Annotated in this window: 52 protein-coding genes, 2 tRNA genes and 1 other RNA gene (2 of these 55 running past the window's edge); 28 read left to right on the top strand and 27 right to left on the bottom strand. The window is 41.9% G+C overall.

All coding sequences use genetic code 11. From position 1 onward, the window contains the following. From mobA to modB, 6 genes are all read left to right on the top strand, one after another. Nucleotides 1-558, top strand: partial view of a molybdenum cofactor guanylyltransferase gene (gene mobA, locus VLA57_RS11490; protein WP_133105201.1) — the 3' portion only. The gene continues 213 nt to the left of window position 1, outside the view; 558 of the gene's 771 nt are visible here — the last part of the coding sequence; its start codon lies off the left edge, out of view; the stop codon is at nt 556-558. Between the two features lie 43 nt (nt 559-601). After that, complete coding sequence (moaC, locus tag VLA57_RS11485; RefSeq protein WP_133105202.1) at nt 602-1,108, top strand: cyclic pyranopterin monophosphate synthase MoaC; 507 nt, start codon at nt 602-604, stop codon at nt 1,106-1,108. Nucleotides 1,109-1,168: 60 nt separating this feature from the next. Then, the gene (locus VLA57_RS11480; RefSeq protein WP_133105203.1) at nt 1,169-1,453 is read left to right on the top strand and encodes a MoaD/ThiS family protein; all 285 of its coding nucleotides are present in this window, start codon (nt 1,169-1,171) and stop codon (nt 1,451-1,453) included. A 61-nt stretch (nt 1,454-1,514) separates the two neighbouring features. Then, nucleotides 1,515-2,006: a molybdenum cofactor biosynthesis protein MoaE gene (locus VLA57_RS11475; RefSeq protein WP_133105204.1), complete on the top strand. Its 492-nt coding sequence runs from the start codon at nt 1,515-1,517 to the stop codon at nt 2,004-2,006. After that, nucleotides 1,999-2,826, top strand: coding sequence for a molybdate ABC transporter substrate-binding protein (gene modA / locus VLA57_RS11470; protein WP_133105205.1), 828 nt, complete (start codon nt 1,999-2,001; stop codon nt 2,824-2,826). The genes VLA57_RS11475 and modA overlap by 8 nt, the downstream gene beginning before the upstream one ends. A gap of 166 nt (nt 2,827-2,992) precedes the next feature. Beyond that, the gene (modB, locus tag VLA57_RS11465) at nt 2,993-3,694 is read left to right on the top strand and encodes a molybdate ABC transporter permease subunit (RefSeq protein WP_133105206.1); all 702 of its coding nucleotides are present in this window, start codon (nt 2,993-2,995) and stop codon (nt 3,692-3,694) included. A 164-nt stretch (nt 3,695-3,858) separates the two neighbouring features. Here modB and VLA57_RS11460 read toward each other — a convergent pair whose 3' ends face one another. From VLA57_RS11460 to VLA57_RS11450, 3 genes are all read right to left on the bottom strand, one after another. After that, nucleotides 3,859-4,629: a DUF5020 family protein gene (locus tag VLA57_RS11460; protein ID WP_133105207.1), complete on the bottom strand. Its 771-nt coding sequence runs from the start codon at nt 4,627-4,629 to the stop codon at nt 3,859-3,861. 580 nt (nt 4,630-5,209) lie between these two features. After that, on the bottom strand, nt 5,210-6,697 hold the full coding sequence (locus tag VLA57_RS11455; RefSeq protein ID WP_133105208.1) for an ATP-binding protein: 1,488 nt from the start codon (nt 6,695-6,697) through the stop codon (nt 5,210-5,212). Nucleotide 6,698: 1 nt separating this feature from the next. Next, nucleotides 6,699-7,415, bottom strand: coding sequence for a heavy metal response regulator transcription factor (locus tag VLA57_RS11450; protein ID WP_133105209.1), 717 nt, complete (start codon nt 7,413-7,415; stop codon nt 6,699-6,701). A gap of 325 nt (nt 7,416-7,740) precedes the next feature. Between VLA57_RS11450 and VLA57_RS11445 the strand changes: the two genes are divergently transcribed. The 7 genes from VLA57_RS11445 to VLA57_RS11415 all read left to right on the top strand — a co-directional run bounded on the left by VLA57_RS11445 (nt 7,741) and on the right by VLA57_RS11415 (nt 13,529). Next, nucleotides 7,741-8,025, top strand: a complete 285-nt coding sequence (locus VLA57_RS11445) for a hypothetical protein (protein WP_133105210.1) — start codon at nt 7,741-7,743, stop codon at nt 8,023-8,025. A 158-nt stretch (nt 8,026-8,183) separates the two neighbouring features. Next, entirely contained in the window at nt 8,184-8,456 is a 273-nt protein-coding gene (locus VLA57_RS11440; protein ID WP_020443008.1) for a hypothetical protein, read from the top strand. A 78-nt stretch (nt 8,457-8,534) separates the two neighbouring features. Further along, the gene (locus VLA57_RS11435; RefSeq protein WP_133105211.1) at nt 8,535-9,161 is read left to right on the top strand and encodes a c-type cytochrome; all 627 of its coding nucleotides are present in this window, start codon (nt 8,535-8,537) and stop codon (nt 9,159-9,161) included. 156 nt (nt 9,162-9,317) lie between these two features. Continuing rightward, nucleotides 9,318-9,956, top strand: coding sequence for a DUF411 domain-containing protein (locus tag VLA57_RS11430; protein ID WP_133105212.1), 639 nt, complete (start codon nt 9,318-9,320; stop codon nt 9,954-9,956). A 152-nt stretch (nt 9,957-10,108) separates the two neighbouring features. Then, entirely contained in the window at nt 10,109-11,815 is a 1,707-nt protein-coding gene (locus VLA57_RS11425) for a copper resistance system multicopper oxidase (RefSeq protein ID WP_133105213.1), read from the top strand. A 31-nt stretch (nt 11,816-11,846) separates the two neighbouring features. After that, nucleotides 11,847-13,016: a copper resistance protein B gene (locus tag VLA57_RS11420; RefSeq protein ID WP_133105214.1), complete on the top strand. Its 1,170-nt coding sequence runs from the start codon at nt 11,847-11,849 to the stop codon at nt 13,014-13,016. A 27-nt stretch (nt 13,017-13,043) separates the two neighbouring features. After that, complete coding sequence (locus tag VLA57_RS11415; RefSeq protein ID WP_133105215.1) at nt 13,044-13,529, top strand: DUF305 domain-containing protein; 486 nt, start codon at nt 13,044-13,046, stop codon at nt 13,527-13,529. Nucleotides 13,530-13,752: 223 nt separating this feature from the next. On the opposite strand, the gene VLA57_RS11410 is transcribed toward VLA57_RS11415, so the two are convergent. The 4 genes from VLA57_RS11410 to msrB form a co-directional block, all read right to left on the bottom strand. Continuing rightward, nucleotides 13,753-13,829 (bottom strand) — tRNA-Asp (locus VLA57_RS11410). Nucleotides 13,830-13,894: 65 nt separating this feature from the next. Next, nucleotides 13,895-13,970 (bottom strand) — tRNA-Val (locus tag VLA57_RS11405). A 223-nt stretch (nt 13,971-14,193) separates the two neighbouring features. After that, complete coding sequence (locus tag VLA57_RS11400; protein ID WP_133105216.1) at nt 14,194-14,679, bottom strand: glutathione peroxidase; 486 nt, start codon at nt 14,677-14,679, stop codon at nt 14,194-14,196. Nucleotides 14,680-14,822: 143 nt separating this feature from the next. Continuing rightward, nucleotides 14,823-15,248, bottom strand: a complete 426-nt coding sequence (gene msrB / locus VLA57_RS11395; protein ID WP_011513043.1) for a peptide-methionine (R)-S-oxide reductase MsrB — start codon at nt 15,246-15,248, stop codon at nt 14,823-14,825. A gap of 520 nt (nt 15,249-15,768) precedes the next feature. Between msrB and VLA57_RS11390 the strand changes: the two genes are divergently transcribed. Further along, complete coding sequence (locus VLA57_RS11390; protein ID WP_442968875.1) at nt 15,769-17,334, top strand: aminotransferase class I/II-fold pyridoxal phosphate-dependent enzyme; 1,566 nt, start codon at nt 15,769-15,771, stop codon at nt 17,332-17,334. A 109-nt stretch (nt 17,335-17,443) separates the two neighbouring features. Here the strand turns inward: VLA57_RS11390 and VLA57_RS11385 are convergent, their stop codons facing one another. Together VLA57_RS11385 and VLA57_RS11380 are read right to left on the bottom strand one after the other, a co-directional pair. After that, on the bottom strand, nt 17,444-19,051 hold the full coding sequence (locus VLA57_RS11385; RefSeq protein ID WP_020442957.1) for an inorganic phosphate transporter: 1,608 nt from the start codon (nt 19,049-19,051) through the stop codon (nt 17,444-17,446). Between the two features lie 748 nt (nt 19,052-19,799). Beyond that, complete coding sequence (locus VLA57_RS11380; RefSeq protein WP_333954984.1) at nt 19,800-21,470, bottom strand: ATPase; 1,671 nt, start codon at nt 21,468-21,470, stop codon at nt 19,800-19,802. 342 nt (nt 21,471-21,812) lie between these two features. Between VLA57_RS11380 and VLA57_RS11375 the strand changes: the two genes are divergently transcribed. From VLA57_RS11375 to VLA57_RS11360, 4 genes are all read left to right on the top strand, one after another. Continuing rightward, nucleotides 21,813-22,523 (top strand): FFLEELY motif protein, encoded by a 711-nt coding sequence (locus VLA57_RS11375; RefSeq protein WP_011513039.1) that lies wholly within the window; start codon nt 21,813-21,815, stop codon nt 22,521-22,523. A gap of 78 nt (nt 22,524-22,601) precedes the next feature. After that, entirely contained in the window at nt 22,602-23,690 is a 1,089-nt protein-coding gene (ubiE, locus tag VLA57_RS11370; protein ID WP_333954983.1) for a bifunctional demethylmenaquinone methyltransferase/2-methoxy-6-polyprenyl-1,4-benzoquinol methylase UbiE, read from the top strand. Nucleotides 23,691-23,808: 118 nt separating this feature from the next. Next, a complete protein-coding gene (locus VLA57_RS11365) occupies nt 23,809-24,504 on the top strand; it encodes a ubiquinone biosynthesis accessory factor UbiJ (RefSeq protein ID WP_149409857.1) in 696 nt (231 codons plus the stop codon). A gap of 57 nt (nt 24,505-24,561) precedes the next feature. Beyond that, nucleotides 24,562-26,223 (top strand): ABC1 kinase family protein, encoded by a 1,662-nt coding sequence (locus VLA57_RS11360; protein WP_333954982.1) that lies wholly within the window; start codon nt 24,562-24,564, stop codon nt 26,221-26,223. Between the two features lie 184 nt (nt 26,224-26,407). On the opposite strand, the gene ruvB is transcribed toward VLA57_RS11360, so the two are convergent. The 5 genes from ruvB to VLA57_RS11335 all read right to left on the bottom strand — a co-directional run bounded on the left by ruvB (nt 26,408) and on the right by VLA57_RS11335 (nt 31,641). Then, nucleotides 26,408-27,388: a Holliday junction branch migration DNA helicase RuvB gene (gene ruvB / locus VLA57_RS11355; RefSeq protein WP_041772439.1), complete on the bottom strand. Its 981-nt coding sequence runs from the start codon at nt 27,386-27,388 to the stop codon at nt 26,408-26,410. A 186-nt stretch (nt 27,389-27,574) separates the two neighbouring features. Next, nucleotides 27,575-28,198, bottom strand: a complete 624-nt coding sequence (gene ruvA, locus VLA57_RS11350) for a Holliday junction branch migration protein RuvA (protein ID WP_333954981.1) — start codon at nt 28,196-28,198, stop codon at nt 27,575-27,577. Nucleotides 28,199-28,285: 87 nt separating this feature from the next. Continuing rightward, nucleotides 28,286-29,320, bottom strand: coding sequence for a class II fructose-bisphosphate aldolase (fba, locus tag VLA57_RS11345; protein ID WP_020442949.1), 1,035 nt, complete (start codon nt 29,318-29,320; stop codon nt 28,286-28,288). Nucleotides 29,321-29,791: 471 nt separating this feature from the next. Then, nucleotides 29,792-30,178: a hypothetical protein gene (locus tag VLA57_RS11340; RefSeq protein ID WP_333954980.1), complete on the bottom strand. Its 387-nt coding sequence runs from the start codon at nt 30,176-30,178 to the stop codon at nt 29,792-29,794. Nucleotides 30,179-30,438: 260 nt separating this feature from the next. Next, nucleotides 30,439-31,641 carry a phosphoglycerate kinase gene (locus VLA57_RS11335; protein WP_333954978.1) on the bottom strand — a complete coding sequence of 401 codons (1,203 nt, stop codon included), beginning with the start codon at nt 31,639-31,641 and terminating at the stop codon, nt 30,439-30,441. Nucleotides 31,642-31,964: 323 nt separating this feature from the next. Between VLA57_RS11335 and VLA57_RS11330 the strand changes: the two genes are divergently transcribed. Continuing rightward, entirely contained in the window at nt 31,965-32,294 is a 330-nt protein-coding gene (locus VLA57_RS11330; protein WP_149492969.1) for a TraR/DksA family transcriptional regulator, read from the top strand. 27 nt (nt 32,295-32,321) lie between these two features. On the opposite strand, the gene VLA57_RS11325 is transcribed toward VLA57_RS11330, so the two are convergent. Both VLA57_RS11325 and VLA57_RS11320 read right to left on the bottom strand, forming a co-directional pair. Further along, nucleotides 32,322-33,002 (bottom strand): thiamine phosphate synthase, encoded by a 681-nt coding sequence (locus VLA57_RS11325; protein ID WP_011513029.1) that lies wholly within the window; start codon nt 33,000-33,002, stop codon nt 32,322-32,324. 112 nt (nt 33,003-33,114) lie between these two features. Next, the gene (locus VLA57_RS11320; RefSeq protein WP_011513028.1) at nt 33,115-34,209 is read right to left on the bottom strand and encodes a serine hydrolase; all 1,095 of its coding nucleotides are present in this window, start codon (nt 34,207-34,209) and stop codon (nt 33,115-33,117) included. Between the two features lie 406 nt (nt 34,210-34,615). Here VLA57_RS11320 and VLA57_RS11315 point away from each other — a divergent pair, with 406 nt between their 5' ends. The 3 genes from VLA57_RS11315 (at nt 34,616) to VLA57_RS11305 (ending at nt 38,924) form a co-directional block, all read left to right on the top strand. Next, nucleotides 34,616-35,251 (top strand): response regulator, encoded by a 636-nt coding sequence (locus VLA57_RS11315; RefSeq protein ID WP_011513027.1) that lies wholly within the window; start codon nt 34,616-34,618, stop codon nt 35,249-35,251. Nucleotides 35,252-35,293: 42 nt separating this feature from the next. Beyond that, nucleotides 35,294-37,018, top strand: coding sequence for a sensor histidine kinase (locus tag VLA57_RS11310; protein ID WP_333954976.1), 1,725 nt, complete (start codon nt 35,294-35,296; stop codon nt 37,016-37,018). A gap of 166 nt (nt 37,019-37,184) precedes the next feature. Continuing rightward, nucleotides 37,185-38,924: a sigma-54 dependent transcriptional regulator gene (locus tag VLA57_RS11305; protein ID WP_333954974.1), complete on the top strand. Its 1,740-nt coding sequence runs from the start codon at nt 37,185-37,187 to the stop codon at nt 38,922-38,924. Between the two features lie 28 nt (nt 38,925-38,952). Here the strand turns inward: VLA57_RS11305 and VLA57_RS11300 are convergent, their stop codons facing one another. Together VLA57_RS11300 and gpmI are read right to left on the bottom strand one after the other, a co-directional pair. Next, nucleotides 38,953-40,515 (bottom strand): S41 family peptidase, encoded by a 1,563-nt coding sequence (locus tag VLA57_RS11300; RefSeq protein ID WP_133105230.1) that lies wholly within the window; start codon nt 40,513-40,515, stop codon nt 38,953-38,955. Nucleotides 40,516-40,952: 437 nt separating this feature from the next. Then, nucleotides 40,953-42,611 carry a 2,3-bisphosphoglycerate-independent phosphoglycerate mutase gene (gpmI, locus tag VLA57_RS11295; RefSeq protein WP_133105231.1) on the bottom strand — a complete coding sequence of 553 codons (1,659 nt, stop codon included), beginning with the start codon at nt 42,609-42,611 and terminating at the stop codon, nt 40,953-40,955. A 237-nt stretch (nt 42,612-42,848) separates the two neighbouring features. On the opposite strand from gpmI, the gene ssrS reads away from it, so the two are divergent. Next, a non-coding RNA gene (gene ssrS / locus VLA57_RS11290) (6S RNA) lies at nt 42,849-43,044 on the top strand. A gap of 121 nt (nt 43,045-43,165) precedes the next feature. On the opposite strand, the gene VLA57_RS11285 is transcribed toward ssrS, so the two are convergent. Further along, nucleotides 43,166-43,795, bottom strand: a complete 630-nt coding sequence (locus tag VLA57_RS11285; protein ID WP_133105232.1) for an FxsA family protein — start codon at nt 43,793-43,795, stop codon at nt 43,166-43,168. A gap of 153 nt (nt 43,796-43,948) precedes the next feature. Between VLA57_RS11285 and ruvC the strand changes: the two genes are divergently transcribed. Next, complete coding sequence (gene ruvC / locus VLA57_RS11280; RefSeq protein ID WP_133105233.1) at nt 43,949-44,533, top strand: crossover junction endodeoxyribonuclease RuvC; 585 nt, start codon at nt 43,949-43,951, stop codon at nt 44,531-44,533. A gap of 109 nt (nt 44,534-44,642) precedes the next feature. Here ruvC and VLA57_RS11275 read toward each other — a convergent pair whose 3' ends face one another. The 5 genes from VLA57_RS11275 to VLA57_RS11255 form a co-directional block, all read right to left on the bottom strand. Beyond that, the gene (locus VLA57_RS11275) at nt 44,643-45,530 is read right to left on the bottom strand and encodes an META domain-containing protein (protein WP_149409846.1); all 888 of its coding nucleotides are present in this window, start codon (nt 45,528-45,530) and stop codon (nt 44,643-44,645) included. Nucleotides 45,531-45,869: 339 nt separating this feature from the next. Continuing rightward, nucleotides 45,870-46,532, bottom strand: a complete 663-nt coding sequence (locus VLA57_RS11270) for a glutathione S-transferase family protein (RefSeq protein ID WP_333954969.1) — start codon at nt 46,530-46,532, stop codon at nt 45,870-45,872. 288 nt (nt 46,533-46,820) lie between these two features. Continuing rightward, nucleotides 46,821-47,459 (bottom strand): peroxiredoxin, encoded by a 639-nt coding sequence (locus VLA57_RS11265; RefSeq protein WP_011513017.1) that lies wholly within the window; start codon nt 47,457-47,459, stop codon nt 46,821-46,823. 262 nt (nt 47,460-47,721) lie between these two features. Next, complete coding sequence (locus VLA57_RS11260) at nt 47,722-48,477, bottom strand: phospholipase D family protein (RefSeq protein WP_333954967.1); 756 nt, start codon at nt 48,475-48,477, stop codon at nt 47,722-47,724. A gap of 142 nt (nt 48,478-48,619) precedes the next feature. Beyond that, nucleotides 48,620-50,359: a glutamine--tRNA ligase/YqeY domain fusion protein gene (locus tag VLA57_RS11255; protein WP_333954966.1), complete on the bottom strand. Its 1,740-nt coding sequence runs from the start codon at nt 50,357-50,359 to the stop codon at nt 48,620-48,622. A 371-nt stretch (nt 50,360-50,730) separates the two neighbouring features. On the opposite strand from VLA57_RS11255, the gene VLA57_RS11250 reads away from it, so the two are divergent. Together VLA57_RS11250 and VLA57_RS11245 are read left to right on the top strand one after the other, a co-directional pair. Then, nucleotides 50,731-51,246 (top strand): peptidylprolyl isomerase, encoded by a 516-nt coding sequence (locus VLA57_RS11250; RefSeq protein ID WP_020442935.1) that lies wholly within the window; start codon nt 50,731-50,733, stop codon nt 51,244-51,246. 87 nt (nt 51,247-51,333) lie between these two features. Next, nucleotides 51,334-52,182: a UDP-2,3-diacylglucosamine diphosphatase gene (locus VLA57_RS11245; protein WP_333954965.1), complete on the top strand. Its 849-nt coding sequence runs from the start codon at nt 51,334-51,336 to the stop codon at nt 52,180-52,182. A 146-nt stretch (nt 52,183-52,328) separates the two neighbouring features. Here the strand turns inward: VLA57_RS11245 and VLA57_RS11240 are convergent, their stop codons facing one another. From VLA57_RS11240 to surE, 3 genes are all read right to left on the bottom strand, one after another. Continuing rightward, nucleotides 52,329-53,630 carry a lytic murein transglycosylase gene (locus tag VLA57_RS11240; protein WP_201551200.1) on the bottom strand — a complete coding sequence of 434 codons (1,302 nt, stop codon included), beginning with the start codon at nt 53,628-53,630 and terminating at the stop codon, nt 52,329-52,331. 76 nt (nt 53,631-53,706) lie between these two features. Continuing rightward, the gene (locus tag VLA57_RS11235; RefSeq protein WP_201532095.1) at nt 53,707-54,519 is read right to left on the bottom strand and encodes a M23 family metallopeptidase; all 813 of its coding nucleotides are present in this window, start codon (nt 54,517-54,519) and stop codon (nt 53,707-53,709) included. A 231-nt stretch (nt 54,520-54,750) separates the two neighbouring features. Further along, nucleotides 54,751-55,560 carry a 5'/3'-nucleotidase SurE gene (surE, locus tag VLA57_RS11230; RefSeq protein ID WP_133105240.1) on the bottom strand — a complete coding sequence of 270 codons (810 nt, stop codon included), beginning with the start codon at nt 55,558-55,560 and terminating at the stop codon, nt 54,751-54,753. 517 nt (nt 55,561-56,077) lie between these two features. On the opposite strand from surE, the gene VLA57_RS11225 reads away from it, so the two are divergent. Together VLA57_RS11225 and VLA57_RS11220 are read left to right on the top strand one after the other, a co-directional pair. Then, a complete protein-coding gene (locus tag VLA57_RS11225; protein WP_011513009.1) occupies nt 56,078-56,515 on the top strand; it encodes an MCR_0457 family protein in 438 nt (145 codons plus the stop codon). A gap of 492 nt (nt 56,516-57,007) precedes the next feature. Then, a protein-coding gene (locus VLA57_RS11220) for a D-alanyl-D-alanine carboxypeptidase family protein (protein ID WP_011513008.1) crosses the window boundary here: on the top strand, nt 57,008-57,671 show its 5' portion. 503 nt of this gene lie beyond the right edge of the window; only the first 664 of its 1,167 coding nucleotides appear in the window; its start codon is at nt 57,008-57,010; its stop codon lies off the right edge, out of view.

Here is a 57,671-nt window from a genome sequence, read left to right as displayed (position 1 = left end):
CCTATTATGATTGCAGATAACGGTCGTGGTTTTGGTATCAATCCAGATTTGATTTTGAATAACCCGCAAGTGCCCATCATTCATATCACTGATTACCTTTCGGTTGACGATTTTGCTAGTAATGACAATGAACAGATCGAAACCGGCGGCGCATTGGTCGCCATAGAGGCGGCATTACAATATTTGACCAGCTCAATGATTATGCAATCAACCAATGCGGCAAATTCGTACGCATCTTGGCTGATGATTATTAGCTGTGATAGCTTGATTGCTGTAACCGATTTATGGAAAAAACTACAACCTTATATAACGCAAGCTGTAGATAAGTCGGTAATTTGTCTTACCGATGAGCATCATTTATATCCATTGTTAGGTATTTATCGCTTAAGTATTGAGCCGGATTTAAAGCATTATATTGACAATGGGCAGCGCCAAGTAATGAAATTTATTCAGCCAATTGTGCAGCCTGTAACGTTTTCAGAGGATTGGCAATGTCTTACCAATTTCAATACGCCTAAAGATTTTGAGCGTGCCTGTATTGCTTTACGTTACATATAATAAGATTTACTGAGAGAAACTAGCCATTTAAGAGAAATGATAAATGAATATCAGCAGTCAAAAAACCATTCAAACTGCCTTGTCGCATTTAGATAGCGACGGTGATATCACCATGGTCGATGTGAGTGGCAAAATAGCGACGACAAGAGAAGCGCGTGCGCAGGGGCAAGTGATCTTCCCTGCGATAATTTATGAGCAAATCAAAGCTGCTGATGGTATGACCAAAAAAGGCAGTATCACGCAGACCGCTCATATCGCAGGTATCATGGCTGCAAAACGTACCCATGACCTGATTCCACTTTGTCATCCCCTACCATTAGATAAGATTGGTTTAAATTTTGAATACGACGATAGCCAAAACAGCATTACTGTCACTGCTACTGTCAGAGTTACGCATAAAACCGGCGTAGAAATGGAAGCACTGACAGCTGTCAGCGTCGCTTGCCTAACTATCTATGATATGACCAAAGCCATCTCTCACGACATCATCATCAATAACGTCCATCTGATGAATAAGACGGGCGGCAAATCTGACTATCAACATGCGTAAATACGCCATAGCGATATGATAGATATAAAGCTTGGCAATTAATAAATAATGGAGACTTCTATGAGCGATTTAATAGAAAGCAGTGACGATATAAATACGACGATGAATATCACCGTTTTATACTTTGCCAGCTTAGCCGATGAAGCCAATTGTCATGAAGAAAAAGTAAACGTACCACAGTCTACGTCATTGACCGAGTTATACGACCAACTGCGCCAAAAGCATCGTTTTAGCCGTCCACAGTCAGAGCTGCGTGTGGCAGTAAACGATTACTTTGCCAAGTGGACAGATGAGATTAATCATGGCGATAGCGTGGTTTTCATTACTCCAGTAGCAGGCGGTTAATAGTATTTAGACGCTTATTTGTATCGCTAAAAATTTTAAGAATAATAAATAGAGACAATATATGGCAGACCAAGTATATGGGCAGTCGATGAGCATTAAGCGTAGCATCGATGAGGCTTATCTCATCGCTGAACGTGATGGCTTTGCGCTACTAGATTCAGACATTGATGAAAATCGACTAAAGAAAACCCTTGATGATGACAGTTGCGGCGCTTTCGTATGCTTTGAAGGTCGTGTACGTAATCACAATAATGCCAGTAGCGTCAACCGCTTGACCTACTATGGCTATGAAGAACTTGCACTCAATCAAGGACGTGCCATTATCGAAGAAGCCAAAAAGCGCTTTGAAATTACTCACGCTATCGCCATTCATCGTATCGGGGCTTTAGAGATTGGTGATGTGGCGGTTTGGGTTGGCGTGGTTTCTGCCCATCGTTATCCTGCTTTTGATGCCTGCCGCTGGATATTAGATACGATAAAAGCGGACATTCCCGTTTGGAAGCAAGAATACTACCAAGATGACTCTTCAAAATGGCTAAGCAATAATGGGTAAGAATATAAAAATGGCAGCAGTCTGCTTAGCCTTGATGCTAACGGCTTGTACTAAAGAAAAAGGTACTGACTTGCCAGCTGAGATCAACAATACCGCTGAGCCAAGTCAAATACTCCGTATCGCTGCAGCTGCCAATTTATCGGACGTATTGCCTGAAATTATCGAGGGCTACAAAACTGATAAGGGTTTACCTAACCAAGAAATAGAAGTCACTTTTGCCTCGTCAGGTAAGCTTTATTCTCAAATTATCTCAGGTGCACCATATGATATCTTTTTAGCGGCCAACCAAGACTTCCCCGCACAGCTGCTAAATGAGGTTTTTAAAGGTGATGCAAATCATACGCCTTTTACTTATACCCAAGGGCAACTGTCCATTTATAGTGCCACCAAAGCTGTTGGTGTATTCGATCAAAACACATTGACAGAGCTACTTAATAACAATGATAAAAGCAAAATCACCATTGCCAATCCTGAGCTTGCCCCTTACGGTGAATCTGCCAAAGTCTATTTAGAATCACAAAATCTCTATGACGCGCTAACAGCACAAAAACGCCTTATCCAAGCTGAAAATATCGGTCAAGCCTTCCAGTATGCTCATACTGGTAGTGTCGACTATGGCTTTGTTGCGCACTCACAAGTCATAGCAATGAAAGCAGTACCTGAGCATTTTTACCTCTTACCACCAACATCTTATCCTGCTATTTTACAAGACGGCATACTCATTACTAATGAAGCAAATGCAGCAGATTTCACGGATTATCTACGTTCTCCTACAGGACAAGCTTACTTCTCTAGAGCTGGTTATTTAGCAGTTCGGTAATTTATTTATAGCCGCTATGAATAAGGCTTTAAATATCATTATAAATGTGTTTTCTTATTATGATGTTTGAAAAAAAAGGATACGATAAACGGTACTTTATAATTGATGCTCTATATAACATGGTAAAAGTGCGCTATTAGATAAAAGGTAAATAAACAGTAACGTTATGATGTCTCCTGCTCTTATCTCAGATATGCTGCTTCCTGTGTGGGTAAGCATCAAGCTTGCTGGTGTCACTACCTTATGCTTGCTAGTGTTCGCAACCCCATTAGCCTATTGGCTGGCAAAGCCCAGCCGCAGCCGTATCGCTGGGCGCATCAAAATTATGCTCATGGGCGTGATTGCGATGCCGCTGGTCTTGCCGCCTACTGTGATTGGTTTTTATTTATTATTATTACTGAGCCCCAATTTTGGTATCGGTAAGTGGCTGTTGCAATACAATATCAGCGCCTTTGTCTTTACCTTTGAAGGACTGGTCATTGGCTCTATTATTTACTCATTGCCTTTTTTTGTTCAGCCTGTCTATGCGCAATTTTTACGCATTCCAACCAGTGTCATGGAGGTTGCAAGCTTACTGGAACCCAGCCGTTTCAGACGCTTTATACGGGTAGCATTACCGCAAGCTCGTATCGGTATCATCCTTGGCAGCTTAATCAGCTTTGCGCATACCATTGGCGAGTTTGGCGTGGTATTGATGATTGGTGGCAGTATTTCGGGTGAAACCAAAGTGGTCTCCATTGCTATCTATGAGCAAGTAGAAGCATTGAATTACGAGGCAGCACACATGATGTCTGCTATTCTTATCATAATGGGTATGGTCATGGTGGCGCTGATTGCAAGTGTCAGTCGACTCTATCAGCGCCCATAAGCGCATGAGTCAAATTTAAAATTTATGCGGTTTTTTAGCACCTTTATTTTTTTCTTAAGCCTATCTGACTTTCGATTTTTTTGCATACATAACAAAAAACCCTCATCCAACCGATAAAGTTAGCATGAGGGCTTTATTAATCATATTTAAAAATTAATGACTGTTTAAAAATGGAACTTCACTAAAGCGCTCGCGGCATTCTGCGTTTTGTCACTACCAAATTTATTCTTCCAGTAGCTATATTCCATACCGACTTCTAAGCGGTTATCAATACCCAACACTTCTTGTAAGTTGTATTTTAATTGCGGATTGATATGGATATTATCTTTCACAGAATCATCTTCGCTGTTAAATGCATAGTCAACATAACCATCTATGACAAAGTTATTTTTCTCCCAGCCGTAGGTTAAGGTAATCTGTTGATCATCAGCATTGTCCTTCTCATTAAACGCATGATATAGCGATGCCGATGCATATTTCATACCCGGAATAGGGACATTTAAATCCACGCCAACACCTACCAGATAGTTATCTTGACTAAAACCGTTACTGTTTGAGCCAAACTCGTACTGCCCCGCTAAATTGACTTGTTTGATAAAGCTGTTATCAAACTTTGCCAGCTTAAGTTTGGGCGCAAGCTCACCATAGGTTTCCTTAAACTCTTTACCTGCCGCGTTTTCTTTACCTTGATGGCGATCGACAAAGAAAAATACACCACCCCATGTATGGGTCGAGGCATGCTCTAAAGTAACGGTGGTTAAGGTTTCTTGAGGCACTAGCTCATAATCAGTACCGTAAAGCGCTGAGATACTGGTATCAGTGAAGAGCACTTTTGCTTGAGCGCTGCTCATAGCGCCTAAAGCAGCAATGGCAACAAGCGCATAGGTTAGCTTATTAGTGATTGAGGATAGGCTTATAAATGAATGATCACGCACAGTAGTATTCCTTTATTTACAGTCGTTGGTGCCTAGCAACATTGCCATCATGGTTATCATGGCTATAAACGGGGTTTAACTTCCTGTTAAAACGCACCCGTACTGCTAGAGGGAAAAAGGCTATTAGCTTTCAGTAAAAATAAAACGTCATCAAAACAAGCATCAATGCTGCTGAAACTACAAAGATTTTCTTAATAACTTATTTCAGTAATCCCAATTTTGGCAGCAATTATTAATACTTTGAAACATTTAAGCATGTTTTATGAGGGCTGACAACTGCATTTTAGCGCCAAATATCAGTAAAAAACGTACTCTAAGTTATTGATATCATCTAAGTTTATGATTTTATTAAAATAACTGACTAAATGGTCAGGAATATTAATTTTGTAAAGGAGGAAGAAATATTGTTACTGTGGTCAATAATCTACTGCTGAAATGCTTGGAGAATTTTTAGACAGAAAAAAGCCTCAATTATGTAAATAATCGAGGCGAACTTTGCTTAAAAAATAACATCTAAATACAGTCTTAATTATTTGGCTACGTGGAACGAGAAGCTCGAATTTTCTTATTTGATACTTCTTTATCTAGCCATCATCAACTCAACATTGACTTGAAAGTAAGAGTCATCTTTTATAGTAATACTGACCTTGCCATTATGGGCATTGGCGATAGCTTGCACGATAGATAAGCCTAAGCCTGTTCCCGAATGCATCGTATTCGTTTTATCATGACGGTAAAAGCGCTCAAACAGTTTATCAGCCTCTACTTGAGTCAATGGTTGATCTAAGCGATTGGTGATCACTACCTTGAAAGATGCAGGATTTAATATAGACGACCTCATATCTTGCTTATCACTCGTGACAGTATGAGGCACAGTGGGGATCTCAATACTAGAGGCTTCAATAATAATCACACTGTCACTAGCAGCATAATAAATGGCATTTGACATGAGATTGGCGAACAGTCTTTGTAATAAGCTTTCATCTCCTAGCACAGCTTGGAAGTTGCCCGTCTTTTCAAAGGAGATATTCCGATCTTCTGCGATTAGCTCATAGTAATCAATAAGCTTAGTGAACATTGACTCGGTATCAATCTGATTGAGCTGTGAGTCAGACAGCCCTTTTTGTGTCTTTGCTAGCAGCAGCATATTATTAATCAGCGTAGATAACTGCTCAAGGGTGTCATGCTGATGGTGCAGCTGCTCAACATATTCATGGCTCGCTCTAGGCTTACTTAACATCACTTGGGTTTGAGTGCCAAGCGTCGCCAGCGGAGTACGTAGCTCATGGGCAATATTATCTGAGAAGCGTGATAACGATTCAAAATTACTTTCCAGCTTTTCCATCATTAAGTTATAAGACTCAGCCAATGGTCGTAGCTCTAAGGGCATATTACTGACCACCACTCTTTCATGTAACTGTTCAGGATTAATGCTCTTCATCTTTTGGACGATAGTAGCGAGTGGTGCAAATCCCCAATAGACACTTAATGCAGCAATTGACACCAGTAATAGTGTGATCGCGATCAATATCAAGCTCAGCTGGCGATTAAAATGTATGAGATATTGATGATGAACATCGATAGGCAGCGCAATAAGTGCCAAAGCCTCGTGGTTTGCAATGACCATCGCTCGATAATGTCTACTATTAATCCTGATCATAAACTGCTGATCGCGATAGTCCTGCCGTAGTTGTAACAAGCTAAAGTCGGTCGGTAAATCATGGATGAAATTACTGGGATCGCTGGATAATAATTTGCCGTTTTTATCTGATATTAGCGTTTTTAAATCATAATCTAGCCAAGAAGAATGTAGGTGATTGTCATCAATGAGTGATTGGGACTTTGAAGCTGTTAATGGCTCTACTTCTTCGCCCAAGGCAACCATACGTTTGCGCAAATTAAACGCGGCATGAGTAATGATCTCTGAGTCCATTTGCTCAAAGTGCTCGTTAACAGAGCGCTGAACCCATATATAAATAATGACTTGAGAGATGACAACAAATATGGTCAGTAAAAAAACAGTGCGCCATAACAGCGGCCAACGTCGATTCTTGAATTTATATCTCATTTTATTTTGGATCATCTTTGTCATCGTCACCCATGCCTAGAGCCAGCGGCTCTAACCTGTAGCCCATACCGCGTACTGTGTGAATCAGCTTGGTGTCAAAACCATCGTCGATTTTGATTCGTAGACGTCTGATAGCTACATCAATGACATTGGTATCGCTGTCAAAATTTATATCCCATACTTGCGAGGCAATCACAGTACGTGGCAGTACTTCACCTTGACGTTCTAGGAAAAACTGTAATAGAGCAAACTCTTTGGCAGTCAGTTTGATAAGGGTGTCGCCTCTGTATACAGTGCGTTTGGCAATATCCATTTTCAGATCAGCGGTATGGATGACTGTGCTTTTATAGTCCGATTGGTTGGCACGTCGCAGCAAACTTTTTATTCTAACAATCAGCTCAGCAAAAGCAAAAGGCTTGGTCAGATAATCATCGCCACCAATTTCAATACCTTTGATTCGATCACTTAAATCATCTTTAGCGGTTAAAAATAAAACAGGCGTATGCTTTCCAGCGGCACGGTAGCGCTGTATCAGCTCAAAGCCACTGACGTCAGGTAGCATCACATCCATCAGCACCACACTAAATTCTTCAGTCATTAGCGCATGATAGCCATCTAGACCAGTCATATAATGATCCACGATGAAGCCGGCCTCAGTTAAGCCTTTCTTAATATATTCTCCAAGTTTTTGCTCATCTTCTACTAACAGTACTTTCATCGTCGCTTACCTTCATATCATTATATTTGTCAACAGCGTATCACTAACGTTGTTAGATTATCATCTATATATTTATCAAAAGTCCTTGTTATAACGGCGCTCTACGGATAAAAGCGGATAATGACATTTGGTTCTAATGACAAGTAGATGACAGTATTGTTTTGTTTCTAACAAAAACGTCATGTCCGTGTCATCTAGCTGTCAGCCTCTATTTAGTATTCTAAATCAACGCCACATAGAAGCTTGTCTCTGATATAGACCGCTTCTATGAGTTAGGCCATTATCTTACTTAAATGATTTATTATTTGAATTCAAAGGGTTTTAAATGAAAAAATATAGTACATTAAAAAAAGCAGCTTTACTTTCGGTATCAATGTTAGTTGGTATGTCAGCGGCCAATGCTCACACCACGAACTTAGATGCTTCTATTCTTAGTAGTTGTGATGCGGTTGCTAGTTTTGCAAAAAACGCTGATCATAATGATGCTAAGATATCTGATGCTCAAATGAAAAGTTATATCGATGCTAGAGTGGCTTGTCAGGTTCAGCATCAAGATCAACATTTGCAATCTGAAAAGTATTTTGTGAAAAATTATAATAGCGAGAAGTAATACTAAAAGATTACTTGGGATATTGAAATCCCAATATGTGAAGATGACAATATTGTAATCTTAATGTCATGTGCCAGTCAGAATGAGTAATGTATCATTGAGGCTGGTCTAACTGCTTTACCCTCAATAGCTCTTAATCCAATCAATAGGAATTAATTATGTCGCAATTTAAAGCACTGACTAAATCAATCGCCATTACTGCCATCGCTCTTGTTGTATCAACCTCAGCTCTAGCGCATGACCCTAAAATGCATGCTGAAAAAGATCAAATGAACTGTGAAAAAATGCAAAAGCATATGCAAATGATGGGAAAAATGGATCATAGCAAGATGGACATGAATGACCCTGCTATGAAAGCCATGATGGCCAATATGAGCAAAATGAAGCAAATGTACCAAAAACATTGTGTGACTACTGACAGTAAATCTTAAAAATTTCAGCTCTGTTAACTCACAGCTCCTCTCTAATAGCAGAGAGAAATTAACGGAAATAAGTTTTTAGGAAAATATATGAAGTTTTTATTGGGTGTGCTCTTTACTTTATTTGTGGCAATCGTTGGGATGTTTGCGGTTGTCAGCAGCGGTATTGTCAACGTGGGTGCAGACCAAGAGCATAGCCCAATGATGTATAGCTTCTTAGAAACTGCGCGCAATCGTTCTATACAAACTGCCAGTAAAGATATTGTGGTACCAGACTTAGAGAAGGTTGACATGATCAGCTCTGGTGGCGCGGACTATAAGGATATGTGTGCAGGCTGTCACTTGTCTCCGGGAGTGGCACAAACTGACTTTAGCGAAAGCTTATATCCAAAGCCACCCAACTTTACCAAGGCTGATATCGTCAAACGTTATCAAACTGAGGACGGTGCAAAGCAAAGCTTTTGGGCCATCAAACATGGCATTATGGCTTCGGGAATGCCTGCATGGGGCGCCTCCCATGATGACGATAGAATGTGGGCAATGGTCGCTTTTATCAGATCGCTACCTGAATTAGATGAAGCTCAGTACACGATGCTAACCACTCGGATAGATGGCGATATGATGGACATGTCATTTGATGGTGATATGAATATGTCGGATGATGGTATGGGTATGGGTATGGAGATGTCGGAAGATGGTTCTGGAATGCAGCATTAACCCTGTCTGTATATAGAAGCATCATCATTAAACGTTATCGTTATTAACAATGCAGTACTGTACGGTGCTGCATTTAACGTTTTTAGTTAAGACCACAAATATAGGGTCCAGTTTTTAGAGTATCGAGCATAATAATAGACACTTAAAGGTGATTTGATGAGACATTACATACACGGGTTTTCTAATGGACATCACTGGTTATCCGGTCGTGTCCTTTTATTGATGGCGGTATCAGCACTACCCCTTACACTAGCCGCTTGTAGCCAATCTACTACCAGTGTCTCTGATTCTCAACCAGTAAAGGTTGAACAGTCTGCTACCCAGAATGCACAAGTACAAAACGAAAGTTCGGCTCCGGCAGATGCTCCTGCAATCGACCCGTCATCATTACTCAAAAACGTCTCAGCGACCGTCTATAAAGATGCCAACTGTGGCTGCTGTAAAGAATGGGTAGGCTATGCAAAAGACAATGGATTAAGTGCAACCGCGCAAGATGTGGCAGATGTCTCTTTATTCAAAGATCGCTATGGCGTACCACAGCAAATGCGCTCTTGCCATACCACCGTTACTACCGACGGTTTCGTCTTTGAAGGACATGTCCCTGCTAAACACATGGCTCAGTTCTTAGAAAATCCTCCTATATCAGCCATTGGTCTTGCCGTACCTAGTATGCCAGTTGGCAGCCCCGGTATGGAATATCAAGATAAATTCATGCCTTATAAAGTAATGCAGCTTAATAAAGACGGCACCACAGAAGTTTATGCCGCTATTGACTCTCCTCAGCAGCAACTATAATTTTGATGGTTTTTTTGGCTGGGATCTGGATAAATTGAATGTGAGTAGCATCAAAAGCGGCTTAATAAGATTCCCAATCGTAATTGACGTATCGTTAAATATTATAACCATAAGCTTAACCACCATCTCTCAAATTAAATTAGGTCATCATTATGAATAAACAGAACATATTGAACCGCCGACGTTTTTTAACCGGATCCTCCGCTGTCCTTGGCGCTTCCTTGATACCGACCATGGCCAGTAGTGCATTGGGACATTCGGGTCGTTCGGGCAGTCAGGGTGCTACTATCAATAGTGATCAAAACACTCATAAAGTGCCTATATTGACTGGTAAAGAGTTTGATTTATACGTCAGTAAACAGTCCGCTATTGTCAACGGTAAAAAGAGCATGGCAACGCTCATCAATAATTCACTGCCAGCACCGACGCTAAAGATGGTTGAGGGCGATACGGTGGTGATACGTGTTCATAATCAGATGGATGAATCAACCTCTATTCATTGGCATGGACTACTAGTACCGTTTGAGATGGATGGGGTGCCGGGTATTAGCTTTGATGGCATTCCTGCAAACAGCACCTTTACTTATAAATTCAAACTCAAACAATCAGGCACCTATTGGTATCACTCACACAGTGGCTTCCAAGAACAAACCGGCATGTTGGGCGCCATTGTGATTGAACCTAAAGGGCGTGAGCGTCATCCTATCGATGAAGACCACGTGATCGTGCTGAGTGATTGGACCAGCCGCAACCCGCATAATCTCTTGAAGCTGCTCAAACAGCGCGCCGACTTTGACAATTATCATTTGCCAGACTTCAAGAAGCTACTGTCTGATATCGCTGAAACGGATATGAAAACTGCGTTTGATAAACGCAAAATGTGGAATCAGATGCGCATGATGCCTACTGATTTTACTGACTTGTCGGGCGAAAACACTTTTACCTATCTTATGAATGGCAAAACCACCGCGGCTAATTGGGCGCAAATCGTCAAAGCAGGACAGCGCGTTAAATTACGCTTTATCAATGCTTCAGCGCAAACCATCTTTGATGTGCGCATACCCGGTCTCAAAATGACTGTGGTGGCAACCGATGGTATTGATGTCGCACCCGTTGCGATTGATGATTTTCGTATTGGCGTGGCTGAGACCTACGATGTCATTGTCACCCCGACCAAAGATGCGCATACCATATTTGCCCAAAACATAGACCGTTCAGGCTATGTCTCCGCAACGCTTGCCACCAAAGAAGGTGCTCGTGCAGCAACGCCTGCTATGGACAAAATCGAATGGCTCACCATGGCAGATATGATGGGCGCTATGGGTGCTGATGGTTATAAAGCCAAGCATGCCAAAACTGAGTATGACTTCAAATCTGACATGCGTGTGGACAGTCCACGTATGAACCTTGATGATCCAGGTATTAACCTGCGTAACATTGATAGAAAGGTGCTGAACTATAGCCAGCTGCGCTCTGTCGATGAGGCAATATTTGCAGAGCAGCGCAAGCCTACCCGAGAGATCGAGCTACATTTAACCGGTAACATGGAGCGCTATATCTGGGCGTTTGATGGGGTTAAGTTCAGTGAGGCGACACCGGTTAATATTAAACCTAATGAGCGCGTGCGTATTACCTTAGTCAATGACACGATGATGAACCATCCGATGCATTTACACGGCATGTGGAGCGATTTGCGCATGCCTAACGGCGAGTTTCAGGTGCGCAAGCATACTATTATGGTGCAGCCGGCACAAAAAATCAGCTTTGATGTCACAGGGGAAGCTGGTCGATGGGCATGGCATTGTCATCTGCTCTATCACATGGAAGCTGGTATGTTTAGAGAAGTGGCGGTCATTTAAGCAAATCTTTGATTGATAGGTGAGAGATGAGATGAAAATACATAAAGTAGGTTTACGGTTCGCTGGGGCATCATCATTGGTACTGCTGGCATCATCATTTGCTAATGCTGCTGACCCGTCCACTGCTAAAAAAGACATGATGATGTCAGGCATGGATCATAGTAGTATGGACATGTCAGATATGGATCACAGCGGCATGGATATGTCGGATATGGACCATAGCGGTATGGATATGTCGGATATGGACCATAGCGGTATGGATATGTCAGGTATGGATCACAGTGGCATGGATATGTCGGATATGGATCATAGCGGTATGGATATGTCGGATATGGACCATAGCGGTATGGATATGTCGGATATGGACCATAGCGGTATGGATATGTCAGGTATGGATCACAGTGGCATGGACATGTCGGGTATGGATCATAGCGGCATGGACATGTCGGGTATGGATCATGGCAGCATGGATATGTCAGGTATGCAAGGTGGTAAGGCTCCAGCTGATGCGCGCAGTCCTGACTATTCAAACGGCGTTCCTTATGGACAGTATGGTAAGCCTATGATGATGGGTGATATGCCATTGTGGGGCGTTTCTGTAGATGATTTAGGTTATCAGTTTGATGACAATCAGATTAATTATGAGGTTGGTGCTTGGTATGGCGTAGATGAGCGCCGCCTCTCTTTACGCAGTGAAGGTAGTATTCAGACCGAAGGTGATAAAGAAATTGATAGTCTGACCTCACTATCTTACTGGAAGCCGCTAAGTATCTTCTGGAATGGCGAGGCCGGTGTTGCTTATGATACCGAAAATGACAAACCTGCCATTATGGCGGGTATTGTCGGTACTATGCCTTACTTTATTGAAACCGATGCCAGAGCTTATCTGTATTCTGATGGACAAGTTCGATTGGACCTTGGCGCAGAATACGAGTGGCGTTTGAGCCAGCACTGGGTTGTGATACCGGAAGTAGGACTAACAGCCTTTAGTAAAAAAGACAGCGACAATCATATTACCAAAGGTTTTAACGAGATGGATGCTGAAATGAGGCTCACTTATGAGACATTCAGTCGCCAACTTGCGCCTTATGTGGGTGTGAGTTATGAGACAGCGCTTGGTAGTGCTCGAGATCAGCGTCGTCAACATAATGAAGCAGTTGATAGCAGTAGTTTGACTGCAGGGGTTAAATTCTGGTTCTAATATTATTAATGTAATAGGAGATATACTATGAATGCTTCAGATCAAAACAACATGAATCATCAACAGGGCATGAACCCTTATATCAAGTTCACCCTGATGATTGTGACGTCTACGATTGTGATGTACATCATGATGTATTTCAATACTTATGAATGGAGTCATGTTTACTTTAGCGAAACCCGAGCTTATATGGCGCTCTACATGGGTGCGGGTATGGCCGTTATTATGCTGGCCTTTATGGGTAATATGTACAAAAAAACCAAAATTAATTTGATGGTTTATGGACTAAGTGTGTTGATGTTTGCCGTTGGGATATGGGGCGTGCGCTCTCAATCAACGGTCGATCAAGTCGATTGGATGCAAGCGATGATACCACATCACTCGATTGCTATTTTGACCAGCTCAAGAGCAGATATCGAAGATCCTAGAGTGCAACAGCTCGCTGACGATATTATTAAAGCGCAAAAGCGTGAAATCGCTGAGATGCAAGCGCTGATCGAAGAGCTGGAATAGACAATGATGTATGTAAATATTATAAAGCTCTCTAATAAAAAAATACCTGCATTCATCCAGGTATTCTTTTATTAGAGAGTAAGCTGTTTCAAGAAAAGTGACAAAAAATAAAATGGCAAGCTCATAAAAATAAAGGGTTTAAAGAGAAATTTAGGCACAAAAAAACCTCAAACAATCTAATGCTTGAGGTTGAAACTTTTGTATTAAAACTAAGTTTTAAATATGGCGCAGCGGACGGGACTCGAACCCGCGACCCCCGGCGTGACAGGCCGGTATTCTAACCAACTGAACTACCGCTGCTTAGGTCGTACTTAGTTTATTTAACCACTTAGCCTACTACTTAAGAGTAACGCTATACTAAATAGTGGTGGGTGATGACGGATTCGAACCGCCGACATTCTGCGTGTAAGGCAGACGCTCTACCAACTGAGCTAATCACCCTTCGAACAATTGCTAAGCAATTTATTCAATATCAACTGAGCTCTAAGTTTGTCACTAAGCTCTGCTGCTGTGGGTGTGTATTATATAGATTTACACATGGCTGTCAAACACTATTTTGATATTTATCGCAGATTTTTGCTTATTTTGGTGATTAAATTTATAAGCATCTGTTTTAATTGATTTTATAATTTCGCAGAATAGTTAATCTTTTTCACTCTAGTACTTACTTTGCCGCCAGCGCTTCTTCTATATCAGCCTTGAGCGCTTCAGGTTTGGTCGTTGGTGCATAACGAGCAATTACCTGCCCTTTACTATCAATTAAAAACTTGGTGAAATTCCATTTGATACCGTCTGTGAGAAGCCCGCCTTTTTGATTTTTTAGCCATTCAAACACAGGATGAGCATCACTGCCATTGACGTCGACTTTTGCCATCATTGGAAAGCTGACACCATAGTTCTTTTGGCAAAATGCGCCAATTTCATCATTATTAGCAGGATCTTGGTTGCCGAATTGATTACAGGGAAAACCGATAATTACCAAACCTTGATCTTTATATTGCTGATACAGTGCTTCTAAGCCCTCAAACTGCGGCGTAAAGCCACACTTGCTTGCGGTATTAACAATTAGCAACACTTGATCTTTATAGGCAGAGAAATTTTGCGTCATGCCATCCATACGCTCAGCACTAAAATCATAAATAGTAGTCATTATTCATCCTTAAGTGAGTTATTTTTTTGCTATCAAGCATTAGACACTGTGGTCAATAAGCTTAGTGATATTAAAAATAAGTAGGAAGATATCAATACTCCCTACTCTTTACTACTACTTCGTTAGCTTACACGCCGCTGTCACTATTCTTCAGACTTATCTAAATCGATAGACAACGAGTTGATGCAATAGCGCATGCCAGTGGTCTCACTTGGACCGTCAGGGAATACATGGCCCAAATGCGCGCCACAATTGCTGCAAGTCACTTCAGTACGGCGCATGCCTAGCGAATCATCGACATGCTCATCGATGGCGCTATTATCGATACCTTGATCAAAGCTTGGCCAACCGCACCCTGCATCAAACTTATTGTCTGATTCAAACAAGTTAGCACCGCATCCTTTACAGCGATAAATGCCCTTATCATTAATATCGTTGTAAACGCCTGTAAATGGTCGCTCTGTGCCCTTCTCGCGCAGCACATGATACTCCTCAGCACTTAAGCGCTCTTTCCAGTCAGCCTCGGTCAATTGGCTGATTTCTTCTTTACTCAGTTGATTGTCTTGCATAACGTATCCTTATGGAATGACTGATTGTCTACTCTGTCGTGAGTAATGGTTTATCAAGGCTTTATCGCTATTTTTTATAAAAACGATAGGCTTTATCTGTTGGCGAGCGTCTTATTATTCAAGATGTTTATAACAAGAATACTCACTGCATGGAATGGCAGTGCCAGATACTGTAGGCAATTTGATATCGAAAAATCACAAGTTAGATCGTTTCTTATTGAGCTGAAGTCTCTCAATGCATTATAAATCTCTGCAATGCAAGATTTTCTTACATCGTGAAAATCTATAATATACAAATAACTTGCATTTAATTTTGATATGCAATAATATCTTGCATTAACAGTTAATTGAAAGTAGTTCTCTTTTAGAGCATTAGCTTAATACTTATCCAAGAGAGTTGGTTTCGTTATCTGATTAATGACAGATTCATAAAATAAAAAAGGCTTACATAATGACGGCTGATGACAAGACTAAAAGCACACAGGCTGAACGACTGGTACAGCTACGCCGTGACAGAGGCATGACGGCAGAGCAGCTGGCACAAGCGATGACTGCTGCTGGCGCTAAAGTCAGCCGCGGTGCTATCTCTAATTGGGAGCGTGGGACCAATGGGATTGTCTCATCTAAGCTACCTACCCTTGCACGACTCTTAGGCTGTAGCGAAGGGTATTTGTTGCGCGGTGAGCTTGAAAGTGATAGCAAATCAGATGACGATTCTGACAGTATATCGTCTGATAACGATAAAGCTATCGATGCAGGTGAGCAACCTCATAGCACTAGTCAAAATACACTAACAACTACCTCTTCTACTCCCCACAAAAATTCACCAAATAACCTGATGAGTGGTCACTCTATGAACTCAATAAAAAAATCCGATAAATTACAAAACGTCTGCTACGACATTCGCGGTCCTCTGCTGCAAACTGCTAATAAAATGGAAGCCGAAGGCAAGCGTATCTTAAAGTTAAATATCGGCAACCCTGCTCCTTTTGGTTTAGAAGCACCGCATGAGATTTTGCGTGATGTGGCGATGAATCTGCCGGAAGCGACGGGCTACTCAGACTCGCAAGGGATTTTTTCAGCGCGTAAAGCCGTATTGCAATATTACCAATCAAAGGGACTGCTATCGGCAGTTGATGTTCGTGATGTCTATCTAGGTAATGGCGTCTCTGAGCTGATTGTCATGACCATGCAAGCGCTGATGAATGATGGCGATGAAGTGCTGGTTCCGATGCCAGACTACCCACTGTGGACGGCAGCTGCCAATCTCGCAGGCGGTACAGCGGTACATTATCGCTGTAATGAAGAAGACAATTGGCATCCTGATATTGAAGACATCAAATCCAAAATCACCAGCAAAACCAAAGGCATCGTAGTTATTAATCCCAATAATCCGACAGGCGCGCTGTATAGTGATGAAGTACTGCTGCAAATCGTCGAGGTCGCAAAAGAGCATGATTTAATCATCATGGCGGATGAGATTTATGACCGTATTCTCTATGATGATATGGAACATACGCCGATGAGCACTTTGACCGATGAAGTACTGGTGTTGTCCTATAATGGTTTATCAAAATCACATCGTATTGCAGGCTTTCGTGCCGGTTGGATGATGGTTTCAGGTCGTAAAGAACATGCGGCTGACTTTATCGAAGGTTTGGATATGCTTGCATCTATGCGCCTGTGTTCTAACGTTCAAGGACAATATGCGATTCAGACAGCGATGGGTGGCTATCAAAGCATGAAGGACCTAACGTCTAAAAAAGGGCGCTTGTATAAGCAGCGCGAGTTGGCAGTGACCCGTCTTAATGCGATAAAAGGTATCTCTTGTACCATGCCACAAGGCGCGTTTTACTGCTTTCCAAAGATGGATCCTGAGATTTACCCTATCAAAGATGACATGCAGTTTATGATGGATTTATTGTTAGAAGAAAACGTATTGATGGTACAAGGCACAGGATTTAACTGGGATAAAAATGACCATTTCCGCTTGGTGTTTTTACCCAACTTACACGACTTAGAAGACGCTATGGATCGCTTAGACCGCTTCTTTGCTAAGAAGCGTAAGCAGTTTGGTACTGACTAATATATAGATGACACCTATATTTTTCTATAAAAAAACGCTTACCGATATGATATCGATAAGCGTTTTCTATTTGTATTAATCAAAAATTAAATGACTTTGATTTCAACTTTTAAAAGATATTTATCAGCACTATATAACTGATTGCAGACATACTTGCTGCTGCAGGAAGGGTAATAATCCATGCCAAACCAATTGGTTTCATCAGTGCCCAGTTGGTATCTCTATTGACGATACCAATGCCAAGTACAGCACCGACCAAGGTATGCGTACTCGATACTGGTAGACCCATCGTCGACGCACCCATCACAACCGCAGCCGCAGCCAACTCAGCTGAGAAACCAGAAGCAGGATGCATTTTTGCCAAATTGGTACCGACAGTCTGAATCACTTCTTTACCGATGAACCAAAGACCGACAATCAATGCCACACCAAAAGTTAACATCACAGCAGGTGGTACTGCTGCTTCTGTTGAAATACTATTGGTGCGGATAACATCCATAATCGCTGCAAATGGACCAACAGCGTTGGCAATATCGTTAGAACCATGACTAAAGGCAAACGCTGATGCAGTAAAGACTTGCATCCAGCTAAACATAATAAACGTGGCTTTGGTCAAATCTTCTTTGTGCTTACCGCGGATACTCTTAGTATAAATATAGGTCGCAAGCCATACTAATGCTGCGATCATCCCCATAATTAAAAAGCCTTGCAACGTCGTCATACCATTATTGACGTTTTTCAGACCTTTGAAGATGACCAAAGAGGCCATGACTGCGCCGCCTGCAGCCGCAATAATAGGCACCCATTGCTTGAGTGCTTTTAAGGTATCAAGGTTGCTGCGCTCGTTTTCAATCTCATAAAGTTCTTTGTAATAGTTCGTCTCTAAATCTTCAACGACGCAATCATCATCTTTATAGATTTCTTGGTCACGCAACATCGCTGACGTATAAGACAACTGCTCAGACTCGGTTAAACCATCCAAGTACTCTTTATGCGTCAGCTTTAACGTCTTTTTACTGTCTTTCAGAGTAGCAATATGCGTCTCTGTTTTATCATTATATTCAATGATGTTTTTCTTAATCTGTCCATATAACAGATAAGACAAAACGCCGCCTAGTAGCGGTGACAAAACCCAAGAGATGGCGATCGTGCCAATCTTGCCCCAATTCACTGTCGACAATGCCATTTCAGTACCACCTAAGGTGATACCCAATACAATTGAGCTACCAACTACGCCGCCAATAATCGCGTGTGTGGTCGAAACCGGCAGACCTTTTTTGGTGGCAAACAACAGCCAAAATGCAGCAGCGATGAGCGCTGAAAGCATGACATAAATGAACTGGTTGGGCGTTACTGAAAGACCATCTAAATCGACAATGCCGCTTCGAATCGTATCGGTCACTTCACCGCCTGCCAGCACGGCGCCTGATACTTCAAATATCGCCGCGATACCTAGCGCTTGCGGGATGGTTAAGGTCCCTGCACCGACTGAGGTACCAAAAGAGTTGGCGACATCATTACCGCCGATATTGAATGCCATAAAAACACCAAAAGCAGTGGCGACAATAAATAGCGTCGTCTGCTGGTGCATGGTGTAATCTAGACCCCACCACAAAAAGTAGGCGGTCATTCCAATCATTAAAATGGCAAAAAATAGATTGATTCTCATAGAGCCGACTGATTTTGTTGGTTCTGTAGAGCTGCTGCTAATACCCATACGTTGATACGTCCTGCGTAAGCTGATTGAAATTATTGACAAATGATGACATTACGCGGCTATTAATGATGTGATTATTACCACCCAAAAATACAATAACATGCGCGCAACGTGGTTATTTGAAATACAATTTTAGAATACTTTGTTGAGACAGCTGCCTCAATGCTTTGACACCTTCCTTATTATCTTATCTTAGCGGTTATAGCCATTTGCAAATAAGCAATTGAGCTTAACGACAATCAGAAACTAAGATAAAACGCCTAAGTAAAATGTCATAAAGCCGCAAGTGGTATTGCCAAATCGTCTGATTAAAGCATCTTGCGGCTTACGTTTTTATGATAATAGCGTTCTTCTATATAAGCTATTTATCGTGAATAATACATTGATATTAAAGACAAATAAACAGAAGACCAAGCTATTTTAATAGATAGCAACGCTCATTACGCGCCTATTATATTAAATATAGACGCATAATGCATGATGATATTACAAGATTTGTAACTGTGAATATAAGATTTAAGAAATATATACTTTAGATCAGACGTTATCGGGTTATTTTTAGCCAACATACACTTGAATTGCCATAGTCAATTCAAGTGATAACAGTCACAAGTTAATAGTTATAAATAAATAGGTAGCTGCTTAAGAATAGGATTAAAAGTACCTCTATAAGATAAATAATTGCCGCTTAGCATTTGCTACGCGTTCCAAGGCTTTAAGCAGACTTATCTATGTAGCACTTTATGACTTAGCTGGCAGCAAGCAACGCGGATAGCTGCTCGATAGCGTGGTCTAACACCTCTAAACGTGCTTGGCGCTTGTCATTATTAGCGATCACACACCAAGGGGCGTTCTTAGTATCCGTACGTGCCAGCATATCAGCCGCCGATTGTACATAATCTGACCATTTATCACGGTTACGCCAATCGTCGTCGGTCAATTTAAATTGTTTGTATGCAGTTTCTTCACGTTCCTCAAAACGCTTAAGCTGCTGTTTTTTATCGATCGCCAGCCAGTACTTGATGACCAAAGTGCCTGACGCTGCTAAGGCAGCTTCAAAGCGATTGATTTCATCATAAGCGCGCTGCCACTCATCATCCGTCGCAAAGCCTTCGATACGCTCTACCAAGACACGCCCATACCAAGTACGATCAAAAATACCAACACGGCTGATGCGGTCTGTCTGCTCGTTCGGAAGCTTTTGCCAAAAACGCCACAAATAAGGATGCTGTAGCTCATATAACATGGGCGCGCCAATATTATAAATTTGATATTCGCGTGGATCTAGTGGCGCCACCAGTCTTTTGATAGCGCCACCCTTTCCTGCTGCATCCATACCTTCAAAGGCAAACACCACATGTTGACCTTGACGCGCACGTAACAGTTCTGCCAAGCGTGCCTGCTTCTTAGCCAATGCGTCATTGTAGTCAGATTTATCAATATCTGAATCTTCGATATCAGTAAGTACCTTAGGTATTTTTACTCGCTCAAACTTTATTGACTGATACTCTATTTGATTATTATGAGTATCCTTTGAATCTTGTGCTTGATCTGATTCTGCACTGTTTTCTCCTCGGCTGCTAACTAAGGCTTTTTGCATCGCATGTAAGACTTCATGACAAAAATGTATGGCTGCTTGCGATTTATCTGCGCCATCGATGATAATCCAATCCCCTTGCTGGCGTAATAATTCGGCAGCAACTTCATTGAACTTAGCCACTATCGTCATATCATGCCAATCAATTTGGTATAGAAATTTCGGATCTGGCTCGTCATCATTAAGCCTCGCCTGCAAAGTCTCGATATCGACATGAAACCAGCACTTTAGTAGCTGCGTTTGATTTGCCACAAGGTCTTGCTCAAAATCTTGCAATTCCGTTAGCTGCTGGCGTAAATAGTCTTGCCATTGACCAATTGGTAACGCTTCAATATCCCTATTCTTCTTATTTTTTTCTGACTTTTCGCTCTCTGCACTTGCCATGCGCATCACGTTATACAATAAATCTGCATACCAGTTGCCAAAATATACCATCACATCACCATGGCGCGGCATGGCTTTGGTATGCGTCTGCCAAATCGGTTGGTGCGCTAAAGGACAATAACCAATGGTCGCTTCTACCTTAAGCAGGCGCGGATCGACCCACTGGCGCAATTGCGTTACCGCCGTTCCCTTACCTGCCTGCTCCATACCATTGACTAATACTAATAGCCCAATGGCTTTATCAGTGCTTGGTGATTCTGGCTGGCGCGTCGCACGCAGAGCGAACTGAGCTGTAACCAATGCCAATCGCAGCGCATCTTCATCCATTGAAAATTTGCTCAAAGGATTGGGCATAAGACGCTGCTCGACGACTTGCTCGTTAAATGGCGCGCTCACATCTTTTGCTGACTTATCTGTTTTATTCTTTTTTTTGCTCATGTTTATGCTCGCTATAGTCTTATCAAATAATTGGTTTAAAATAATCGTCTAAAATAGCTAAGGTGTTTTATCATAGCACTGCGCTCTTTTAGTAAATAACGTGGCTATGTAATTTGTGTTATAAAATCTTAGAAATTGACTACCTGAAAGCGCTGTGCAATCTTTATATGTAACAGTTTGGCATTTGTATTCTGTCTTATTTTCTTTTAAGGTGAACAAAATCTTAAGAGCATGGTTTAATAGCTGCCTATAAGTAGAAAACTTAGCGCTAACCAGCCCCCTTATTATCCAGCTTTTATTATCAACTTGATGACTATTATTATTTTTATAGGATGACCTGCCATGTCTGCTTTAGCCAACTTACAACAGCACCTTGACCGCTTTTGGGCGCTGCCACATCATGAAGACGCTGCATTGAATAAGAAGCTTAATGAAGTGCAATCATGGCAACAAGCCCGTATCAAGCGTACGCATAGCACGCTGTTTGAGCAACCAAAAAACCAGCTAATGGCAGATTATTTTTTAACGCAGCTGTATGGTGGTGATGAATTTAAAGTATTGGCAGAACAATTAGGGCGCATTCTCCCTAAAGCCAAGAAACTTGAGCGTCTTGCCAAAGAGTCATCTTTAGAAGCTGGCAGTATGGGTATTCAAGCGTCTATATTGGCGATTGAGCTTGACTTGCATTTGGCGCAGTGGTTACTCGAACAAGAGTTAGCTGTCAATGAAGAAAACATGCTACTCGCTTACCGTACGGTTGATGAAGCTATTGAGCGTCGCGTACAGATTAATAATTTAAAAGACGTTTGCTATCGTACTGACAAAGACTTGAATTCATTTATGCTCAAAAAAGCTTTTGCGATGGCTAAAGGCACCGCGTATCGCTACAACTTTCAGCCGCTTTATGATTTTATCGATTCAGGCTTTAAAGCCATGAAACCATTAAAAAGTGTGAGCAGCTTTATTGAACCGTTTTGCGCGCGCGAGCTTGAAGTTATTGATGAAGTCCATGCCATGGATAATGACGGTAAGCCCGCTGCGTTTGCTGTATGATAAGCGCTATTGTCTCAACAACTATTAGTATTTTATCTGACTAAAAACAAGCATAAAAATAAATCATAGGACACCACGATGACTGATCATGTAAATAATAAAACGACTACTGATGGCCGTATACAAGATAAATTGGTTCAAGACAGTATCACTAATAACCAAAATATTACCGCTCAAGTAAAAGCACGTCAAAATACCGCTACAAGTGTTAATAACGTTATTAACAATGACTTTACTCATGTTGAAGATTTACCCATAGGAACGCCACAAGGGCAACAAACCACTATGCCAAATGCTAATACTGAAAACCACGCCCAAAATAGCACTGTAAATGACGCTGCACAGACAAATACTCAAGCCCCTAAACAAACGCTTTTTAACCAACGTGACGATATCAATAACCCGCATACGTCTGATACTGATGGTCATGAAGAAACCCATTTTGGCTATAAGACCGTTAATAAAGCAGAAAAACAAGCGCGTGTGGCTGACGTATTTACCTCTGTCGCCAAAAAATACGACATCATGAATGACTTGATGTCATTTGGTATTCATCGCTTGTGGAAGCGTTATGCCATCAGCTTATCTGGCGTGCGTGCTGGTCAACATGTATTAGATATCGCTGGCGGTACGGGTGATTTAGCCAAAGTCTTTAGCCGTGAAGTCGGTCGCAACGGTAAAGTCGTGTTGTCTGATATCAATGCGGCAATGCTAGAAGTTGGTCGTGAGCGCTTGATTAATGCTGGCTGTAATAATGTCGATTTTGTTTTGGCGAACGCTGAAACCCTAGCGCCATTTGATGATAATAGCTTTGATCTGCTGACCATCAGCTTTGGTCTACGTAATGTCACAGATAAAGATGCTGCATTAAAATCGATGTACCGTGTGCTTAAGCCAGGTGGTCGCTTATTAATACTAGAGTTCTCAAAACCTATCTTTGAGCCATTATCAAAAGCCTATGATTTATATTCATTCACGGCGCTACCGATGATGGGTAAGCTGGTTGCTAACGATTCAGAAAGCTATAAATATTTAGCTGAATCGATTCGTATGCATCCTGATCAGCAGACGCTAAAGCAGATGATGGAGCAAGCAGGCTTTGAAAATTGTGATTATCATAATCTGACAGCTGGTATCGTCGCGGTACATCGCGGCTTTAAAGCATAAGATTAAGTTTTAAATTACAATACATAGCGATAAAAATGCCATTATGTAAAATGATGGCAACTTATATTTATAAATAATGCGCTCTTTTAAGGCGCTCAACTGACTATGCGAGAGCCTTATGCTGACTGTTCTACTTTTGGCCGGTGCTGAAAAGCTGATTAATATGGCTATTGCCAGTGATGAGATTACCAAAGCGGGTTTAGCGCCACTTGCTGGCAAAGTGCTGCGTCTCAACATGGGCACGCCTGAGGTGAATTTAGATGTGTTATTCACTGAAGAGCGCTTGCGTTTTGAGCCAGTGACGACTGAAAGTGTGTTTGAGCAAAGTGGCGCTATGAATGAGCGTCAAAAAGCCAGTATGGATCGTGCGCGTCTTGGTCATAGCCGCCCAGATTGTATTATTACCGTCGATAACCCTGCCCAGCTACTGAATCTCATGCGCGGTACAGAAGGCAACTTGCCTATTGAGGGCGATTACAAAGTACTTATGCAACTCAATCAATTGGTTGCAGGCTTTGATCCTGATGTTGCGGGACAACTTGAACCATTTATTGGTAAATCGATGGCGAGCCAGTTGCACCTCCTGATATCGCAGCTTAAAGGCAGCTGGCGTCATAGTGCAAAGCGTGCTTTTAACGATGTTAGCGATTGGGCAAACGATGTTGCAGGTAATAGTGCACCTGACCCAATAGATGTAACTGAAGTAAATGCGCTTAAGCAGCAACTACTGAAACTGCGCGCCGATGTTGAACGTGAAGAAGCCAAACTAGCCGCTATCAAAGATGAGCAAGCACGTTTAACTCATAGTAGATAGTTGCCTTTTTTACAACGCCTACCTTATTTTTGACTTTATCTAGAGTATTTATATCTCATGCTATTATCCCATCGCGCCCGTTTACTTGAGCTATGGCGCATTGCCGCCACCTATCGTATTGACACCCATTTTTCTGTCGAAGAAGCGCCGCAGCTACAACCTTTGGTACGTTTAATCCGTATGCATCCAGCTGCGTGGGGTAAAAAGCATCAGCCTAATGCGATTAAATACGCGCTTGAAGATATGGGGACTCTATTTTTAAAGCTTGGACAATTACTCTCGACCCGCCGTGACCTCGTGCCACCTGAGATTATTGCGCAACTTATTCAACTACAAGATAAAGTTAAATCTTTCGATTCTGATATCGCGATTGCGCAAATTCAAGACCCTAGACACGGTCTTGGTCAATCTATTGGCTCTTTATTTGCACGTTTTGACGTCAAGCCTTTAGCAGCTGCTTCTATTGCCCAAGTACATACCGCTGCGCTGCATGATGGGCGTGAAGTGGTGGTCAAAGTGGTTCGTCCTGATATTCGCACGACCATTATTGCAGATTTTGAATTGCTACGAGAACTCGCCAATTGGGCATCGGCGCGTATCGAAGCAGCTCGTGCAATACACATCATCGATATTGTTGAAGACTACCGTCAAGTCATGCTCAACGAGTTAGATTTGACATTAGAGGCAGACAATACAACGCAGATGCGCAACAACTTTTTGGGCTCGGTATTGATGTATGTGCCAGAAGTCTATGATGCCAATAAAAACGTCATGGTCATGGAGCGTATACAAGGCGTTCCAATCTCAAAAATTGAGGTATTTGATCAATTAGGCTATGACCGTGCAGCATTGGCAGAAAAAGGCTTAACGATATTTTTTACCCAAGTATTCCGTGATAACTTCTTCCATGCCGACATGCACCCCGGCAATGTTTTTGTCGAGACGCCACCAGTCAATACCTTGACTGCAAATATGGCCGCCGTGGACTTAGGGCATGAGCCGCGTTATATCGGGCTTGATTGTGCCATCATGGGCACCTTATCAAAAGACGATCAGCTTATCGTCGCGCGAATGTTATTGTCCGTGATGAATAACAACTTTACAGCGATGGTTGATATCGTCAGTCGAGCTGGCTGGATACCGCCAAGTGCTGATAAGCATGCATTGATGCGTGATATGAAACGCACTGTCGGTCCGATGTTACAAAAATCCATTAACGATATCGACTTTGCCGGTGTATTAATGCAAATATTAGATATCGCCCGCCGCCATCATATGAGTATTCCACCGCAGTTGATGCTACTGCTCAAAACTTTAGTGCATGTAGAAGGACTTGGTCGCGACTTGTATCCTAATCTTGATATCTGGTCGCTTGCCAAGCCAATCTTAAGCAGCTGGATTAAGGAGCAGCTTGATCCGATGCGTAATTTACAACACTTGCGTCAGCAGCTGCCTGAGATTTTATTATCGACCACTGATATTCCAAGACTACTAGATCAAGGATTACAGAGCCTTGCTTCACAAGGATCACGTCAAGACAGTCAACTGCGTGAGATTCAACAAATCCGTGCCGATATGCTAAACGACCGTCGCCGAGATTGGTTGGCGCTGGCGGGCTTTGCTATTTTCATAGCAATTGCAACACAAGTTATTGGTTGGCTCTCACCTATCTTTTACCTCTTAGCGATCTTAGCAGTCGTGTGGCGTATCTTAGCCTAAACCGTTAATAGCTTTGACTAGAAGACTTCTGACAATAATAAGTATTTATTAAAAATAGATAGGCATAAGCGTTTGGCTTGAGCCTTTACACACTATTTAATAGATACTATAAAAAATAAAACAAAAAAAATGTGCCTACATTTAATATTCTAATTAAGTGTAGGCACATTTTTTTAGGCTAACTTTATAGCATCTGATCAATCGCCATCTGCGTTAATACTCGACCACGTGCAGTCCGAAGTACATAGCCTTGTTGGATAAGGTATGGCTCAATCACATCCTCTAACGTACCGCGGTCTTCAGCCATCGCTGCTGCCACCGCTTCAACGCCCGCAGGTCCACCGTCAAAACGCTCGTGCAATATCTCAATATAACGTCTATCCAAATGATCGAGACCACGTCTATCGACTGCGAGCATATCAAGCGCACTACCAGCAATCGCCCCATTGATACTGCCATCGCCTCTGACCTGAGCATAATCACGTACACGTCGTAATAGACGGTTGGCAATCCTTGGCGTACCACGTGCACGGCGCGCAATTTCAACGGCACCATCCTCACTCATTGGCACGCGCATCAACCGCGCGGCGCGACTGACAATGGTGGTTAAATCAGCAATATTATAAAACTCTAGTCGCTGCACGATACCAAAGCGATCTCTCAGTGGTGACGTTAATAATCCGGCTCGGGTGGTTGCTGCGACCAGAGTGAATGGCGGCAAATCAAGCTTAATAGAGCGTGCTGCTGGTCCTTCACCGATCATGATATCCAGCTGAAAATCCTCCATCGCTGGATAAAGAATTTCTTCAATTACCGGACTTAAGCGGTGAATCTCATCAATAAATAGGACATCACCAGCTTCTAAATTGGTCAGCATCGCTGCCAAATCGCCAGCGCGCTCAAGGACAGGCCCTGAAGTAGAACGTAGATTGCCACCCATCTCGCGAGCAATAATATTGGCAAGGGTCGTTTTTCCTAAGCCTGGTGGTCCAAAGATGAGCGTATGATCCAACGCTTCATCACGCGCCCGTGCCGCTTGAATAAAGACTTCCATCTGCTCGCGTACGACGGGCTGACCGATATATTCCGCCAATAATGCTGGTCGAATATTGGCATCAGGGGCATCTGACGCCCCTTCTAGCGGATTAATCAAACGATCTTGCATCATAGTTTTTGCCATTATGCTTAAAGCATTATTTTTAAAAGATTAGGTAATAAATAGCATAACCAAACGCTGCTCATAAGTCATGCAAAACATGATAAAGCAGGTGCTAAAACGAAAATAAGCGACATCTAATGTCGCTTATTTTTAATCGCTTTTTTAAATCACGGTTTTATTATAAAAATGTCGCTACTTAAAACTTTGAAATTGCTGCAGCGTCGCTTTTAACAAGCTCTGCGTATCTGCAAATGTCTCGCCATTACTTTTTGCCGCCTTAATAGCTTGCTGAGCTTCTTTTTCTTTGTAGCCCAAGCTAATCAATGCGCCTTCAACTTCAGCAATGATACTTCCTTCAGCAGATATTGGTGCCGGCTGCATAGCAAATTCTAAATGACTGCTGTCGACTTCGATATTTTTCAGCTTATCTTTTAGCTCAATTAATAAACGCTGCGCTGTCTTTTTACCGATACCTGGGATACGTGTCAATGCTGATTCTGAATCTTGCTCGACATGCATTTTTAGCTCAGCAGCCGACATTGCAGATAGCATTGCTAATGCCATTTTTGCCCCAACACCGTTGATTTTAATCAGCTGGCGAAAGACATCACGCTCTTTACGGTCAATAAAACCATAGAGCAGCTGCGCATCTTCGCGCACATGGAAATGCGTCCAAATGCTTGCCTGCTCATTAAGACGCAATTGGCAAAATGACGGCAATGGCAGCTCAATATCATAGCCAACACCAGAGGTGGTCATGATACAGGCAGTCGGTGCCATTAAGTATTGCACCTGTCCATTAATCAATCCAATCATAATCCACGATCTCTTATATAGACTATTATAAAAATGAGCTAAAACATCACCTAACTATCAATCAGTCTTTTTTACCATGTCAGCTTACTAGTAAAAATTAACCATACCTTCAAGACTGATTGGACGAATCTTATGCGCTTGACCAGCTGAACCAAAGGCTTCAAAACGATTGGTACAGATATCTGACATCGCAACCATAGACGCTTTAAAGTATTTACGTGGATCAAATTCGCTAGGGTTTTCTGCAAGGAATTTACGGATAGCGCCAGTTGATGCCAAACGTAAATCGGTATCGATATTTACTTTACGCACACCATGCTTGATCGCTTCAACGATTTGCTCAACCGGTACACCATAAGTCTCACCGATGTTGCCACCATTTTCATTGATGACTTTTAGCCATTCTTGCGGTACTGATGATGAACCATGCATGACTAGGTGAGTGTTAGGAATACGGGCATGAATCTCCTTTACGCGCTCAATCGATAAGATATCGCCTGTCGGTGGACGCGTAAACTTATAAGCACCATGACTGGTACCGATAGCAATCGCTAACGCATCGACGTTGGTGTCTTTAACGAACTGCTCTGCTTCATCAGCACTGGTCAATAGCTGCTCGTGATCCAATACGCCTTCTGCGCCAGAGCCATCTTCTTCGCCTGCCATACCAGTTTCAAGACTACCTAAGCAACCAATCTCGCCTTCGACTGAAACACCGCAAGCATGAGCCATCTTGACTACTTCGCGAGTCACGCTAGCGTTATAGTCATAATCCATCGGCGTTTTACCGTCTGTACCAAGCGAGCCGTCCATCATCACTGATGAGAAGCCAAGCTGAATTGAGCGTTGGCAAATAGCAGGTGACATACCGTGATCTTGATGCATAACGACTGGAATATGTGGCCACTCTTCGATAGCAGCAATAATCAGATGACGCAAAAACGCAGAGCCTGCATAACTACGGGCACCGGCACTGGCTTGTACAATCACAGGAGAGTCACAGGCGTCAGCCGCCATCATAATGGCACGCATCTGCTCTAAATTATTAACATTGTAAGCAGGAACACCATAGCCGTGTTCAGCAGCATGATCCAAAAGTTGACGTAACGATATTAAGGCCATAAAACGCTCTCTGGTTATATTCTAAAAATAGTATTTTGAAGATGATATTAAAACATCATTTTTAACAATAAGACGTTGCCACATTTGCACTGCGACCTAGCTTTGCAATGGGTATTCCATTATAAGCCAACAAAAACCACTGCTTTCTGCTCGTCATTATTACGCCGTGATTATAGCAAAAATTACCAGCGCTTCGTAGCGCTTAACTGACTATTTGTTTGTCTGTTTGGTTTTTATACCTTGTTTGCACAGTTAGATAGTCGATTTCGTCTATAAAAAATTCATGACCTGCTTTTTATGGATCAAATTGATTATTTTTACCAATAAAAAAAGCCTTGGCAATTACCAAAGCTTTTATATATTTTATAGACTTATAAAACAACTTATCAGCTAACAGTCTTCCACTATTATATTAATGAATAGACTGCGCTTTATGTTGCTTGATTTTAGATGACTTAGCCTTTATACGACTTAGTACTGTTGTTCTGCATCGACAGCGACATCATTTGCGCCGTCAGCAACTGCGTTAGCACCGTCAGCAACGGCTGATGCAGTACCTTCAACGACATTGCTTGTGCCTTCAGCAATAGCATCACCAGTTTCTTCTAGGGCATTAGTGGCAGCAGCACCAGCAACTTCAGCATTTTCTGCAGCTTCAGCGCCAGCTTCTTGGGCAGCTACTTCAGCTTCAGCAGCAGCGGCTTCTGTATTCGCAGCAGCTTCTTCTGTGTTAGCAGCAGCATCTTCGCCAGCTGATTCAGCAGCAGCTTCCGTTTTATCTTGTGTTTCTTGGCTACATGCAGTGATTGCAAAAGTACCAGCAAGAACACTAGCAAGTAATAAATGACGTTTTAACATAACAAATCCCTCATAAATAAAGCATGTCAAATACATGGTTTGCGCTATTTTATAGAGTGCAAATTAGACATGCAATAATAATTTTCAGTATAGAAACAAATAATTACCACTTAATAATAATCGATGACAATTCGAACTTATTGCCTTGAAAACAATAAGATATGAATAGTAGCCAAAATATTATCCGTACAGCGTACCTTAGATACTGCGGCTAAGTTGTACGGCTAATGTTACTCATCTGCTTAAGTATCGTTAAGAGGTTATGCATTAACTTGTAAAGCAGCAACCGCTGGCAAGGCTTTGCCTTCTACAAATTCTAAGAATGCACCGCCACCCGTTGACATGTAGCTGACGCCATCAGCCACTTGATATTTATCAATCGCAGCAAGTGTATCACCACCACCTGCAATCGAGAAACCTTGGCTATTTTTGACCGCTTCTGCCACTATCTGAGTACCCTGACCAAACGCATCCACTTCAAAAACGCCGACTGGACCATTCCATAAGATAGTTTTCGCCTTGGTAATTGCCTCTGCCAATTTCATAGCACTATCTGGCGCGATATCTAATATCATGTCATTATCGCCAATCGTGTCGACAGACTTGATGGTCGCAGAGGCTTGTTGTAATGAGCCAGTGAAGTCAGCAAAATCAATGTCGCTTTTATCAGCAACGACTACATATTCAGGCAATAAAATCTCAGTTTTACCCATGATTTCACGAGCTGTATCGAGCAGATCGGCTTCGTAAAGTGACGCACCAACACTATGACCTTGCGCGGCTAAGAAGGTATTGGCAATCCCGCCACCAACGATAATCTGTGAGCAAAGCTCAGCCAAACTATGTAAAACCTCTAATTTGGTAGAAACTTTTGATCCGCCAACGATAGCGAGCATAGGTTGTGCTGGCGTTTCAAGTGCTAGGCTTAAAGCATCAAGCTCTGCTGCCAATAAAGGTCCAGCACAGGCGGTCTTACCTGCTTTATGCATCGCTTGGGTCACGCCTTCTGTTGATGCTTGGGCGCGATGTGCTGTGCCAAAAGCGTCCATCACAAATACATCGCACAAATCAGCATATTTTTGTGCAAGCGCTGCATCATTCTTCTTTTCGCCTTCATTAAAACGTACGTTATCTAGCAGTACGACTTCACCTGCTTCGATAGCGACGCCTTGAGTGAGGTAGTCACTATTCAGCGTAACAGGCGCGGATAGTTTATCGCTTAAATAGTCAGCAACGGGTGCTAACGAATAGATGGCTTCAGGATTGCCTTCTGTCGGGCGTCCTAAATGCGAGCAGACTATCACTGCTGCACCCTTTTCTAGCGCCATCTTAATCGTCGGCAAACTTGCTTGCAGGCGTGCATCACTAGCCACTTTACCCGCTTTAATAGGGACATTAAGGTCTTCACGAATCAACACTACTTTATCGGTCAAACTCAGCTCGCTCATACGCAAAAAATTCATTACCTGCTCCTATATATCATCTGTTATCAATCTGTATGACGGTTCGCCAACAGTTTATTGGATATGCTTTAGCAAATTTATTTCATCAAAATCCTATTGCTGGCAGTTTTAGAAAACTGTCCTAGCAAGCATTTAAGGCGGTGTATTCTAACAGTTTTATAGTCTGTACTTATATGTCACCTAAGATAAATTTAGCGATAAGCAAATTTATCTTCTCAAACTAATAACACTCTCATTAACATTTTGTGGTGGTACTGAGTCGTTTAGCTATTTATGATCAATAGCGTACTTGTGCCATAACAATAAACCATTAGGAGAAATAAATGAGTATCGACTTTGAAGCTGCCAAACAAAACCTATTACAACTAAAAGAAGAGTACCAAACTCGGATTGCTGATATTGAGGACCATATCCAAAATCCGCAAGATGATCTCAATGAACACTGGGAAGATCAAGCGATTGCTTATCGTCAGAATGACATGCGCAAGAACTTAATGGTTGAGGCACAGCAAAGCTTAGGTTTTGTAGACCACGCTTTAAGCCGTATCGAAAGTGGCAGTTATGGGGAATGTGAGGTATGCGCTGAGCCTATCGAAGCACAGCGCCTGCAAGCATTGCCTTATGCAACTTTATGTATGCAGCACGCTGAATAAATTCGTACTTATATTTTAAAATAGTATTCATTCAGCAGGCACATTCCACTTATTAAGTACTTGCTGCCACTGCTGACAACGCGTTGCGATTTGATGGACAGGTAAATCCATGATATCGCCAACGATTGCTATATAAGCAATAGGTAACCCTGCCAGCTCTGAGATGTTTTCTGCCGTTAAACCGCCTATCACGCATATTTTTATATCTTGCTGGCAGCCTTCTATCAGTTGCTGGCGTAAGATAGTGGCAGCATTGGGCTTGGTCGTTGAAGCAAAGATTGCACCCATGGCGGCATAGCTTGCGCCTTCAGTTTTCGCAGCTTTGACTAGCGTTATATCGCCATGACAAGTGCGACCAATGATTTGATTCGGGGCTAAAGATTGTGTTGCCTCACTAAGATCACCATCTTGCTGTCCCAAATGCACGCCGATACCAAGTTTTTCGGCCAAAGCAATATTGTCATTTATCAATACTGGCACATTGTAGGTTTTAGCCAAATTAACGATTTGTAGCGCCTCTTTATAAAGAACAGATTCGCCGTCAGGCAATGCTAATATCTGCTTACGACGTATTTGTAAAAGAGCAATCAATCCTGTTGCTAAAGCGGCTTCTAACTTTTGATATAAAAGGCTAAACTCATCATCATTAGTCAGCAAATATAGCTTAGGTATAGTATGAGAAACCGTAGAGACTGATGACTGAATCATGTAATGCTCCTTAACATCAATACGTTTTTGACATAATAAAAAGGCTGTTATATCACATAACAGCCTTTTTATTATAAATGTCTTTTGATACTGCGCGTTTAACGCTGTAATCTTATACCGTGCGACGTGTTGCTAAGCTATTTAAGATATTTTTGGCATCACCCCAGCGCGTTGCTGAACTATTGGCACCCAAAATCACGATAATAGCGGGACGATTATTGACGCGCGTCTCCATGACAACACAACGCCCTGCTTCATTGATAAAGCCTGTCTTTGAGATGCCGATAGGATAGCTGCCATCACGAACTAAGCTGCTGGTGTTATTGGCTTTGTAAGTACGGTTACCACTTGAGAAGTTAGAGACAAAAAAATCATAGCTCTTAGTGGTTGAGAAACGACGAATCACGTCATAGTTACCAGCAGCACGAACCATTTTAACCAAGTCATTTGAGGAAGCAACGTTGCGCTTATCCAGACCCGTTGGATCACCAAAGAAAGCGGTACTCATGCCAAGCTCTTGTGCTTTACGGTTCATCGCGCGTATAAAGGCGCTATAGCCACCCGGATAATTACGGGCAAGACTTTTTGCTGCAGGATTTTCTGATTTCATTAATGCCATTAACAGCATCTCAGCGCGATTGAGCCGATCGCCTGACTTTAGGTTAGAGCTGGCACGCTTTGGACCAACGAAATCTTCTGGATCAAGTGTTAGCTCTTCACGCATATCTAAGCCGGCATCAAGTACCACGATAGCCGTCATTACCTTGGTAATACTGGCCATTGGACGCGCGATATCCGCATCTTTTTGATAAATTGACTCACCGGTTTCTGCATCAATAACCGCGACACTGCGCGAATCGGTGCTGATCGGAATCATATTACTGTTGCCAAAACTACCGCGATAAGTGGTGTTGTAGCTATTGGCATTATTATAACTGTTGTTATTACTACTACCAAAACTGGTCGTATTGGTAATACTGGTTGTACCAGAACCGTTATCTATTTTTTTAATCGTAGAGCTGTTGCCAGACCTAGACATGATACTGCGCGCTTCAGACAAGCTATCGGCACCGCCCCAGCTCAGGCGAGCACTAGACTCAGCGCTGGCGCTACCATTAATTGTAAGTGCGGCTTGTGCGACACTGCCCAAACTCAATGAAATCATAGCAGCGATTAATTGCTGTTTGGTTAATGGTAGTTGCTTCATTCTGCCTCCTGCTTACGTGCTGTCATCAGTGACATACTGACTGACGCCAACTACGTACGTAGCGTTTATAGGTGTGTTTGTAGATACTCACATAGAGTTTTTGTATTTTTAGTGTATCATGGTTTGCATTTAAGTTTAATGTACTAAATCAATTAGATGGCATTTCAGTGCCACATTCAAATTTTACTACACTTACTTGATGTTACAGCAATATTAGTTAACATTAGCGCAATATAGCATTACATTAACGCTAGTAGACACCTTATTGCGTCTCTACTGTCCAAATAAAGCAATTAATATTGGCTTTTTTATGCGTAAATGAGTGTTATTGGTCAAATAGATTGATTAAGATGACTTAAATTTAGTAGTGCACCTTTTATTCTGATAGATAGAAAAGAGTATAACAATGATTCGAGTATTAGTAGTAGATGATCATGATTTGGTGCGGATGGGTATTAGCCGTATGCTGGCAGATAGTGCAGATATCGAAGTCGTCGGTGAGGCAGACAGCGGTGATATGGCGATAAAGATGGCAAAACAGCTGCGTCCTGATGTCATATTACTGGATGTAAATATGCCCAATATCGGCGGTTTGGAAGCAACCAAACGCTTGATTCAGCTGGATATGGGTATCAAAATTTTGGCGGTTAGTAGTATGTCAGCTCAACCTTATCCCTCAATGTTGATTAAAGCGGGCGTCAATGGCTATATTACTAAAGGCACACCGCTTGATGAGATGATACGAGCGGTCAAAAAAATCTATCAAGGTGGACGCTATTTTAGCCAAGACGTCGCTGAACAATTAGCTGACGTACTTTTATCTGATAATGCCAATTCCCCTTTTGATTTGCTCAGTGATCGTGAGAAGCAAGTAGCAATGATGGTGGTTAACTGTCAAAGTCCTCAACAAATCGCAGACCAGTTATTTGTCAGTGTGAAGACCATCAACACCTATCGCTATCGCATTTATGAAAAAGTAAATGTCGATAGTGATGTGAAATTGACGCATTTAGCGATTCGTCATGGTCTTATTCAACCCTAATTATCAAGTCTCTCTCTCATTAAGAACATTAGTTGTTAATCCATGAATCCTGCCAAATCTGCCTCCAAGCTTATTGCTGCTATTACTGACTATCTAGAGCAAGATGATATTTTGCCTGTGCCGCAGTTACGCAAACTGGGGATGATTTATAGCAGTTATCGCTTTATCGTCAGCTTGTTTTTTATGTTGATGGTATATATTACGGTTCGCACGGATGGCAGCCTATCATTGCCAAGTTTCTTGCAGCAAACCGTGCTCAGTTTTTACGTTTTGCTAAGTTTAATCTTGCTAGGATTATTTTATACCGTTGGTAAGCATATACGCCGACAGCTGGCTTTTGGGTTGGCGCTAGATGTCATTATCCTAAGCTTATTGCTCTATACCGCCGGCGCACCTGATTTGCAGCTGACCATGCTATATATGGTGGTGGTAGCAGCAAGCTTTATGTTATTACATGGCTCACAAGCGTTAATTATTACTTTGCTTGCCATTATTTTTGTGATTTATCAGCAGTTTTTTTATGCCATTGCCAATAGTATGAGTTTGGCAAATTTAGGCAATGCCCTACTCATGTCAGCCAGCTTTTTGGCAGTAGGAGGTCTAAGCTGGTCGATATCGCAGCGCTTGGTACAGCTTGAAAAAGTAGCGGTTCGCCATGCCAAAGAAGTCGAGCGTTTAAATAGTATCAATCAAGAAGTCATCTCTCAAATGGTCAATGGTGTCATCGTCATTGATAACAAACAAGTGGTCTTAGCCAACCTTGCGGCTTATCAGCTACTTAGCATCCCAAGCCGTCATGACAATAAGTCAAAACCAGTAGCCGCTTTTGAGCAGCAACTTGGTCAACAACATCTGCAATTGTTTAATGCTTGCTTATCGGTAGCCGCAGGACTAACGCGTACTTTTATTTATGAGCTGCCTGCTGTTGCCAACTCTTCTATCATTGGCAAGCTACGTGTCGATATTATTCCGTTAAAAGACGAAAGTAAACTCATTATATTAGAGGATTTACGCCGTGAACAAGCCAGTGCGCAACAATTAAAGCTCGCCTCACTTGGACAGTTGACCGCCAGTATCGCTCATGAAATCAGAAACCCTTTGGCAGCTATTTCGCAAGCTAGCCAGTTGCTAATAGAAGATGTTATAGAAAGCGAGATGGACAATGACCTAAGTCCTTTCGCTAATAATGATATAAATAGCCAGATGACTGGCAATCATGAGCTTTACAAAATGATATTTTCGCAAACAAAACGCGTCAATCGCATTATCGAAGACGTATTAAAACTGTCGCGCCAGCAAACGGCCAATCAACAAACCATTATCCTTACTGATTGGATGCCTGTATTTTTAGACAATTATTTTAAAGGACATGATGTCTTTTTACATGTTCTTACCCAGCCTACCATCTCTTTTGATATTCATCAGTTAGAGCAGGTACTCATCAATTTAATCAATAATGGTTTACGCTATAGTAGTTACGCCCACCCTCATGCCTTTGTGGAAATCGAAATTTATTGTGCCGATAACGATGTTATAATCGATGTTTTGGATGGCGGTACTGGTGTTAATGCAGATGATTTAAGCGCTTTATTTAATCCATTTTTTACCACCGAACAATCAGGCACAGGGCTTGGGCTATATTTATCACAAGCCTTTTGTGAAGCCAATCAGGCACGCTTACTGTATGTGCCTGAGCATCAAAAAACCTGCTTTAGGCTAATTTTTCCTGCTGTTCATAATGACATCGTTAGTCCAACTTTTATCTAAAGAAGAAAGAATTACTTCTCAAAAAAAATTGAAAGAAAATGTAAAACAAAAGGCTTTATATTGTTCATTAAAAAATACCTGTAACCAATGCAGTTATTAAGACTGATAAACCCTTAGAGCGTTATTTTATATACTTTTGTAGCACTTGAAAACAATGAGATGATGTATGACAACCACCGCGCTAGTCGTTGATGACGAAGTAGATTTATGCCGTTTGATGCAAATCACCCTGACCAAAATGGGTATCAAAAGTGATGTTGCCTATACATTGTCGCAAGCGAAATCGTACTGGCAAGACAATGACTATGATTTTTGTCTAACCGATTTAAAGCTCCCTGATGGTTCGGGATTAGAGTTGGTCAAACATATCAGTGCCAGCTCCAGTAAGCCCATTGCGGTGATTACAGCGCATGGTAGTATGGATTTAGCGATTGAAGCACTAAAGCTTGGGGCTTTTGATTTCGTTAATAAACCGCTTGAGCTACCACGCTTACGGCAATTGGTTGAAAACGCGCTAAAGGTAATACAACAAGATTTGACTGCCACGTCCACGCCGCAACACTCACCTGAACAGCAGATGCTCGATGAGCGCCTGATTGGTGATTCGGCGGTAATGCATCCTTTAAAAAACACTATTTTAAAATTGGCTCGCTCACAAGCGCCGGTATTTTTGTCAGGGGCGTCAGGTACAGGTAAAGAAGTCGTTGCGCGGCTCATTCATGACTTAAGCCCGCGGCGTGACGGCAGTTTTGTGCCAGTCAATTGCGGGGCAATACCTTCAGAGCTGATGGAATCAGAGTTTTTTGGTCATAAAAAAGGCAGCTTTACAGGTGCCGTTGCGGACAAGCAAGGTCTATTTCAGCAAGCCAATGGCGGTACTTTATTTTTAGATGAAGTGGCAGACTTGCCTTTGGCGATGCAAGTGAAGTTGCTACGGGCCATTCAAGAGAAAACCGTACGCGCGATTGGTGATACCAAAGAAGTACCTGTCGATATTCGTATCTTGTCAGCCACGCATAAAGATTTAAACCAGCTGGTACAGACAGGGTTGTTCCGTCAGGATTTATATTACCGCATTAACGTGATTGAGCTTAAATTACCAACATTGAATGCACGGCGCGATGACATACCGGTATTAGCCACGCATTTTTTAGCGCTGATTGCTGAAGAGTGGCAGTTAGAGTCGAAGCCTTTATTAACTGCAGAGGCTTGCCTGCGTCTACAGCAGCATGATTTTGCGGGTAACGTTCGTGAGCTGCGTAATGTACTTGAACGTGCCGTTACTTTGGCTGAAACCTCAACTATTGATATAAGCCATCTCGGCTTATCTGACTTAGATGCCCATCAACAGGCTCATATGCCTCAAAAAATCAATGAAAATAACGCATCTGATTCAATAGAAAATATAGATAAAGACGGTAGAGAACCATCATCTATCAAAAGTGTCTCGACGCAGCAAGCAACGGCTAATCTGCACCCTTATCGTACGATGACTCATCACTATGCTGCAGTGAAGCAGCCTTCGATATCCGGTACGATATCTGACTCATCGTCTTCCGCAATAGGAATAGAGCAGCAATCAGTGACAGCAATGGCGGAGAGCGCTGAATCAGTAAACAAGGATACAAATAGTGATAAGACCGATTCTGTAGCCAATCTCGACAGTAGTATTGATGGCAATAATGATATGTTAAACAGTATCGCGATAAAAAGCAGCGTCAGTGGTCAGCTACCAGCACAAGGGTTAGAGCACTATCTCCAAGAGCAAGAAAGACAACTTATTATCACTGCACTTAAGCAAACTGGCTGGAATAAAACCCAAGCCGCTGAACTATTAGGAACCACTTTTCGATCTTTACGCTATCGTATGACCAAACTTGAGATTGCAGAAGATCAAGCTGAATAAAGGGCTTTGATATAGAATTGTGACTAGATTAGAGCTTTACCTTAGATGTTGGTTTTTCAATAACATTCTTTATAACTGTATTGTTTTTAATAATACTGTTTTTAGGATCTGGCTTTTTCTCAGAACGTACAAATCGAATACCTGAAGTAAGCGCTTTCTTTCGTAATAAATCAAGCGCTTGCTGCTCCCACGTGCTTTCACTGCCCGATAGAGCGATATCAGGCTCTACCCCAATACCATCTATCTTTTTACCTGAAGCAGTCATGTAGTTAGCAACCGTGAGCTTGACCGCTTGCTCATCGTTAAGCGGTATCACCGATTGTACAGAGCCTTTGCCGTAACTGACCTCACCTAAGACAGTGCCACGCTTTTGCGCTTGCAAGCTACTGGTCAACACTTCTGCCGCTGACGCCGAATAGCGATTTTGCAATACCACTACCGGTAACGCCTCAAGCAATGCTGCACCTCTAGTCGATAATGTACGGGAATCTGCTTGGCGACTCTTTATCTGTACCACATCCGTATCTGTCATAAATAGGCTAGCAACGCTCACAGCGGATGCCAATACGCCACCTGGATTATCACGTAAATCTATTAGTATTCCTGTGACAGGCTTATCTAAATCGATCAAACTTTGTAGCAGTTTTTCACGGCTATTATTTTGAAATGCTGGTAACCTAACAATGGCCATACCATCTACAAAACGAGTTTCAATAATTTGAGGATGGCTATTATTACGTTGTAAAGTGGTGACATGTTTACGGCGTCCTGCCTTGGACGTCACCACATCTACTTGCGTACCAGCAATGCCTGTCAAAAGCTGCTCGATATCGTTACTTTCTTCATCTTCGCCAAGCTTAAACTCATCGACTTGGTGTAGATAATCGCCAACTGCGATACCCTTTTTATCGGCAGGTGAATCATCCAGTACCTCAGTGATGACCCAATAGCCCAAGGCTGATTGATACTCAACTTTGATGCCAATATCCCCTACATCGCCTTCCGTAAAAGCACGCAGATTTTCATAAGCTTCGGCGTCCAAAAATTCAGCATGGCTATCAAGCTTGGTTAACATACCGCTCATAGCATTATTAAACAGTTCTTCATCATTAACCGTATCGACATATTCACGACGCACCAAATCAATCAAAGCCACAAAGGTCTTCAACGTTTCAGGAGAAATAGCATTTAATGACACTTGAGCGACTTCAGCAGGAATGTCGGTATTAATAATAGGCGATTCATTGTTCAGAACAGTTTCATCCGCCACACTATCAATTAAATCGTCAGCTTGATCAGCAGATTCAAGCATATCAGCAATATCTAATAGATCATCTGCGCCGTTATCTAATGGTACATTATCAGCATTTAAACTGATGAGTTGTAAGCTTGCCGTACGACTTGCGTTGCGCCCTGCCGCAATATCTTTGACAGCCGCTTGCGCTGGTATAGCAATCATACTTAAGCTTAGAAAACCCATGATAAGCGTCGGCTTTAAGACGTTAGTGTAGCTAGATATCGTACTCATTGACTGCTCGAGTCTTTTAGAGGTCAATGGAAAGGTACGACTGATAGGATTGTTAAAATGCATAAAAATCACCTGAAAATTTGTCCAAAGTTAAGCCATCATTATTATAGGATTGTTATATGGTTATTATTGAATAATAGCCCATAAGATAGCATCAAGCACCCTTATAAGAATAGGAGAGTATTGCAAGTAACTTAGGTGAAATGTTAGACAAAATGTAGCAACAAAAAAGGGAGAGCTGATCAATAGCTCTCCCTTTTAATATTAATTTACTTTGAAAGTAATGTAACGCTACTAGGGCGTGTCCTCAATTCAATTGATCATATCTAAACGGGCTAAAAATGGCTAAATTTTGCCAAACATCGTTAAATAGCTGGTTAATATCCCGATATTATCTGCGCTATTTTCCTTGTTTGACTGCAATTTATCTCATTTTTATCACCATTTTTGAAATGAGGACACGCCCTAGTATAAATTTCTAGCGCCTTACTATAATTGGATTATTGAGCGGCAACCAACAGACTTTCGCCTGTCATCTCTTTCGGCGCTTCGATATCCATTAAGGCCAGAATAGTAGGTGCAACATCACTAAGCTTACCACCGCTACGGACTTGTACTTTTTTCTCACCGACATAAATAAGTGGCACGTGTTCAGTAGTATGCTGAGTATGGACTTGACCGCTTTCATAGTCTTGCATCTGCTCACAGTTGCCATGATCTGCTGTAATCAGCATATCGCCACCTGCGGCACGTACTGCTTCTGCCACGCGCCCAACACAGATATCTAACGCTTCTACTGCTTGCACTGCAGCATCAAAGATACCAGTGTGACCGACCATATCACCATTGGCATAGTTGACAACTAGCACATCATATTTACCAGATTCAATCGCTTCCACCAATCTATCAGTCACTTCAGGCGCGCTCATCTCAGGCTGCAAGTCATAAGTAGCAACATCTGGCGATGGCACTAAGATGCGTGTCTCTCCTTTATATTCATCTTCACGCCCACCACTAAAGAAGAACGTCACATGCGCGTATTTTTCAGTTTCAGCAATACGCAGCTGAGTTTTACCCTTATCTTGCAAATACTCGCCAAGTGTATTGGTCAATGAAGTTGGATAATAAGCGATGCTGGTTTTAGGATTATCTGCTAACACATCAGAATACTTGGTCAACATTACAAACGCCGCAAGTTTTGGCTGCTTATTGCGAGCAAATCCTGGAAACTCATGATCCGGTAATACGAAAGCTTGCGCAAGCTCACGAGCACGGTCAGCACGGAAATTCATAAAAATAAGGGCATCATTGTCATCAACGGTATAAGGCACTTCATCACGCCCAATTACGACCGTTGGATTAATGAATTCGTCGGTTTCACGTGCTTTGTACGCAGCTTGCACTGCCCCATCAGCACGAGTTGCTAAACGATCCGCTTTACCTTCAGTAATCAGCTCATAAGCTTTTTGCACACGATCCCAGCGATTGTCACGATCCATCGCATAGTAACGCCCGATAATACTGGCAATCTGTACACGACCACTCTCATAATGCGCATTCAGCTTTGTGATATGATCACGAAGACGATTGATGTATTTATCAGCAGACTTAGGCGGCGTGTCACGTCCATCTAAAAAGCAATGCACAAAGACGTTTTTGGCACCATGTACCAATGCAGAATGACACATTGCTTCAATATGGTCTTGATGAGAATGGACGCCACCATCTGACAGTAAGCCCATAATATGCACATTACCGCCCAATGTATTGGCGGCTTTTACTGCATTGACCAAGGCTTCATTTTTATAAAAATCACGACTGGCAACTTCACTTGAGATACGAGTTGAATCTTGATAAAGCACGCGCCCAGCGCCCAAATTCATATGCCCAACTTCTGAATTACCAAACTGACCATCTGGCAAACCAACATCTTCTCCTGACGCTGATATCAATCCATGCGGATATTGTTCATAAATATTATCTAAATTTGGCATATTAGCGGCAGCAATGGCATTGTCTTTATCGTCTTCACGATGCCCAAACCCATCTAATATCATTAATACACGCGGCACTTTCTTATTATTATCACTATGTTGTTGCTTGCTTAATTGTGCCTGATTATCGTCGATAGATTCTGATTGTTGCTGGGTATTGGTCATGGATTACCGCTCCTCAAGTGAATGAACGCCTATAATGCTGTATTAGGATGTCTAAAGTTGTCTATATTAGCACACATCTTGAAATAGCTGAAAAGTGAGCTTATAGGTCAACATTTGATTACTTTATTAATAGATTGGGATGTAATAATAATTTCATGGTAATAATGCTAATTATCAAACTCACGTAGCAATCTGTAAATCGTACTTGCAATCACTCAAACCATTGGTTAAGATAATTATATTCTGAAGTGTTGGCTAGCAGATGTTTATTCCCTGAGCCGATAATGCTTTACCAGGATGTGGTACCTATTGCTTCATTGTGTATGCCTGCACCGCTTGCGGTGTATCAGGAAACCTGCCGAGGCAGTGACGCATCCGCCCTGAACTTCACGGTTCATGGGTCACCATCTTGCGGCGGCACTTCGGTTGTTATATTCGGTTAGTAGTTTTTTTATTTATAAGCACTATATTTATAAACAATGAATTACAGCTACTAAAAAGCCCCTTTTATCATTGACGAAAGGGGCTTTTTCTATGCTTGTCTATTAATTCAACTATTCGTCATTAGCAGATTTAGTGATTTTTTTCACGTCTTTAGGAATGGTTTTTGCTGTCCCATCAATCGTTGTATGCTGCTTAAACACATCACCAAACGGTTTTTGCTGTTGACCAAACGGGTTCTGATTATTCATACCACCTGCACCGCCAAACGGGTTTTGACCACCCATGCCGCCAGCACCACCGAATGGGTTTTGTCCGCCGCCCATTTGTCCACCCATCTGCTTGGCCATCATCTCCATCATTTTTTGTTGATTGTTCATGACGTAATTATTGGCAAAGTCTTTGAGCTTTTTCTGCACGGGTGGCAATACAACCAGCAAGGCTAGCAAGTCACTCAGCACACCGGGAATGAGCAGTAAAATACCAGCCGCTGCCATAGCCACACTTTTGATCATGGTTGACTCTTGCGGACGCATCGACGGATTCATCATACCGCCTGCTTTCATCTGCTGGGCCATTGGGTTGAGAGCTGCCATGCCTTTGCGCAGGAGCGAAATACCGATGACGGCGGCGATAATAAACCAAATAAACACCAACCAGCCACTCATAAATTGAGCAAGCAAATACCAAAGCAGCATCTCGATAATAAACCATACGATGGCAATACCAACTATCTGACCCATAAAGTGTCGTCCTATAAAATAAAAACCAATAAATTGAGCGCCATGCAAATTAAAATGGCTAACATATGATGTATATGGGGATTGATTGCTATACTATCAAACTTACGGCTAATTTTTAAGCCATAAAACAAAATGTAAGTAAGACGGAACACTATGGCAATTATTATTGGGATTGATCCAGGTTCACGCATGACCGGCTATGGCATCCTTCAACAAACGGGCGATAAGCTCACCTATGTTGATTCAGGCACCATTCGTACAGATACCAAAGAGATGCCTGAACGCCTAAAACGCATTTTTAATGGCTTGACGCGTATTACTCAGCATCATCTAAAATATGCAGATGAGCCTATTTATACGGCAATTGAACAAGTATTTATGGCAGAAAACCCTGATTCAGCGCTTAAGCTTGGGCAAGCACGTGGCGCAGCCATTGCAGCGATGGTAGCCTTGGATTTGGAAGTTTCAGAATATACTGCACGCCAAATCAAACAAGCCGTTTGTGGCTATGGCGCAGCAGCAAAAGAGCAAGTACAAGAAATGGTGTGCCGGATACTAACTCTGGATTTTGTACCACAACAAGATGCGGCAGACGGTCTTGCCTGCGCCATCTGTCATGCGCACTCAAGCCATTCAATGAACAAATTGATATTAAATAGTGCTATGCGCGGGCGCGGTGCATCTAAGAAAAAAGGTCGCTGGCGTTTAACTGAAGAAGATTTAGGCAATTTGCGTTAAAAAGCTCATTAAATAAGGACAAAAAACACGCACCTTTTCGGACGCGTGTTTTTTATGACTTATCTAATACCACTATTGAACATCGGTAGTTAATTATAACCAGACAGCCCTACTCTACGACTGAGCTTTCAATAACAGCGTCCAGTACATAGGCATACTCTTCACCTTCTGATACCTTATCGCTGTCTAATTGGTAACGTTGCAGGCGTAGCACTTCATCATGCTTACCATCATGCTCATAGCCGTCAATCTCACCATTAAATGCAGACCACTTGCCTTCACTGACTTTAATACCTTGATCATTATAGGTAACTGGTTTTACTTGCAAACACATCTCTAAGCTATTATCAGAGCACACTGTTTCATTAGCATTTACAGCCCAAAATACAGTCTCACCTTTACTATTGTACTTGGCTTGTGACGTCAACCTACCTTTCCAAGTCAAAGTGACCGCATTGCTGGTCACTTGCGTTAGGACTGGGTTATCACCCTCAGTGACACTTAGCTCACTAGTACCCTGCATCAAGGTATCTAAACGATTTTCTGCCTTATTTAGATTTTCGCATAGCATTTTGGTACTCATGCTGTCTTCTGTCGTTAACGTATGACCTTTCAACTCATAACCTGCACTCATAGTGTTACAGCCTACACCATAATTCAGGGTGTTATGACCTTGGTTTTGTTTAAACGACAGCATTACTTGGTTCTTAATATCTACAAGCGTCGTTATGACAGGTCCACCACTTTTATCATCGATATCAAGTAGTGTCCAACGATAACGCGCAAGATTTTCAATCATTTGTTCTTCAGCACTCATCTCGCTTGCCTTAGCTAACGTGGCATTATTATTCACTATATCAGCATCTGCAGTGCTAACATTGGTATCAGCTGACTCGAGATTTGCATCCGTTGGAACAGAAGCATCTTGGCAAGCACTTAATGCCAGACTTATCGCTAGCATACTTGGCAATAGGGCGGATTTAAAAGATAGTGTCATGAAGATCATACCTTGCAGTTATACTTTTTAATTCAACTTTTTGACCCATTTAATCTACAAAATCTGACTGTCACAATTATAAGCTGGATATCAGTCAAATTATTCAAAGGGCATTTAAAAAGATGGTTATAAAAGGGTAATAATCTGACCACTATAGCGCTCATAAGTGATATGGGTGTAACGAAGTGTTTAATTTTATAGATTCATAGTAAATTTCACATATATGCTGATCCTATTTTTAATGTTAACCATAGCAAAACAGCCCTGCGTCGTTAGGAATTATCCTCGTTACGCAAAGCTGTTGCTGCTTATCATTACATTTTTAAAAAATTTACTACTTTAATCTTCTTCATGAACAGGTTTGGCTTTTGCCATATTTTTGATGCTAAAACGCTCGTTCATCATCTGGTAAAAACGGGCAAGATTGTCGCCCTGTTCATTGGGATTGACTTGCAGGACTTTGCCAAAATCTAAACCCAAATATAGCACAATATCAGCAAAGCTCAGCTGGTCACCGACCAGATACTCATGATCCTCCAACAGGGTTTCAAAATATGCCAATGCTTTAACAGCACGTGCGATAGATGGCGCGACAAACTCTGGTACTTGCTCAACACGCTGGGCTTTTGATGGGTGGCTATGCTGAAAGGCGAGCATAAAGTTATATAGCACCTCAAATTCGGCGATACGGCGCATAGAGCATACTTGCGCACGCTGTACCACATCATTGCCCATCACCGAGCGCTCACCATAAACACGGTCGAGATATTCGCACACTGCCTGCGAGTCATTGAGTACAGTCCCATCATCTAATGTCAAAACAGGTACGGTTTGCATAGGATTTATTTTGGTAAATGCCTCTGACATTTGCTCGTTGGCAGCAAAATCGATATCAATCACATCGAGGTCATCCATATCATCAATATCGATACCTTTTGATGCTAGTAAAATAAGTGCTTTCCGTGGATTAGGTGCAGTACGGGTGACATATAATTTTTTCATAAAAACTCCTTGTAAGGTGGGCTTAAAAGCGACTTAGCGCTGCTATACTTTATTATGATTGTTGTGTCATCAAGTATCAAATGCTCCATTAACTCAAGTATTAACGATAACGATTCATCTCTAAATCATGCATACTTGATTTACTAGTTATAGCGTACTCTGTTCATCATAGCAAAGCCTTATTTAGCTGATGCTTCTGATGTTAAGCTGAATAACAGAAAGCCCCACAATTTTGCATTATAGGGCTTTTTAAATCATCTCTTCATCAAGCTCACATGCTCCAGCTTATTATTTATTAGGTGCAGGAGTGGTACGTAAATACGGCTTAATTTCTGTGTGACCTTTTGGATATTTGGCAGCGATATCTTCGTTTTTAACACTTGGCGGAATGATAACGTCATCACCATCTTTCCAGTCTACTGGCGTTGCGATGTTGTATTCATCAGACAATTGCAATGCGTCAATCACGCGAAGGATCTCGTCAAAGTTACGACCACAGCTAGCAGGATAAGTCAGTGTTAGTCGAATCTTTTTGCTTGGGTCAATAATAAAGACGCTACGTACGGTATGCGTGCTGTCTGCATTTGGATGCATCATGTCATACAGCTCAGCCACTTCTTTATTAGGATCAGCAATGATTGGGAAGTTCAGTTCAGTACCTTGAGTTTCACCGATATCTTTTGCCCAGGCATGATGGTCATCGATACCGTCAACAGAGATACAAATTGGCTTCACGCCGCGCTTTTGAAATTCGCCATTTAGCGCAGCAGCACGACCAAGCTCAGTGGTACATACTGGGGTAAAATCGGCTGGATGTGAGAAGAAAACTACCCAATTATCACCCGCCCATTCATGGAAATTGATATCACCTTCAGTAGTGGTTGCATCAAAATTTGGTGCGGTATCGCCTAAACGTAAATGTGCCATGCTTGATTCCTTATTTATGATTGTGACGAGCGCTATTATCGAATGCTATCTACGCGCTCTCTTATTATCAACGACATACTCAGCGGTTAAAATATCTACCAAGCATCTCAACAAAAAAACTGACTTTATCTTAACAAACTGGTTATGAATGTCTTGTGACGGATTGTAATGCGGTTATTCCTTTTGTTACTAACACGAATGTAGCAAAATTATTCTTTGAAAACAAAGTAATGAGCTAAAAAGTGAGAAGTTAAGTAGACGTTTATATCACCATCCCTGAATCCCACAGACAAAACTCACCAAACTTTCCACGCTTACTCGTACCACCTGCGGCACGCCCAGCATCTGTTAATAACAACTCACCTTCTTGCTCTTGCAAATATCCCGCTGTCAGTAATTTATCGTTTAATTCTTGGGTTTTAAAGCCCAACTCTTTGGCAAGCTTTGCCGTCGTTAACTTAGAATAATTAGGTGTTGCTATTTCTGTAGGTTTAGCAGAATGAGTTTCAGTAGGGACTCGAGAAGCACTCTCAGAACTAAGGTTGTTATCAATACTATTATTAGGCTCAATTATTTTTTCAAGTGACATTCTGACTTCATCACTGATACGAATAATGCGCTGGGCCTCTTCATAAGTATCGGCATAGAGTTTCGCATCTTCATTACGGTAAATCAGTACGCCCATTTCATTATTATTGACTTGGCTGAATTCATAAAGGTTTAAGCTCGTAATAATGCACTCATTTTCGTTCAGGTAACACTTTGCATGCAAGTTTTTACAAAAGCTGGTGCGAATAAAAGTCAGATTTTTGAGCCAGTTTATTTCTTCAGGGTGCAAATCATTTTTACCATAAACGATACGGATATCAATTTTAAGACGATTACGATCTTCTAACAGCTCTTTGATACGCTCATTAAGCTTTAGATAGGGGCTAATAATAATCAATCTATCAGACGCATTTTTAATCAACTCTTCTAAATGATAAGTCGTGCCACTGCTGTTTAAAAATTTTGCCATTTTAATACCCTCAACATCTACGATTAAAATTTATACTTATTCACAAAAAAGCCCATCCCTAGCGTACTAGAAATGGGTAACATTGCAAACTACTATTGTTCAGTATTTTCTTACAATAAATATAAACTGCGTTAATGATAACTTAAGCAGGTTTATAACTATCACGTAAGCTGACGATTTGGTTAAAGACAGGCTTATCACTGCTATGATCTTCGCTATCAGAGATAAAGTAACCTTCACGCTCAAACTGGAAGCGCGTGCCAGCGTCTGCATTGACCAATGATGGCTCAACCACAGCATTTAGCTCAGTCAATGAGTTAGGATTCAAGGCTTGATGGACGTCAGCGACGCCACTTGGGTCTTCGACACTAAATAGCTGCTCATACATGCGCACCGTTGCTGAAACGCCTTGGCTAGCCGATACCCAATGAATCACGCCTTTAACCTTACGACCTTCAGGATTGTTGCCCAAAGTCGCCGGATCAATCGTTGCTTTAAGCTCAATCACGTTACCGTTATCATCTAAAATATGCTCCGTCACGGCCAATACATAGGTATTACGCAGACGAATTTCATTCTTCTCTGGTGATAAACGCTTATAACCTGCTGGCGGCTCAATTTCATAATCGCCTTGATCAATATAAATGGTCTCAGTAAATGGAATTTCACGTTCACCCATATCGACATTGGGATGATTGGGCTGAGTTAACCATAAAGTCTGCGAGGCATCGTCAAAACGAGCTTGAACGGTGTCAGCCTTTTGCAACTCCCAACTGCTAACAGCATCGCTAAAGTTGGTAATGGTCACTTTTAATGGTTTAAGCACTGCCATGCCACGTGCAGTTGTCGTCTCTAGTGACTGACGAATACTAAATTCTAATAAGCGAAAGTCTACAACACTGTCTACTTTGGTTACACCAACACGCTCACAGAAATCACGTAGGCCTTCTGGCGTATAACCACGGCGACGCATGCCCGCAATCGTCGGCATACGTGGATCATCCCAACCGCTAACGATATTTTCATCTACCAGCTGCTTTAATTTGCGTTTACTGGTCAATGTATGGTCGACATTTAGACGAGAGAACTCATACTGATGCGGCGGTTGCTCGAAGCCAACTTTTTCTATTGCCCAGTCATAAAATGGACGATGGTCTTCAAACTCTAACGTACATAATGAATGGGTAATGCCTTCAAGCGCATCAGATAATGGATGGGCAAAATCATACATCGGATAGATACACCATTTATCACCCGTTTGGTGATGTGCTTGATGCATAATTCGATAGATAACAGGATCACGTAGGTTCATATTAGGGCTTGCCATATCAATCTTGGCACGTAGCACTGCTTTACCTTCAGCATATTTGCCCTCTTTCATATCATCAAAGAGTTGCAAATTTTCTTCAACACTGGCATTACGATATGGCGACGCTGTCCCTGCTTCATTAAATGAGCCACGATTTTCTTTGATTTGCTCAGGCGATTGCAAATCTACATAAGCATCGCCTTGCTTGATCAGCTGAATCGCCCAAGCATGAAGTTGGTCGAAATATCCTGAAGCATGGTACGCCTCTCCTGCCCACTCAAAGCCCAACCATTTTACATCATTCTCGATGTTATCGATGAAGTCTTGCTTTTCTGCGGTTGGGTTGGTGTCATCAAAGCGCAGGTTGCAGATACCGCCAAACTCCTCAGCCACACCAAAGTTTAGGCAGATGGACTTTACGTGCCCCAAGTGCAAGTAACCATTGGGCTCAGGTGGGAAACGAGTGACAATCTGCTTGTATTTTTGCGCATTAACATCATCACGAATAATATTACGAATAAAGTCGTTTTTATGTTCGTCTTTTTGTGCATTATTGCTTGAGTGCTCACTCATCGGGCATTGCTCCTAACGCAAATGGTCAATTCATGCGACGTGCCATCACGCCTCATGGAAAATTCAAAATATTTGATAAAGTAAAACGATATCGTAAAACAAGCCTCAGCCATGAAATTTAAGCCAATTTACAAAAATTTGGGTTATAAAAACAGTGTGTTATAAACACCAAGCTATGATGACTTTTTGTCAAAATCGTTTAGAAATGGGTAAAGTTGCGTTATTCTATCAGCTTTTGCAAACGCATTAACAGCCTGATACATGACACGGGATAAAAAAGCCGTTAGACTAGCCATAACTTTTTATCCACCAACTTTTTATCCACCACTTAACAGCGTCATTTTAGGCGCTGCAATAAAGAGGAATATCCTATGGTAGACATGCCACCAGTAGTAGAACTTGACACCAGTATGGGTGCGATCGTTATCGAACTCAATGAAGAAAAAGCACCAAAAACCGTTGAAAACTTTTTAAACTACGTAAAATCTGGTCATTATGATGGCACGATTTTTCATCGCATTATTGACGGCTTTATGATTCAAGGCGGTGGAATGGACGCTGACATGAATGAAAAAGCCACCAACAAGCCAGTAGAAAACGAAGCAGACAACGGTCTAAAGAACGACGCTGGCACGATTGCTATGGCGCGTACGCAAGATCCACATTCAGCGACTAGCCAATTTTTTGTCAACGTAAAAGACAACGATTTCTTAAACCATTCTGGCAAAAACATGCAAGGTTGGGGTTATACCGTATTTGGTAAAGTAACAAGCGGTATGGACGTCATCGAAAAAATGCGTGGCGTCCCAACTGGTCGTTTCGGCATGCATGCTGATGTACCAAAAGAGCCAGTGGTTATCAATTCAGCCACCATCATCACTCAGTAATCATTCTTCAATAGTTGTTACTCAGTAGCGATGAATCAGTGAAAGCTTATGAGTCGTTACTGTTTAAAGTTATGAGGATAAGGATAAATGCAAAGTTTCAGCCACCTAATTACCACCCGCCCTCATGAAGTGCGACAAGTATTGATTAGCGATTTGCATTTATCGCCTGAAGAGCCTGCCTTAGTGCAGGCTTTTTTGGCGCTGCTTGATGATTGCCTTGCCTTACCTGCGCTAAAACGCCTATTTATATTAGGTGACTGGTTCGAAGTCTGGCTTGGGGATGATTTTTATTCGTCTTTATCCGAAGAGGAACGACAAATACATTGGCTCACACCACTTATCATTAAATTAAAGAAACTGCGCATAGCTGGCTGCGAGATTTTGGTCATGCACGGCAATCGCGATTTTTTGTTAGGGCAGCCTTTTTGTAATATATTCGGTGGCGAGCTTATTTATGAGCCGTATACCTTAACCGTTGGACAGCAAAACTATCGCTTAGAACACGGTGATGCACTATGCGTTGATGATAAAAAGTATCAGTTTTTTCGTAAAGTCATGCGTAATCGTTTGACGCAGTGGTATTTGCTCAATAAATCGTTAGAAAAACGCTTGGCGATTGCTGATAATATGCGGCAAAAAAGTCAGCAAAATAATGCCAATAAAGCGGCGCATATCATGGATGTTAATGAAGCAGCAGTGAATAAAGCTATTTATCGCTTTGACGCCCTACTACATGGTCATACCCATCGTCCTGAAATCCACCAAAGTAATGAGGGTAAAACTCGCTATGTACTTGGTGATTGGCGACTGTTAAATAAGGACAAGCGCCAGCAAAAAGTGAGTGCCGTGATTGGTGCGATTACAGCAAGCGTAGATGAAGGTATTATGGCTGATAGTGCAGAGTTTAACTTATATGAATTTACCATTACTATTTAAATACCTGAACATCAAAACTGCTGCTGTTATTCTTAGACAATGAAAAACTCCGTTATAAAACGGAGTTTTTTTTATTTAGTAACATCGTTATTTTTAAACAACCTTTGAAAACAACGATTATCCAAAAATAGTGATTTCAACCTATCTCACCACCCCGCCAATGAAGACGCGCTACGCTGAGTAATAAAACCATCTGGCGTTTGACCGTTGGCTGCTTGCCAGCGCTGGAACGCATTGCGAGTATTGGTACCTACAATACCATCAGAGCCTTTTGTATCGTAGCCTGAGCTTGTCAAACGCTGTTGTAAATTGCGTACTTGCGACGTTGATAACGGACGCTCATAACGTGGCCATGACTTTTGTAAACCGCCTTGTCCGATCAGTGCTTTACCTAATAAGCTGACACCAAGGGCATAGCTTGATGAGTTGTTATAGACTTTTATGACATCAAAATTTGGACTGAGTAGCAGTACTGGACCGTCTTTACCCGCTGGCAGCCACAACTCCATTTGAGTGTTACCATCCAAGGACACATCGGCTATGGTATCGACGCCCATTGACGCCCATCTAGCAGCAGGCTGCTTGGTACCAACCAGTGTGTAATCAAATGATGACGGAATGGTTGCTTCATAAAACGGCGCTAAACCACGTACCCAACCTGAATTGCTCAGATAATTAGCAGTAGATGCCAAGGCGTCGCCCGTCGACCATGGGTTACGGTGACCGTTACCATCACCGTCAACCCCATGCTTAAGCCACGTATCAGGGATAAACTGCGTCTGCCCCATACCGCCTGCCCAAGAGCCATCGAGCTGTGACCAAGACACATCGCCGCGCTGTAATAGTGTTGCTAGTGATAATAGCTGAGTTTCGGCAAATTCTTGACGGCGCCCATCATAAGCAAGGCTAGCTAGCGAGCTTGGAATACTACTATTGCCCGTTACTACGCCGTATGACGACTCCATGCCCCAAATCGCTGCAATGATTTCTGCATTGACGCCATACTGCGACTGTAACTGCGATAAATACGTGCGTTGCTCAGCGAACTTACGCTTACCAGTACTGACGCGACCATCTGATACCGCAGAATCGACATACTCCCATGGCATTTTTGAAAACTCTGGCTGTCCTGAATCAAGCGAGATGACTTGTTGATTTAAGTAAGCAGAATCGAGCAGACGACGAACCGTAGCAGCATCATGACCTGATGAAATGGCACGCATAGAAAAATCAGACTTCCAATCAGAAAAACTATTGTAGCTTGGCTTTGCGGGTGTTGGTTTAATGACCGGTGCTGGAGTCGGCTTCACTTGAATGGTTTGAGTCTGGGTAAGTTGCACATTACCTTGACGAACTGGCTTATTAGGTTGCTGCATCGCCTGCTGACTGGTACAGCCAACCATCACTAAGGCAGGGAAAAAGGCAAGGTAGTGTTTATTTAATCGCATAAGAAGTCTCAAGTATCCGTAAGTAAGGTGCAATGTGGCTTAGATAATTCCATTTAATCGCCAAACAATAAGAAATTTAACGCCCTAGTACCGCTCGTGGATCAATAGGGTTGCCATTTAAGCGTACTTGAAATTCCAAACCCACTTGATTGGTCTGACCACTATTACCCATATTTGCGATACGTTGACCGCGTTGGACGCTATCGCCTTCTTTAACCAATAGCTGACTGTTATGGGCATAAGCAGTGATATAGTTGTCACTATGACGAATCATAATCAAGTTGCCATACTCTGGCAGACCGTTGCCCGAATAAAGAACCGTACCTGATTGACTTGCTTGCACTGGATCACCTACGTTACCAGCAAACCACATGCCCATCGTGCTAGATGCTGCATCGAAATTACGGGTTATTTGATTGCGAGTCGGATACTCATAGCCTGACGTTGCATTGGCAGTCACTTCATAGACGGGCGGTTGTGAATAGTTAGGCGTGCTGGTCACAGGCGGTGTATAGGTTGGCTGTGTAGGTGTAGAGTTATTGTTCGAAGCATTGTAGCGATTACTATTATTAGCGCTTGCCGGCTCACCTTGCCACAGTTTGAGCCACTGACCACTATAAATGGTGTATTTACTGTCTAGGCCATTCAGTGAACCAATTTGACGGTAATTGAGATTATAGCGCGCCGCCACTTGACTGACCGTATCGCCGCGCTGCACCCGATGATAGTTAGGAACCCCTTGATTATTGGTAATAATCTTCGGTCCCGCTTGGTTGGCTGATTGGTAAGTGGGTTTGGTAGCACAGCCTACCATCGTTACTGTGGCAGCAGCCATCGTGCCCAGCAATGCCACTGTGATAAATCGCGATCCAGCAATAAGCTTCTTCATACAAGATTTCCTATTCTTTATGTTACGTACAAACTCCTTGTGTGACTCACAAGCATTTTGCTAACTGTTATACCGTTTAATGTCTCAGATATCATCATTAATCATTGGATAATAAATGAGTTTTCTAATGTCTTGCTACTTATCATAGCGCTCATCATCAAATTAACACTTTATAAGACCAGCATTTATAAGACTGCTATTTAAAAAATAAGCAATAATAACTCACTCAATTTATAAGACCAACGCTGATAGCATATCGAGTGTGGCGGCTGGCGTATGGTGCAAACGTACAGGCGATAGACTGATGTAACCTGCGGCAACCGCTTGATCATCAGTCATAGTAGTACCTGACGAATCATGATCAGTATTATCTGCCAATGTATCCTGACGCTTGCGTAGTGATAACCAATATGCATCTCGCCCGCGTGGATCTACTACATGATGGACAGGACACGCTATTTTCCTATGCCCCAAAGCTGTCATTTTGCGACCGTTAATCTCATTAGCATTACTCACATCAGGAATATTAACGTTTAATACGTGATAGGGCAAATTTTTGCAAATATCCAATATTGGCGTATCACTCAATAATTTCACAATCTCACTTGCTGCCATTTGATAATGACGCTCACATTCCTGCTCACTGCTTTTTGCCCCACCGCCTACTAATGAGGTCGCAATAGCGGGTATACTAAATAACTGAGCGGTTAATGCCGCCCCAAAAGTGCCTGAAAACAAAACGTCTTGACCAAGATTGGCACCTGAATTGATCCCCGTAATCACACAATCAAAATCTGTGTCAGAATATATTTCGTTTAATGCTAGATAAATACAGTCAGATGGTGTGCTATTGACAGCAATAAAACCAGAAGGCAATTGATGCGTATATAAGGGTGTGGTGATACTTAAGGCACTGGCGCAGCCACTTTGCTCGCTAGCTGGCGCAACCACCATGACCTCGGCAATAGTAGATAATGCCTCATATAGTGCCAGCAAACCTGGTGCATAAACCCCATCGTCATTGCTCATTAAAATCTTCATATTTACTCAATCTATTTATGAATGACCGTTCATCCACTTATCTACGTTATTCACGTAAAGTTGCTATAATCACCGCTATTGGCACTAAGGTCATTCTACTTAAAAGCATAATAATCAAAGCTATATCAGTTGTTTATACTGCTCGTCTATGTTTGTTCGTATAGTAAATAGCTATGATTATTTCGGGCGATTATACCCTAATAGTCTATTGAGACGAACCCACTCTTTATACATAATTTGCATAATAACGTAGTTTATTGAATGATTTTCCCAGAGCAAAATCCCTATTTTTCATCATTAAAAACCTGCGCTGAGGTTACAGTAGGCTACAACCCACAACATTTACAACTTATACTTTTATGTTGAGGTAACTTACCGGTTTATAATACGGCTATGTTGCTGGAGACCTGATTTAGCTCACAATATCTCTACACATAAATCAATATTTTATGTGACATTTGTTTTTTTACCCATTAACATAGCACCATTAAATAAAGATAAGCGAGTGTGATACTGAATGAAAAATCAATCGATATTATCTATGACTTCTGTATTGGCAAGAAGTGCCTCAAAAGTCGGGCTAGCAGCATTGATAACATCTATTGCGATGCTGTCTCAAGCCACAAATGCTGCACCCAATTCTGCGACGACCATACCTTTAGATTTATCTGGTATCAATATCACAAAACATGAAATTGCGGTTATGCAAGTGCTGTCAGAGATATGCCCGCCGATGCTAAATGGCAAGCAAAAGCAACGTTTTTATAAGTCTTATAACGTGCAGCTTCATGAGTTGATGCCGTCATTAGAAGACCCAAAAGCAGCTATCCAGTACTTATCTACTCAGCAAGATTATCGTCAAATTCTGCAAGGCATTCGTAGCTGGACAATGGGGTTTTCTAAGCAAGACAATAAAGCATTGTGTGAAGATTTAGCGAATGCTGAATATCAGTAGTAGACCTTTATTGATACGCTATGTTATCGAAATACGTTTTTAAGCCATAGTAAGAGGTTAAAGAGGTAAAGATCGTCATAATTAACGATAACAATCTACTTTCTTATCTCTTTAATATCTGTATAAAGTGGTCAAATAAGTATTATATAAGCTAGTGCTGAGTGTTTATTTAGATGACTCGCTACAAAAAGCTTGCTGCTATCCCTATTATTTAATAAGGATAGTAGCAAGCTTTTTTATGAGTGAAGTTTATAAAATTATTCGCTTTATTTTTAATAACGTCTTATTTTATTGTATTTATCGTTTCCCCATCGGGCGGCATTTTGCTAAGATAAGGCGTTAATTTTATGTCCGTTGCTTTAGTCTCCTCTACTCTCAAAAAATCCATGGTTTAACCTGAGATTTAACATAGTCTGCCAAAGATTGTGTAAAGGTGCGGTGTTGGGGACAAGCGACAGATACATTTGGTTTTATGATGCGGTGTAACAATCTATGACAGTAAAGCGTGTGAAAAAACAGCTGGTGCAGCTGGTAGTGGGTGTCAGTATTTCTATGGGTGCAGTGATGGCAAGTGCAGCCATACAGCCGCCTGAGATGGCAAATACTGCGTATGTATTAATGGACTATAACACGGGTGAAATTTTGGCACAGAAAAATGCCAACCAAGCCTTGCCGCCAGCATCTTTGACCAAAATGATGACCAGTTACATCATTGAACAGCGCTTAGCTTCAGGCGACCTCAAAGAAACCGATCAGGTATTGATGAGTCCAAGTGCTTGGTGCCGTGGCAGTAGTAGCCAGTCGTGCATGTATGTACCGGTGAATAAGAGCGCAAGTGTCATCGATATGCTACGCGGTATTATTATACAATCAGGTAATGACGCCTCAAAAGCAATGGCTGAGCATATCGCTGGTAGCGAAGCATCGTTTGCTATCTTGATGAATGAGCAAGCGCAAAAGATTGGTATGAAGAATACCCATTTCGTCAACTCTACTGGTATGCCTGATGAGGGTCACCAAGCATCTGCTCTAGATTTGGCCAAGCTATCACGCGCCATTATCAAAAACAGCGGCGATTACTACAGTATTTATTCAGAAAAAGAGTTTACCTATAACGGTATTACTCAAGGTAATCGTAATGCCCTACTCGCTACCG

It is taken from the genome of Psychrobacter sp. S4(2024) (genome assembly GCF_036861305.1).
In the GTDB taxonomy this organism is placed as follows: domain Bacteria; phylum Pseudomonadota; class Gammaproteobacteria; order Pseudomonadales; family Moraxellaceae; genus Psychrobacter; species Psychrobacter cryohalolentis.
Note: the sequence above shows the minus strand (reverse complement) of the source record. Positions and strands in the feature narration are given on the sequence as shown.

Bases quoted from the DNA above. Each gene is read 5' to 3' on its own strand.
- VLA57_RS11440 (WP_020443008.1), top strand. From the start codon at position 8,184: ATGTCGCAATTTAAAGCACTGACTAAATCAATCGCCATTACTGCCATC.
- VLA57_RS11255 (WP_333954966.1), bottom strand. From the start codon at position 50,359: ATGAGTGAGCACTCAAGCAATAATGCACAAAAAGACGAACATAAAAAC.
- VLA57_RS11235 (WP_201532095.1), bottom strand. From the start codon at position 54,519: ATGAAGAAGCTTATTGCTGGATCGCGATTTATCACAGTGGCATTGCTG.
- VLA57_RS11450 (WP_133105209.1), bottom strand. From the start codon at position 7,415: ATGAAAGTACTGTTAGTAGAAGATGAGCAAAAACTTGGAGAATATATT.
- moaC (WP_133105202.1), top strand. From the start codon at position 602: ATGAATATCAGCAGTCAAAAAACCATTCAAACTGCCTTGTCGCATTTA.
- VLA57_RS11480 (WP_133105203.1), top strand. From the start codon at position 1,169: ATGAGCGATTTAATAGAAAGCAGTGACGATATAAATACGACGATGAAT.
- VLA57_RS11445 (WP_133105210.1), top strand. From the start codon at position 7,741: ATGAAAAAATATAGTACATTAAAAAAAGCAGCTTTACTTTCGGTATCA.
- VLA57_RS11420 (WP_133105214.1), top strand. From the start codon at position 11,847: ATGAAAATACATAAAGTAGGTTTACGGTTCGCTGGGGCATCATCATTG.
- VLA57_RS11425 (WP_133105213.1), top strand. From the start codon at position 10,109: ATGAATAAACAGAACATATTGAACCGCCGACGTTTTTTAACCGGATCC.
- ruvB (WP_041772439.1), bottom strand. From the start codon at position 27,388: ATGCAAGATCGTTTGATTAATCCGCTAGAAGGGGCGTCAGATGCCCCT.
- VLA57_RS11415 (WP_133105215.1), top strand. From the start codon at position 13,044: ATGAATGCTTCAGATCAAAACAACATGAATCATCAACAGGGCATGAAC.
- VLA57_RS11300 (WP_133105230.1), bottom strand. From the start codon at position 40,515: ATGCATTTTAACAATCCTATCAGTCGTACCTTTCCATTGACCTCTAAA.
- VLA57_RS11475 (WP_133105204.1), top strand. From the start codon at position 1,515: ATGGCAGACCAAGTATATGGGCAGTCGATGAGCATTAAGCGTAGCATC.
- VLA57_RS11260 (WP_333954967.1), bottom strand. From the start codon at position 48,477: ATGGCAAAATTTTTAAACAGCAGTGGCACGACTTATCATTTAGAAGAG.
- VLA57_RS11315 (WP_011513027.1), top strand. From the start codon at position 34,616: ATGATTCGAGTATTAGTAGTAGATGATCATGATTTGGTGCGGATGGGT.
- ruvC (WP_133105233.1), top strand. From the start codon at position 43,949: ATGGCAATTATTATTGGGATTGATCCAGGTTCACGCATGACCGGCTAT.
- VLA57_RS11320 (WP_011513028.1), bottom strand. From the start codon at position 34,209: ATGAAGCAACTACCATTAACCAAACAGCAATTAATCGCTGCTATGATT.
- ubiE (WP_333954983.1), top strand. From the start codon at position 22,602: ATGACTGATCATGTAAATAATAAAACGACTACTGATGGCCGTATACAA.
- VLA57_RS11330 (WP_149492969.1), top strand. From the start codon at position 31,965: ATGAGTATCGACTTTGAAGCTGCCAAACAAAACCTATTACAACTAAAA.
- fba (WP_020442949.1), bottom strand. From the start codon at position 29,320: ATGGCCTTAATATCGTTACGTCAACTTTTGGATCATGCTGCTGAACAC.
- VLA57_RS11225 (WP_011513009.1), top strand. From the start codon at position 56,078: ATGAAAAATCAATCGATATTATCTATGACTTCTGTATTGGCAAGAAGT.
- VLA57_RS11390 (WP_442968875.1), top strand. From the start codon at position 15,769: ATGACGGCAGAGCAGCTGGCACAAGCGATGACTGCTGCTGGCGCTAAA.
- VLA57_RS11455 (WP_133105208.1), bottom strand. From the start codon at position 6,697: ATGAGATATAAATTCAAGAATCGACGTTGGCCGCTGTTATGGCGCACT.
- VLA57_RS11245 (WP_333954965.1), top strand. From the start codon at position 51,334: ATGCAAAGTTTCAGCCACCTAATTACCACCCGCCCTCATGAAGTGCGA.
- msrB (WP_011513043.1), bottom strand. From the start codon at position 15,248: ATGCAAGACAATCAACTGAGTAAAGAAGAAATCAGCCAATTGACCGAG.
- VLA57_RS11375 (WP_011513039.1), top strand. From the start codon at position 21,813: ATGTCTGCTTTAGCCAACTTACAACAGCACCTTGACCGCTTTTGGGCG.
- ruvA (WP_333954981.1), bottom strand. From the start codon at position 28,198: ATGATTGGATTGATTAATGGACAGGTGCAATACTTAATGGCACCGACT.
- VLA57_RS11365 (WP_149409857.1), top strand. From the start codon at position 23,809: ATGCTGACTGTTCTACTTTTGGCCGGTGCTGAAAAGCTGATTAATATG.
- VLA57_RS11285 (WP_133105232.1), bottom strand. From the start codon at position 43,795: ATGGGTCAGATAGTTGGTATTGCCATCGTATGGTTTATTATCGAGATG.
- VLA57_RS11240 (WP_201551200.1), bottom strand. From the start codon at position 53,630: ATGCGATTAAATAAACACTACCTTGCCTTTTTCCCTGCCTTAGTGATG.
- modB (WP_133105206.1), top strand. From the start codon at position 2,993: ATGATGTCTCCTGCTCTTATCTCAGATATGCTGCTTCCTGTGTGGGTA.
- surE (WP_133105240.1), bottom strand. From the start codon at position 55,560: ATGAAGATTTTAATGAGCAATGACGATGGGGTTTATGCACCAGGTTTG.
- gpmI (WP_133105231.1), bottom strand. From the start codon at position 42,611: ATGACCAATACCCAGCAACAATCAGAATCTATCGACGATAATCAGGCA.
- VLA57_RS11310 (WP_333954976.1), top strand. From the start codon at position 35,294: ATGAATCCTGCCAAATCTGCCTCCAAGCTTATTGCTGCTATTACTGAC.
- VLA57_RS11265 (WP_011513017.1), bottom strand. From the start codon at position 47,459: ATGGCACATTTACGTTTAGGCGATACCGCACCAAATTTTGATGCAACC.
- VLA57_RS11275 (WP_149409846.1), bottom strand. From the start codon at position 45,530: ATGACACTATCTTTTAAATCCGCCCTATTGCCAAGTATGCTAGCGATA.
- VLA57_RS11435 (WP_133105211.1), top strand. From the start codon at position 8,535: ATGAAGTTTTTATTGGGTGTGCTCTTTACTTTATTTGTGGCAATCGTT.
- VLA57_RS11305 (WP_333954974.1), top strand. From the start codon at position 37,185: ATGACAACCACCGCGCTAGTCGTTGATGACGAAGTAGATTTATGCCGT.
- modA (WP_133105205.1), top strand. From the start codon at position 1,999: ATGGGTAAGAATATAAAAATGGCAGCAGTCTGCTTAGCCTTGATGCTA.
- VLA57_RS11325 (WP_011513029.1), bottom strand. From the start codon at position 33,002: ATGATTCAGTCATCAGTCTCTACGGTTTCTCATACTATACCTAAGCTA.
- VLA57_RS11270 (WP_333954969.1), bottom strand. From the start codon at position 46,532: ATGAAAAAATTATATGTCACCCGTACTGCACCTAATCCACGGAAAGCA.
- VLA57_RS11360 (WP_333954982.1), top strand. From the start codon at position 24,562: ATGCTATTATCCCATCGCGCCCGTTTACTTGAGCTATGGCGCATTGCC.
- VLA57_RS11385 (WP_020442957.1), bottom strand. From the start codon at position 19,051: ATGGGTATTAGCAGCAGCTCTACAGAACCAACAAAATCAGTCGGCTCT.
- VLA57_RS11380 (WP_333954984.1), bottom strand. From the start codon at position 21,470: ATGAGCAAAAAAAAGAATAAAACAGATAAGTCAGCAAAAGATGTGAGC.
- VLA57_RS11340 (WP_333954980.1), bottom strand. From the start codon at position 30,178: ATGTTAAAACGTCATTTATTACTTGCTAGTGTTCTTGCTGGTACTTTT.
- VLA57_RS11335 (WP_333954978.1), bottom strand. From the start codon at position 31,641: ATGAATTTTTTGCGTATGAGCGAGCTGAGTTTGACCGATAAAGTAGTG.
- VLA57_RS11400 (WP_133105216.1), bottom strand. From the start codon at position 14,679: ATGACTACTATTTATGATTTTAGTGCTGAGCGTATGGATGGCATGACG.
- VLA57_RS11430 (WP_133105212.1), top strand. From the start codon at position 9,318: ATGAGACATTACATACACGGGTTTTCTAATGGACATCACTGGTTATCC.
- VLA57_RS11250 (WP_020442935.1), top strand. From the start codon at position 50,731: ATGGTAGACATGCCACCAGTAGTAGAACTTGACACCAGTATGGGTGCG.